50 protein-coding genes (2 of these 50 only partly in view) are annotated in these 56,575 nt (G+C 70.6%); 29 read left to right on the top strand and 21 right to left on the bottom strand.

Annotated elements, in window-relative coordinates:
* The 5 genes from fasR to MQN93_RS09455 all read left to right on the top strand — a co-directional run.
* Nucleotides 1-159: the final stretch of a fatty acid biosynthesis transcriptional regulator FasR gene (gene fasR, locus MQN93_RS09475; protein WP_016435489.1), read on the top strand. 1,047 nt of this gene lie to the left of the window's left edge; only the last 159 of its 1,206 coding nucleotides appear in the window; its start codon lies beyond the left edge, outside the window; the stop codon is at nt 157-159.
* A gap of 89 nt (nt 160-248) precedes the next feature.
* Nucleotides 249-1,163 carry an ACP S-malonyltransferase gene (locus tag MQN93_RS09470; RefSeq protein ID WP_242709097.1) on the top strand — a complete coding sequence of 305 codons (915 nt, stop codon included), beginning with the start codon at nt 249-251 and terminating at the stop codon, nt 1,161-1,163.
* A 23-nt stretch (nt 1,164-1,186) separates the two neighbouring features.
* Nucleotides 1,187-2,185, top strand: a complete 999-nt coding sequence (locus MQN93_RS09465; RefSeq protein WP_242709096.1) for a ketoacyl-ACP synthase III — start codon at nt 1,187-1,189, stop codon at nt 2,183-2,185.
* Between the two features lie 80 nt (nt 2,186-2,265).
* Nucleotides 2,266-2,514, top strand: coding sequence for an acyl carrier protein (locus MQN93_RS09460; protein ID WP_015660680.1), 249 nt, complete (start codon nt 2,266-2,268; stop codon nt 2,512-2,514).
* A 79-nt stretch (nt 2,515-2,593) separates the two neighbouring features.
* On the top strand, nt 2,594-3,865 hold the full coding sequence (locus tag MQN93_RS09455) for a beta-ketoacyl-[acyl-carrier-protein] synthase family protein (RefSeq protein ID WP_242709095.1): 1,272 nt from the start codon (nt 2,594-2,596) through the stop codon (nt 3,863-3,865).
* Nucleotides 3,866-3,953: 88 nt separating this feature from the next.
* Here the strand turns inward: MQN93_RS09455 and MQN93_RS09450 are convergent, their stop codons facing one another.
* Nucleotides 3,954-4,448, bottom strand: coding sequence for a DUF3145 domain-containing protein (locus MQN93_RS09450; protein ID WP_016435485.1), 495 nt, complete (start codon nt 4,446-4,448; stop codon nt 3,954-3,956).
* Between the two features lie 257 nt (nt 4,449-4,705).
* Between MQN93_RS09450 and MQN93_RS09445 the strand changes: the two genes are divergently transcribed.
* Both MQN93_RS09445 and MQN93_RS09440 read left to right on the top strand, forming a co-directional pair.
* Nucleotides 4,706-5,593, top strand: a complete 888-nt coding sequence (locus tag MQN93_RS09445) for an SGNH/GDSL hydrolase family protein (RefSeq protein ID WP_016435484.1) — start codon at nt 4,706-4,708, stop codon at nt 5,591-5,593.
* 28 nt (nt 5,594-5,621) lie between these two features.
* Entirely contained in the window at nt 5,622-6,611 is a 990-nt protein-coding gene (locus MQN93_RS09440; RefSeq protein ID WP_242709094.1) for an aldose epimerase family protein, read from the top strand.
* Between the two features lie 312 nt (nt 6,612-6,923).
* Here MQN93_RS09440 and MQN93_RS09435 read toward each other — a convergent pair whose 3' ends face one another.
* On the bottom strand, nt 6,924-9,383 hold the full coding sequence (locus MQN93_RS09435; RefSeq protein WP_242709093.1) for a beta-glucosidase: 2,460 nt from the start codon (nt 9,381-9,383) through the stop codon (nt 6,924-6,926).
* Nucleotides 9,384-9,542: 159 nt separating this feature from the next.
* Between MQN93_RS09435 and MQN93_RS09430 the strand changes: the two genes are divergently transcribed.
* The gene (locus MQN93_RS09430; RefSeq protein WP_016435481.1) at nt 9,543-10,121 is read left to right on the top strand and encodes a TetR/AcrR family transcriptional regulator; all 579 of its coding nucleotides are present in this window, start codon (nt 9,543-9,545) and stop codon (nt 10,119-10,121) included.
* Between the two features lie 9 nt (nt 10,122-10,130).
* On the opposite strand, the gene MQN93_RS09425 is transcribed toward MQN93_RS09430, so the two are convergent.
* The gene (locus tag MQN93_RS09425) at nt 10,131-10,520 is read right to left on the bottom strand and encodes a RidA family protein (RefSeq protein WP_242709092.1); all 390 of its coding nucleotides are present in this window, start codon (nt 10,518-10,520) and stop codon (nt 10,131-10,133) included.
* A 49-nt stretch (nt 10,521-10,569) separates the two neighbouring features.
* Between MQN93_RS09425 and MQN93_RS09420 the strand changes: the two genes are divergently transcribed.
* Both MQN93_RS09420 and MQN93_RS09415 read left to right on the top strand, forming a co-directional pair.
* A complete protein-coding gene (locus MQN93_RS09420) occupies nt 10,570-11,526 on the top strand; it encodes a LysR family transcriptional regulator (RefSeq protein WP_372504324.1) in 957 nt (318 codons plus the stop codon).
* Between the two features lie 512 nt (nt 11,527-12,038).
* Nucleotides 12,039-13,298 carry a pyroglutamyl-peptidase I gene (locus tag MQN93_RS09415; RefSeq protein WP_242709090.1) on the top strand — a complete coding sequence of 420 codons (1,260 nt, stop codon included), beginning with the start codon at nt 12,039-12,041 and terminating at the stop codon, nt 13,296-13,298.
* Here the strand turns inward: MQN93_RS09415 and MQN93_RS09410 are convergent.
* Both MQN93_RS09410 and MQN93_RS09405 read right to left on the bottom strand, forming a co-directional pair.
* Nucleotides 13,288-14,079, bottom strand: a complete 792-nt coding sequence (locus MQN93_RS09410) for an EI24 domain-containing protein (protein WP_016435477.1) — start codon at nt 14,077-14,079, stop codon at nt 13,288-13,290. The two genes, MQN93_RS09415 and MQN93_RS09410, sit on opposite strands and share 11 nt — an antisense overlap.
* Nucleotides 14,080-14,168: 89 nt before the next feature.
* Complete coding sequence (locus tag MQN93_RS09405) at nt 14,169-15,032, bottom strand: hypothetical protein (RefSeq protein WP_242709089.1); 864 nt, start codon at nt 15,030-15,032, stop codon at nt 14,169-14,171.
* A 195-nt stretch (nt 15,033-15,227) separates the two neighbouring features.
* On the opposite strand from MQN93_RS09405, the gene MQN93_RS09400 reads away from it, so the two are divergent.
* Complete coding sequence (locus tag MQN93_RS09400; RefSeq protein ID WP_242709088.1) at nt 15,228-16,379, top strand: serine hydrolase domain-containing protein; 1,152 nt, start codon at nt 15,228-15,230, stop codon at nt 16,377-16,379.
* A 101-nt stretch (nt 16,380-16,480) separates the two neighbouring features.
* Here the strand turns inward: MQN93_RS09400 and MQN93_RS09395 are convergent, their stop codons facing one another.
* Both MQN93_RS09395 and MQN93_RS09390 read right to left on the bottom strand, forming a co-directional pair.
* Nucleotides 16,481-16,900 (bottom strand): organic hydroperoxide resistance protein, encoded by a 420-nt coding sequence (locus tag MQN93_RS09395; RefSeq protein ID WP_016435474.1) that lies wholly within the window; start codon nt 16,898-16,900, stop codon nt 16,481-16,483.
* A 113-nt stretch (nt 16,901-17,013) separates the two neighbouring features.
* Complete coding sequence (locus MQN93_RS09390; RefSeq protein WP_242709087.1) at nt 17,014-18,012, bottom strand: NADP-dependent oxidoreductase; 999 nt, start codon at nt 18,010-18,012, stop codon at nt 17,014-17,016.
* Nucleotides 18,013-18,112: 100 nt separating this feature from the next.
* Here MQN93_RS09390 and MQN93_RS09385 point away from each other — a divergent pair, with 100 nt between their 5' ends.
* Nucleotides 18,113-18,550, top strand: a complete 438-nt coding sequence (locus tag MQN93_RS09385) for a MarR family winged helix-turn-helix transcriptional regulator (RefSeq protein WP_016435472.1) — start codon at nt 18,113-18,115, stop codon at nt 18,548-18,550.
* 45 nt (nt 18,551-18,595) lie between these two features.
* Here MQN93_RS09385 and MQN93_RS09380 read toward each other — a convergent pair whose 3' ends face one another.
* On the bottom strand, nt 18,596-19,411 hold the full coding sequence (locus MQN93_RS09380; RefSeq protein ID WP_242709086.1) for an SCO2400 family protein: 816 nt from the start codon (nt 19,409-19,411) through the stop codon (nt 18,596-18,598).
* A gap of 299 nt (nt 19,412-19,710) precedes the next feature.
* Here MQN93_RS09380 and MQN93_RS09375 point away from each other — a divergent pair, with 299 nt between their 5' ends.
* The 8 genes from MQN93_RS09375 (at nt 19,711) to MQN93_RS09340 (ending at nt 29,895) form a co-directional block, all read left to right on the top strand.
* A complete protein-coding gene (locus MQN93_RS09375) occupies nt 19,711-20,868 on the top strand; it encodes a mandelate racemase/muconate lactonizing enzyme family protein (protein WP_016435469.1) in 1,158 nt (385 codons plus the stop codon).
* Nucleotides 20,865-21,869: a zinc-dependent alcohol dehydrogenase gene (locus tag MQN93_RS09370; RefSeq protein WP_242709085.1), complete on the top strand. Its 1,005-nt coding sequence runs from the start codon at nt 20,865-20,867 to the stop codon at nt 21,867-21,869. Before MQN93_RS09375 ends, MQN93_RS09370 begins: the two co-directional genes overlap by 4 nt.
* Nucleotides 21,870-21,982: 113 nt before the next feature.
* On the top strand, nt 21,983-22,951 hold the full coding sequence (locus MQN93_RS09365) for a hypothetical protein (RefSeq protein WP_242709084.1): 969 nt from the start codon (nt 21,983-21,985) through the stop codon (nt 22,949-22,951).
* A gap of 54 nt (nt 22,952-23,005) precedes the next feature.
* A complete protein-coding gene (gene chvE, locus MQN93_RS09360; RefSeq protein ID WP_242709083.1) occupies nt 23,006-24,112 on the top strand; it encodes a multiple monosaccharide ABC transporter substrate-binding protein in 1,107 nt (368 codons plus the stop codon).
* A gap of 50 nt (nt 24,113-24,162) precedes the next feature.
* Nucleotides 24,163-25,713, top strand: a complete 1,551-nt coding sequence (mmsA, locus tag MQN93_RS09355) for a multiple monosaccharide ABC transporter ATP-binding protein (protein WP_016435465.1) — start codon at nt 24,163-24,165, stop codon at nt 25,711-25,713.
* Nucleotides 25,710-26,957 (top strand): multiple monosaccharide ABC transporter permease, encoded by a 1,248-nt coding sequence (gene mmsB, locus MQN93_RS09350; RefSeq protein WP_016435464.1) that lies wholly within the window; start codon nt 25,710-25,712, stop codon nt 26,955-26,957. Before mmsA ends, mmsB begins: the two co-directional genes overlap by 4 nt.
* Before the next feature lie 56 nt (nt 26,958-27,013).
* Nucleotides 27,014-28,168 carry an aldose epimerase family protein gene (locus MQN93_RS09345; protein ID WP_016435463.1) on the top strand — a complete coding sequence of 385 codons (1,155 nt, stop codon included), beginning with the start codon at nt 27,014-27,016 and terminating at the stop codon, nt 28,166-28,168.
* A gap of 137 nt (nt 28,169-28,305) precedes the next feature.
* The gene (locus MQN93_RS09340; protein WP_242709082.1) at nt 28,306-29,895 is read left to right on the top strand and encodes a pyridoxal phosphate-dependent aminotransferase; all 1,590 of its coding nucleotides are present in this window, start codon (nt 28,306-28,308) and stop codon (nt 29,893-29,895) included.
* Between the two features lie 27 nt (nt 29,896-29,922).
* On the opposite strand, the gene MQN93_RS09335 is transcribed toward MQN93_RS09340, so the two are convergent.
* The 5 genes from MQN93_RS09335 to MQN93_RS09315 form a co-directional block, all read right to left on the bottom strand.
* Entirely contained in the window at nt 29,923-30,903 is a 981-nt protein-coding gene (locus tag MQN93_RS09335) for an arabinan endo-1,5-alpha-L-arabinosidase (protein ID WP_242709081.1), read from the bottom strand.
* A gap of 157 nt (nt 30,904-31,060) precedes the next feature.
* A complete protein-coding gene (locus tag MQN93_RS09330) occupies nt 31,061-32,029 on the bottom strand; it encodes a winged helix-turn-helix domain-containing protein (RefSeq protein ID WP_242709080.1) in 969 nt (322 codons plus the stop codon).
* 121 nt (nt 32,030-32,150) lie between these two features.
* Entirely contained in the window at nt 32,151-32,537 is a 387-nt protein-coding gene (locus MQN93_RS09325) for a peptidase inhibitor family I36 protein (RefSeq protein ID WP_242709079.1), read from the bottom strand.
* Between the two features lie 217 nt (nt 32,538-32,754).
* Nucleotides 32,755-33,405 carry a DUF4360 domain-containing protein gene (locus tag MQN93_RS09320; protein ID WP_016435458.1) on the bottom strand — a complete coding sequence of 217 codons (651 nt, stop codon included), beginning with the start codon at nt 33,403-33,405 and terminating at the stop codon, nt 32,755-32,757.
* Between the two features lie 211 nt (nt 33,406-33,616).
* On the bottom strand, nt 33,617-34,075 hold the full coding sequence (locus MQN93_RS09315) for an RrF2 family transcriptional regulator (RefSeq protein ID WP_037782486.1): 459 nt from the start codon (nt 34,073-34,075) through the stop codon (nt 33,617-33,619).
* A gap of 75 nt (nt 34,076-34,150) precedes the next feature.
* Here MQN93_RS09315 and MQN93_RS09310 point away from each other — a divergent pair, with 75 nt between their 5' ends.
* Nucleotides 34,151-37,093 (top strand): glycoside hydrolase family 35 protein, encoded by a 2,943-nt coding sequence (locus MQN93_RS09310; RefSeq protein ID WP_242709078.1) that lies wholly within the window; start codon nt 34,151-34,153, stop codon nt 37,091-37,093.
* A gap of 10 nt (nt 37,094-37,103) precedes the next feature.
* Here MQN93_RS09310 and arfA read toward each other — a convergent pair whose 3' ends face one another.
* The 4 genes from arfA to MQN93_RS09290 form a co-directional block, all read right to left on the bottom strand.
* Nucleotides 37,104-38,618: an arabinosylfuranosidase ArfA gene (arfA, locus tag MQN93_RS09305; RefSeq protein ID WP_242709077.1), complete on the bottom strand. Its 1,515-nt coding sequence runs from the start codon at nt 38,616-38,618 to the stop codon at nt 37,104-37,106.
* Between the two features lie 89 nt (nt 38,619-38,707).
* On the bottom strand, nt 38,708-39,601 hold the full coding sequence (locus MQN93_RS09300; RefSeq protein WP_242709076.1) for a carbohydrate ABC transporter permease: 894 nt from the start codon (nt 39,599-39,601) through the stop codon (nt 38,708-38,710).
* Nucleotides 39,598-40,536, bottom strand: coding sequence for a carbohydrate ABC transporter permease (locus MQN93_RS09295; RefSeq protein WP_016435453.1), 939 nt, complete (start codon nt 40,534-40,536; stop codon nt 39,598-39,600). Before MQN93_RS09295 ends, MQN93_RS09300 begins: the two co-directional genes overlap by 4 nt.
* On the bottom strand, nt 40,533-41,882 hold the full coding sequence (locus MQN93_RS09290) for an extracellular solute-binding protein (protein ID WP_242709075.1): 1,350 nt from the start codon (nt 41,880-41,882) through the stop codon (nt 40,533-40,535). Before MQN93_RS09290 ends, MQN93_RS09295 begins: the two co-directional genes overlap by 4 nt.
* A 220-nt stretch (nt 41,883-42,102) precedes the next feature.
* Here MQN93_RS09290 and MQN93_RS09285 point away from each other — a divergent pair, with 220 nt between their 5' ends.
* The 3 genes from MQN93_RS09285 to MQN93_RS09275 are packed head-to-tail and all read left to right on the top strand — an operon-like array spanning nt 42,103 to nt 45,501.
* Nucleotides 42,103-42,801 (top strand): toxin-antitoxin system, toxin component family protein, encoded by a 699-nt coding sequence (locus MQN93_RS09285; protein WP_242709074.1) that lies wholly within the window; start codon nt 42,103-42,105, stop codon nt 42,799-42,801.
* Nucleotides 42,798-44,096, top strand: coding sequence for an MAB_1171c family putative transporter (locus tag MQN93_RS09280; protein ID WP_242709073.1), 1,299 nt, complete (start codon nt 42,798-42,800; stop codon nt 44,094-44,096). Before MQN93_RS09285 ends, MQN93_RS09280 begins: the two co-directional genes overlap by 4 nt.
* A complete protein-coding gene (locus MQN93_RS09275; protein WP_242709072.1) occupies nt 44,089-45,501 on the top strand; it encodes an NAD(P)/FAD-dependent oxidoreductase in 1,413 nt (470 codons plus the stop codon). Before MQN93_RS09280 ends, MQN93_RS09275 begins: the two co-directional genes overlap by 8 nt.
* Nucleotides 45,502-45,569: 68 nt before the next feature.
* Here the strand turns inward: MQN93_RS09275 and MQN93_RS09270 are convergent, their stop codons facing one another.
* Together MQN93_RS09270 and MQN93_RS09265 are read right to left on the bottom strand one after the other, a co-directional pair.
* A complete protein-coding gene (locus MQN93_RS09270; protein ID WP_242709071.1) occupies nt 45,570-46,418 on the bottom strand; it encodes an SMP-30/gluconolactonase/LRE family protein in 849 nt (282 codons plus the stop codon).
* Nucleotides 46,415-47,188, bottom strand: a complete 774-nt coding sequence (locus MQN93_RS09265) for an IclR family transcriptional regulator (protein WP_016435447.1) — start codon at nt 47,186-47,188, stop codon at nt 46,415-46,417. The genes MQN93_RS09270 and MQN93_RS09265 overlap by 4 nt, the downstream gene beginning before the upstream one ends.
* 184 nt (nt 47,189-47,372) lie before the next feature.
* On the opposite strand from MQN93_RS09265, the gene MQN93_RS09260 reads away from it, so the two are divergent.
* Nucleotides 47,373-48,455 carry an NAD-dependent epimerase/dehydratase family protein gene (locus tag MQN93_RS09260; protein WP_242709070.1) on the top strand — a complete coding sequence of 361 codons (1,083 nt, stop codon included), beginning with the start codon at nt 47,373-47,375 and terminating at the stop codon, nt 48,453-48,455.
* A 27-nt stretch (nt 48,456-48,482) separates the two neighbouring features.
* Here the strand turns inward: MQN93_RS09260 and MQN93_RS09255 are convergent, their stop codons facing one another.
* Nucleotides 48,483-49,724 carry a PucR family transcriptional regulator gene (locus tag MQN93_RS09255; protein WP_242709069.1) on the bottom strand — a complete coding sequence of 414 codons (1,242 nt, stop codon included), beginning with the start codon at nt 49,722-49,724 and terminating at the stop codon, nt 48,483-48,485.
* 3 nt (nt 49,725-49,727) lie between these two features.
* A complete protein-coding gene (locus MQN93_RS09250) occupies nt 49,728-49,880 on the bottom strand; it encodes a hypothetical protein (RefSeq protein WP_016435444.1) in 153 nt (50 codons plus the stop codon).
* A gap of 164 nt (nt 49,881-50,044) precedes the next feature.
* On the opposite strand from MQN93_RS09250, the gene pgfA reads away from it, so the two are divergent.
* From pgfA to MQN93_RS09230, 4 genes are all read left to right on the top strand, one after another.
* Entirely contained in the window at nt 50,045-51,004 is a 960-nt protein-coding gene (gene pgfA / locus MQN93_RS09245) for a cell envelope lipid trafficking protein PgfA (RefSeq protein WP_242709068.1), read from the top strand.
* Between the two features lie 212 nt (nt 51,005-51,216).
* A complete protein-coding gene (locus MQN93_RS09240) occupies nt 51,217-52,368 on the top strand; it encodes a glycosyltransferase family 4 protein (RefSeq protein ID WP_016435442.1) in 1,152 nt (383 codons plus the stop codon).
* Between the two features lie 89 nt (nt 52,369-52,457).
* Nucleotides 52,458-53,168, top strand: a complete 711-nt coding sequence (locus tag MQN93_RS09235) for a class I SAM-dependent methyltransferase (RefSeq protein ID WP_242709399.1) — start codon at nt 52,458-52,460, stop codon at nt 53,166-53,168.
* A protein-coding gene (locus MQN93_RS09230; protein WP_242709067.1) for an alpha-(1->3)-arabinofuranosyltransferase crosses the window boundary here: on the top strand, nt 53,165-56,575 show its 5' portion. Its footprint extends 1,341 nt past the window's final position; the window shows 3,411 of its 4,752 coding nt (coding positions 1-3,411); its start codon is at nt 53,165-53,167; its stop codon lies beyond the right edge, outside the window. The genes MQN93_RS09235 and MQN93_RS09230 overlap by 4 nt, the downstream gene beginning before the upstream one ends.

Raw genomic sequence — 56,575 nt, 5'->3', positions numbered from 1 at the left:
GCCGCCCGGATGCTCTTCGTTCACCCCAACACCGTGCGCTACCGGCTCCGACGTGTGACTGACGTCACCGGCTGGTCACCCTCCGATGTACGATCCGCCTTCACGCTGCGGATCGCGCTGATCCTGGGGCGTCTGGCCGAGGGTGATCTTCCGGCCTAGGCTTTTGTCGGGGGCATACAAAACCCCCTCGTGTTCTTCGTCCCTGTCCCCACGGGCGGCCACGGCCGTCCCCAAGAGAGAGTGTGAGAGTGCTCGTACTCGTCGCTCCCGGCCAGGGCGCCCAGACGCCCGGCTTCCTGACCCCCTGGCTCGAACTGCCCGGTGCCACCGACCGCGTCTCCGCCTGGTCGGACGCCATCGGCCTCGACCTCGCCCACTACGGCACCAAGGCCGACGCGGAGGAGATCCGGGACACCGCGGTGGCCCAGCCGCTGCTGGTCGCCGCCGGCATCCTGTCCGCCGCGGCACTCGGTGCCGTCACGCCGGGCGCCGTCGCCGGCCACAGCGTCGGTGAGATCACCGCGGCCTCCTTCGCCGGTGTCCTCGACGACACGGCCGCGCTGACCCTCGTACGCAGGCGGGGTCTGGCCATGGCCGAGGCCGCCGCCATCACCGAGACCGGGATGTCGGCGCTGCTCGGCGGCGACCCCGAGGTCTCCGTCGCGCACCTGGAGAAGCTGGGCCTGACCCCGGCGAACGTCAACGGCGCGGGCCAGATCGTCGCCGCGGGCACACTGGAGCAGCTCGCCGCGCTGAACGAGGACAAGCCCGAGGGCGTCCGCAAGGTCGTCCCGCTCAAGGTCGCCGGCGCCTTCCACACCCGCCACATGGCCCCCGCGGTCGACAAGCTGGCCGAGGCCGCCAAGGCGCTCGTGCCCGCCGACCCGCAGGTCACCTACGTCTCCAACAAGGACGGCCGGTCCGTCGCCACCGGTGCCGAGATCGTCGAGCGCCTGGTCGGACAGGTCGCCAACCCGGTCCGCTGGGACCTGTGCATGGAGACCTTCAAGGAGCTCGGCGCGACCGCGCTGATCGAGGTCTCCCCCGGCGGCACGCTGGTCGGCCTCGCCAAGCGCGCGCTGCCGGGTGTGCAGACCCTGGCGCTCAAGACCCCCGACGACCTCGACGCGGCCCGCGCACTCATCGCCGAGCACGCTGCCTGACGCTTAGAAGGAGCCGTACGAACATGTCGAAGATCAAGCCCAGCAAGGGCGCCCCGTACGCGCGCATCCTCGGCGTGGGCGGCTACCGTCCGACCCGGGTCGTGCCGAACGAGGTGATCCTCGAGAAGATCGACTCCTCCGACGAGTGGATCCGTTCGCGCTCCGGCATCCAGACCCGGCACTGGGCCTCGGACGAGGAGACCGTGGCCGCGATGTCCATCGAGGCCTCCGGCAAGGCGATCGCCGACGCCGGGATCTCCGCCGAGCAGATCGGCGGCGTGATCGTCTCGACCGTCTCGCACTTCAAGCAGACCCCGGCCATCGCCACGGAGATCGCGGACAAGCTGGGCACGGACAAGGCCGCCGCGTTCGACATCTCGGCGGGCTGCGCCGGTTTCGGCTACGGCCTCACCCTCGCCAAGGGCATGATCATCGAGGGTTCCGCGCAGTACGTCCTCGTCATCGGCGTCGAGCGGCTTTCCGACCTCACCGACCTGGAGGACCGGGCGACGGCCTTCCTGTTCGGCGACGGCGCGGGCGCCGTCGTGGTGGGCCCGGCGAAGGAGCCGCACATCGGCCCGACGATCTGGGGCTCCGAGGGCGACAAGTCCGAGACCATCAAGCAGACCGTGCCGTGGACCGAGTACGACAGCACCACGGGTAAGTTCCCTGCGATCACGCAGGAGGGCCAGGCGGTGTTCCGCTGGGCCGTGTTCGAGATGGCGAAGGTCGCCCAGCAGGCGCTGGACGCGGCCGGGATCACCCCGAACGACCTGGACGTCTTCATTCCCCACCAGGCCAACGAGCGGATCATCGACTCGATGGTGAAGACGCTGAAACTGCCGGAGCACGTCACGGTGGCGCGTGACGTGCGCACCACCGGCAACACCTCGGCCGCCTCGATTCCGCTCGCGATGGAGCGGCTCCTGGCGACCGGTGAGGCGAAGAGCGGCGACACCGCGCTCGTCATCGGCTTCGGGGCGGGTCTCGTGTACGCCGCGACGGTCGTTACCCTCCCCTAGGCACTCCGTGCCGGATCAGCAACGGATCCGGTGCGGGAAGCACCGCCAACCCTCTGGATCACAAAGAAGGAGCGCCTGACATGGCCGCCACTCAGGAAGAGATCGTCGCCGGTCTCGCCGACATCGTGAACGAGATCGCCGGCATCCCGGTTGAGGACGTCCAGCTGGACAAGTCCTTCACCGACGACCTGGACGTCGACTCGCTGTCCATGGTCGAGGTCGTCGTCGCCGCCGAAGAGCGCTTCGACGTCAAGATCCCGGACGAGGACGTCAAGAACCTCAAGACGGTCGGCGACGCGACCGACTACATCCTCAAGCACCAGGCCTGAGCCTTCCCGCTCCGGCTGTATTGCCCCGCCACCCGGCGGTGGCGCCGTTGAATCCCGATCCGTTGGAGAAAGAATTCCCGTGAGCCCGACCAATCGCACCGTGGTCGTCACCGGTATCGGCGCAACCACACCGCTGGGTGGCGACGCAGCGTCCACCTGGGAGGGTCTGGTCGCCGGCAAGTCCGGCGTCAAGCTTCTCGACCAGGAGTGGGCCGCCGAGCAGGCGGTCCGTATCGCCGCGCCCGTGGCCGTGGAGCCTTCCGAGGTCATTCCGCGGCCGCAGGCCCGCCGACTGGACCGCTCGGCGCAGTTCGCGCTGATCGCGGCCAAGGAGGCGTGGGCGGACGCCGGTTTCACCGACAAGGCCGGCGACGACGAGAAGATCGACCCGGACCGGCTCGGTGCCGTCATCGCCTCCGGCATCGGCGGGGTGACGACCCTGCTCGACCAGTACGACGTGCTCAAGGAGAAGGGCGTCCGCCGCGTCTCCCCGCACACCGTCCCCATGCTGATGCCGAACGGCCCCTCGGCCAACGTGGGCCTGCTGGTGGGCGCCCGTGCGGGCGTGCACACGCCGGTCTCCGCGTGCGCCTCGGGCGCCGAGGCCATCGGCTACGGCATCGAGATGATCCGCACCGGTCGCGCCGACGTCGTCGTCGCGGGCGGCACGGAGGCGGCGATCCACCCGCTGCCCATCGCCGCGTTCGGCAACATGATGGCGATGTCCAAGAACAACGAGAACCCCGAGGGTGCCTCGCGCCCCTACGACGTCGACCGGGACGGCTTCGTCCTCGGCGAGGGCGCCGGTGTGATCGTCCTGGAGTCCGCCGAGCACGCCGCCAAGCGCGGTGCCCGGGTGTACGCCGAGGCCGTCGGCCAGGGCATCTCCGCCGACGCCCACGACATCGTGCAGCCCGAGCCCGAGGGCCGGGGCATCTCGCACGCGCTGCAGAACCTGATGGAGCGCACCGACCTGGACCCGGCCGAGATCGTGCACGTCAACGCGCACGCCACCTCGACGCCCGCCGGTGACGTGGCCGAACTGAAGGCGCTGCGCAAGGTGTTCGGCGACGACGCGGGCCACATGGCGGTCTCCGCGACCAAGTCCATGACCGGGCATCTGCTGGGCGGCGCGGGCGGCGTCGAGTCCGTCGCGACGATCCTCGCGCTGTACCACCGTCTCGCTCCGCCGACCATCAACGTCGAGAACCTCGACCCGGAGGCCGAGGCCGCCGCGGACATCGTCCGTGGCGAGGCCCGCAAGCTGCCGATCGAGGGCCGTATCGCCGCGCTGAACGACTCGTTCGGGTTCGGCGGGCACAACGTCGTGCTGGCGTTCCGTACGGTCTGAGCAGCGCTCGTAGGCTACTGAAGGGCCCCCACCCGGCGGTGGGGGCCCTTCCCATGTCAGTGGTGGTGCGGCGAACCTGTCCGTGCCGTCAGACCACTTGGTGCAGCCAGCGCACCGGTGCTCCCTCGCCCGCGTATCTGAACGGCTCCAACTCGTCGTCCCAGGGCTTGCCCAGGAGCTTGGCGATCTCCGCCTCCAGGTCCGTCTCGCCCTGCTGGGCCCGGGTCAGCGCGGCGCGCAGCCGGTCCTCGGGGATCAGGATGTCGCCGTGGATGCCGGTGACGGCGTGGAAGATGCCGAGGTCGGGGGTGCAGCTGTAGCGCTCGCCCTCCGCGGTGGGGCAGGGCTCCGCGGTGACCTCGAAGCGCAGCAGATGCCAGCCGCGCAGCGCGGAGGCCAGCTTGGACGCCGTGCCCGCCTCGCCCTGCCAGGAGAACTCCGAGCGCCAGGTGCCGGGCGCGGCGGGCTGCCGGATCCAGTCGAGGTTGACGCGCGTGCCGAGCACTCCGGCGACGGCCCACTCGACGTGCGGGCACAGCGCGCGCGGAGCGGAGTGCACGTACAGAACTCCACGTGTCGTCACCGGGACCTCCGGGCAGAGCTGGACAATCTGGCGAACTGGCGTACGGGCGGCAGGGCAGCCACGTTGAGGGCGAGGCTACCGTGCGGCGGCGCAAGGAGTGTGACGTACCGTCCGTCCCGATGCGCTGAAACGTCCGCCATTCACCCGGCAGGACGCCTGTACGGGTGTGAACCGTTGCAGTCGCGCCTGGATCGGGAACTCTCGCACGTTGTTATGGGGGGACACGTCCGTACGACAGACGAGGGGATCGCCGGCGCATGCGGAAGCCAAGCCACCGCTCACGGACCGTTCTGGCCGCCGTGGCGGTGACCGTCCTCGGCGTCGCCGGTTGCGACGCGGTGGGTGGCGACTCCTCCGGTCCGACGAGCCCCACGGCACGCAGCGTGAAGCCCACACCCACCTGGGATGTCAGCCCGCGCTCGATCGCGGCGGTCGGCGACTCCATCACCCGCGGCTTCGACGCCTGTACGGTCCTGTCGGACTGTCCCGAGGTCTCCTGGGCGACCGGCACCAGCTCCGACGTCGACAGCCTCGCCGTACGGCTGCTGGGCAGGACGGGGGCCGCCGCGCACAGCTGGAACTACGCGGTGACGGGCGCCCGGATGGCGGACCTGCCCGGCCAGATGGCGCAGGCGGTGACCCGCCGGCCCCAGCTGGTGACGGTGATGGCGGGGGCGAACGACGCCTGCCGGGCCAGCACCTCGGCGATGACCTCGGTGGAGAGCTTTCGCGCCGATTTCGAGGACGCGCTGAGCACGGTGCGCCAGTCCCTGCCGAAGACGCAGGTGTATGTGGCGAGCGTGCCGAACCTGAAGCGGCTGTGGTCCGAGGGCCGCACCAACCCGCTGGGCAAGCAGGTGTGGAAGCTCGGGATCTGCCCGTCGATGCTGGGGGACGCGGACGCGCTGGACTCGGCGGCGACGCTGCGCAGGGACACGGTGCAGAAGCGGGTGGAGGCGTACAACAAGGTGCTGAAGGAGGTCTGCGCGAAGGACCGCCGCTGCCGCTTCGACGACGGCGCGGTCTACGACTACCGCTTCGGCACGGACCAGTTGAGCAAGTGGGACTGGTTCCATCCCAGTGTCGACGGACAGGCGCGGCTGGCCGAGATCGCCTACCGGAAGGTCACCGCCGAGAAGACGTGATCCGGAAGCGTGACCTAAAGTTCCGAACATGAACGAACTCTTCGGCACACTTTCCGACGGCACCCCGGTCCACCGCTGGACCCTGGAGCGTGCGGGCGTACGGGTTCGGATCCTGTCGTACGGCGGGATCGTGCAGTCGCTGGAGATCCCGGACAGAGACGGGCGCGCCGGGAACGTGGTGCTGGGGTTCGCCGACCTGGACGGCTATCTGACGCACCCGGACCCGTACTTCGGCGCCCTGGTCGGCCGGTACGCCAACCGCATCGCGGGCGGCCGCTTCCCGCTGGACGGCGTGACGTACGCGCTCGCGCAGAACAGCGGCCCCAACTCCCTGCACGGCGGCGGCCGCGGGTTCGACAAGCGGGTCTGGGACGTGACACCCCTCGACGAGGGGGCGGACGGGACGTACGGGCTGCGGCTGAGCCGGGTCTCCCCGCACGGCGAGGAGGGCTTCCCCGGCCGTCTGGAGGTCACCGCGACCTACCGGCTGGAGGCGGACGGCTCGCTCGCGATCGCGTACGAGGCGGTGACGGACGCGCCGACCGTGGTGAACCTGACGAACCACAGCTACTTCAACCTCGGCGGCTCGGGCAACGCGGGCGGCCATGAACTGCGGCTCGCCGCCTCCCGGTTCACCCCGGTCGACGAGGACCTGATCCCGACCGGCGAACTGGCCGAGGTGACGGACACGCGCTTCGACTTCCGCCGGGCGCGCAAGGTCGGTGGCGGATACGACCACAACTTCGTGCTGGACGGCGGGGTGACCGAGGCCGCCCGCGACGTGGCCGAGCTGCACGATCCCACGTCCGGGCGGGTGGTGACGGTGGCGACGACCGAGCCCGGCATCCAGCTCTACACGGCGGACCATCTCGGCGAGCCGTTCGCGCCCGGCGACGGCATCGCGCTGGAGACCCAGCACTTCCCCGACTCCCCGAACCGGCCCGGCTTCCCGAGCACGGTGCTGCGGCCGGGCGAGGTGTACCGGTCACGGACGGTGTACGGCTTCGCGACCCGGTGAGGGGGCGACGGGGGCGGGGTGCGGGGCGGGCGCAGGCGCGGGCAGGGAAGCGGCGGTGGGCGCCGGACGGGGTGAGCCCCGGACGACGGCGAACCCGGCAGGGTGAGCACCGACGAGGGTGAGCACCGAAGCACGGTGAGCCCCGGCCCACGAGCCTCGGCCCCGGAGGCCAGGTCCCGGACCGCGACGAGCCCCGGTGGGGCAGGCCCCAGCCCACGGCGAACCCCCGGCGGGCCACCCCCGGACGCCACGAGCCCCGGCCCAGGGGTCAGGTCCCGGACCGGGGCTGTTCGTGGGAAGACTTGTCCCGGATCAGACGTTAATCGTCGCCGTGATCCTGCGGTCGGTGATCGAGCGCCCGACCTGGATCTCGTACGAACCCTTCACAAATGACCAGGCCGCGGTCGCCTCGTCCCAGACCTCGAACGCGCGGCGCGGCAGCCGCACGACCGCCTCGGCCGTCTCGCCCGGCCCGGCCTCGACGCCCGCGAAGCCGGCCAGCCGGCGTGCGGGGCGGTCGGCGTCCGGCTCGGTGGGGGCCAGATAGACCTGGACGACCTCCCGGCCCGGGCGCTCGCCGCTGTTGCGGACGCGGACCTTGGCGGTGGTGCCGTCGACCTCGACGGACTCGTACGTCCACTCGGTGTAGCCGAGGCCGTGGCCGAAGGGGTACGAGGGGGTGCGTCCTGCCTTCTCCCAGGCGCGGTAGCCGATGAAGAGGTCCTCGGTGTAGTGCAGTTCGCCGTGGTCCGGGACCACCTGGGTGACCGGGGCGTCGGACAGCGGGCCCCAGGTGGTGGGCAGCCGGCCGCCCGGCTCCTGGGCGCCGGTGAGGACGTCCGCGAGGGCCGCGCCGCCCTCCTGGCCGGGGAACCAGCTCAGCAGCACGGCGGCCACGTCGGCGCGCCACGGCAGCTCCACCGGGGAGCCGGAGTTGACGACCACGACGGTGTTCGGGTTGGCGGCGGCGACCGCGCGGACCAGGTCGTCCTGGCGGCCGGGCAGGGCGAGGTCCTTGCGGTCGAAGCCCTCGGACTCGACGCGCTCGGTGGTGGCGACCACGACGACGGCCGTGTCGGCGGCGCGCGCGGCCTCGACGGCCTCGGCGATCAGCTCGTCGGCGTCGCGCTGCGGCTCCTGGTGGCACAGGGCGAAGGCGACGACCTTGTACGGCATGTCCTCGGGCAGGTCGACGACCAGGGTGAGGGAGACCTCGACCTGTTCGCCCGCGGTGAGTTCGGCCTGGGCGCGGGGCACCGGGGTGCCGAAGAAGGCCTCGAAGCGGTCGCCGCCCTCGGCGGGGTGCTGGACCTCGTCGTAGTACGTCGTGCCCGCGACGGTGAGGGTGAAGCGGCCGGCGCCCTTGATGCCGAAGGTGTGCGGGCCGGTGTCGCGCGGGGTGAAGGTGCCGGTCAGCTCGACGGAGTGCAGCCGGTCGTGCGTGACGCCCTCGGGCAGGTCGGTGCCCATCCACTGGATCTGGCCGTTCGGGGCGGAGGCCGTGCCGATGACGTTCCCGTCGCTGTCGCGGCAGATCGCCCGGAGCGTGAACCCCTTGCCGGCGACGGCGAGTTCGGTGGCGGGGTCGGCGCCCACGGCGTAGCGGAGCGTGCCCTCGGGAAGGGCCGCGGTGAGGCCGTCGAGCGGGGAGACCACGTGGGCGGGGAAGACGGTGGCGGAGCCGCCGCCGAGGACGCGGGCGTCGCGGGCGGCGGCGCCGATGAGGGCGACGGTGCCCGGCCTGAGCGGCAGCGCACCGCGGTCGTTCTTGACGAGGACGAAGGCGCGGCGGGCGATCTCGCGGGCCAGCGCGCTGCCGTCGACGGGCGCGGGCAGTTCGGTGACGACCGGTTCGGCGCTCTCCAGGGCGCCGACGCGGGCGGCGAGCCGCAGGACGTTGCGCACGGCCTCGTCGACGGTGGCCTCCTCGACCCTGCCCTCGCGCACCGCCTGGGCGAGGGGCGCGCCGTAGACGGTGCGCGGGCCGGGCATGGCGACGTCGAGGCCGCCCTCGATGGCGCCGACCGTGGAGCGGGCGGCGGTCCAGTCGGAGACGTTGTAGCCGTCGAAGCCCCATTCGCCGCGCAGGATGTCGTTCACCAGGTGGCGGTGTTCGGTCATCGTCGTGCCGTTGACCGTGTTGTAGGCGGTCATGATGCCCCAGGGGTGGGCGTTCTCGACGATGGTCTCGAAGGGGGCCAGGTAGAGCTCGCGCAGGGCGCGTTCGCTGATCACGTTGTTCACCGTGAAGCGGTCGGTCTCGGCGTCGTTGGCGACGAAGTGCTTGACGGTGGTACCGACTCCGCCCGCCTGTACGCCGTTCACATAGCCCGCGCCGATGACGCCCGTCAGATACGGGTCCTCGCTGTACGCCTCGAAGTGGCGGCCGCCGAGCGGGGAGCGGTGGAGGTTGACGGTCGGGGCGAGCAGGACGTGCACGCCCTTGCGGCGGGCCTCCTGCGCGAGCAACGTGCCTGCGCGGCGGGCCAGTTCGGGGTCCCAGGTGGCGGCGAGCGCGGTCGGGGACGGCAGGGCGACGGAGGGGTCGTCGGCGGTCCAGCGCACGCCGCGGACCCCGATCGGGCCGTCGGACATGACGAGGGACTTCAGGCCGATCTCCGGCAGGGCGGGCAGGGACCAGGTGTCCTGGCCGGCCAGCAGCCGGGTCTTCGCGTCCAGGTCCAGCTTGCCGAGGGCCGCCTCGACGGCGGCCTCACGGGCCTGGTCGGCCCGGGCCCGGTCGTCCGGAGAGGTGCCAGGGTTTCCCGCCATCGGGATGCCTCCTCGTCGAGTCCTGTCGTGCTGTCGTTGCTCTCGTTGCTGTCTTTGCCGTCGTCGCTGTCGTCTGCTGTCGTCCTGGGACACATCGTGCTCCCGTTACCTGTAACGCGGTAGGTTTCGTGATGGTTCCGTAATATTGGGTGAACGGGGATGCCGTACGGTGACGCCATGAACGCCAGGGTCAGAAGCGCGGAACGGCGCGCGGAGATCGTCCGGGCGGCGCTGGAGGTGATCGCGGAGCGCGGTTACCGGGGCGCGAGCCTCGCCGCGGTCGCGGAGCGTGTCGGGCTCACCCAGCAGGGGCTGCTGCACTACTTCCCGACGAAGGAGGCGCTGCTGGTCGCCGTGCTCAAGGAGCGCGACCAGTGGGACGCGGTGCCGGCCACGCAGTGGCGGGTGGATCTGCTGGCCGCGCTGGTCGAGTACAACGCGATGCGGCCCGGCATCATCCAGACCTTCTCGGCGCTGCTGGGCGAGAGCGTCACGGAGGGGCACCCGGCGCGGGAGTACTTCACCGACCGCTACCGCAAGGTGCGCGAGAACATGGCGGGTGTGCTGCGCGCCGAGTACGGGGAGCGGCTGCCCAGCGGCCTCACGCCGGAGCGCGCCGCCCCCCTTCTCGTCGCGGTGATGGACGGCCTGCAGTACCAGTGGCTGCTGGACCCGGAGTCGGTGGACATGCCGGGCGCGTTCCGCGACTTCCTCGCGCTGCTGGGCGAGGGGGACTGAGCGGGTCCGTCAGCGGCCTGCGGGCACCGCCGCCACGACCTCGACCTCGATCCGTGCCTCGGGACGGAAGAGCCGCGAGGCCTCGAAGGTCATGCTGGTCGGGGGCGTTCCGGTGAGGAACTCCCGTCGTACGGCGCCGTATTCCTGCAGTTCGCCGATGTCGGTCAGATACGTACGGATGTTGATGACGTCGGTCAGGGTCGCGCCGTGCGCGGCGAGCAGGGCGGTCAACCCCTCGAAGATGCCTCGCGTCTGCTCGGCGAGGGTGTCGCCCTCGGCGATCTGGCCGGAGACGAACAACAGGGCGCTGCCGTCGGCGTGTTCGACGCGGGCGACCTGGGAGTAGTACGGGCTCGCCGGCTGGGGTGCGGCGGGCGGACTGTCCAGAGTGACCTTCATACGGCGACGCTAGGCGGAGGTGGCGCGATGCCACAAGCGAATGTCTAGCATGGCTGCCATGCCGAATCAGCATCGCGAGCCGGATCTGTCCACCGTGTGGCTGCGGGCGTTCCTTCAGGTCGCCCGGCACGGTTCGTTCACCGGGGCGGCGCGCACGCTCGGCTGGACGCAGTCCGCGGTGTCGCGGCAGGTCGCCGCGCTGGAGGCGGCGCTGGGCGGCGGGCCGCTCTTCGACCGGTTGCCGCGCGGGGTACGGCTCACCGAGGCCGGACGCGTCCTCGTGCCGTACGCGGAGACGGTCGTCGAGGCGCTGCACGGTGCCGCCCGTCAACTCGAGGAAGTGCGTGAAGTGGCGGGCGGGCGGCTGCGGTTCGGGGCGTTCGCCACCGCCGACGCGGCGCTGGTGCCGCACGCCCTCGCCGCGTTCCGCGCCCGCCACCCGCGGGTCCGGCTCTCCCGCGAGGAGGGCTTCACGCCCCGGCTGCTGGACCGGCTGGCCGCGGGGCATCTCGATCTGGCGGTCGTCTCGACGACCGGCGGCGCGCCCCTGGACGCGTACGAACTCCACCACCTGCTGGACGAGTCGCTGTACGTCGCCGTCCCCGCAGGCCACCCCCTGGCCGAACACGAGGGCCCGGTGCGCCTGGGCCTGCTGGCCGACGCCGACTGGATCTCCGGCAGCCCCCGGCCCGAGGGCACCCTCCTGGACGCGGCCCTGCGCCAGGGCTTCCGCCCGCGCATCGCCCACGTCGTCGGCGAGTGGACGGCCAAACAGGGCTACGTCGCCGCCGGCCTGGGCGTCACCCTGGTCCCCGCACTGGCCGCCGAGTCCATCCGCCCGGACGTCACCCTGCTACCAGTCCTAGACGAGACCGCCCCGGCACGAGCGATCTACGCGGCCCTGCCCCGGGACCGCTCCCCCGCCCCGGCAGCACAGTCCTTCGTGACGGCGCTGCGCGAGGCGGTGGGCAGAATCCCCACAGGCCTCAACGACCCCACGGCGTAATTCACTTCCCGAACGCGATACTGCCGCCCGTCGCACCACGCTCCCCACCACGATGCTCGACAAGGGTGCCCCGACACGAGCCGTCTACGCCGCCCTCGCACGGGGACGCTCACCCGCCCCGGCAGCACAGGCCATCGTGGCAGCACTGGGCGAGGCAGCGCCCAGAATTCCCGCAGGCTCAACCGCCCCACGGCGTAAACCACTTCCCGCACACGACACCGCCGATCGCCCGCACCACGCTCCCCGCCACGGCGACGAAGCCCGTACGCCCGGACGTCACCCTGCTGCCGGTCCTCGACGAGAGGGCCCCGGCACGGGCGGTCTACGCGGCCCTCGCGCGGGCACGCTCCCTCGCTCCGGCAGCACAGGCCTTCGCGGACACCCTCCGCGAAGCGGTGACCAGGATCCCCGCCAGCCTCAACCGCCCCATGGCGTAGACCACTTCCCGCACGTCATACTGCCAACCGTCGCACCATGCTCCCCCACCACGGCGACGGAAGGACCTGACGGCCTTGAGCTCTCTACGTGTTCGGATCGGCATCATTGGAGTGGCGTTGGTCGCGGGCTTTGCGGTGCCGGTGGGGACGGCGGTGGCCGAGGCCGCCCCCTCCCCGACGGTCGAGGAGCAGCGGCTCGACAAGGCGGTGCCCCAGGAGATCCTGCGCAGGTCCGGCTTCGATGACGTGACACCGCGCCTGGCCCGGGAGTTGGACCGGGCGCACTCCTACGGCGAGGCCCGCCGGGTTGTATTGCGTGAAGGGGGCGCGCTGTGGCGCCGGGCGGTGGACCGGGTGCAGGGCCGGGGTCCGGCGGGCGGGGACCTCAGCCGGGACGACGACCGGCCGCTGTACTGGGCGCGCCTCGGGCTGACCCGTGAAGTGCGCACCTGGGAGCCGGAGTTCCAGCTCAGCGACGGGCAACGGGCGGACCTGATCGACGACTTGGAGCGGACCTCGCGCGGCGGCACGGACGTGCGCTATCCGCACCGCAAGGGAGAGCGGCGGGTCCTGGTCACCGGCTTCGACCCGTTCACGCTCGACCGGGACATCCGGATCTCCAACCCCTCCGGGGCCACCGCACTCGCGCTCGACGGCACGGTGGTGCAGACCGCGGACGGGCCCGCCCGGGTGGAGACGGTCGTGTTCCCGGTGCGCTGGCGGGACTTCGCCGATCTGACCGTGGAGCGGACGCTGCGGCCGTATCTGAAGAAGGTGGACCTGTTCACCACCGTGAGCCAGGGCCGGGTCGGCCGGTTCGACGTGGAGCGCACCAACGGGGCCTGGCGGGGCGGCTTCCCGGACAACGACAACGTCAGCAGGACCGAGACCGTCCCGGTCACCGACCCCGCCTCACAGCCGCAGTGGACGTCGACGACCCTGCCGTACAAGGAGATCGTGAGCGCGGACACGGGACGCTTCCCGGTGTACGACCACACCGAGGTGACCGAGATCCCGGCCGGCGGCACCGATCCCGTCGTACGCCCCGACGGCCCCACCCCCGGCTCGACCGCGCGCGCCGGAGGCGGCGGCGACTACCTGTCCAACGAGATCGCCTATCGCGCCACGCTGCTGCGCGACCGGCTCGGGCTGCACGACACCCTGCCGGGCGGCCATGTGCACACCCCGGTGCTGCAGTTCGGGACGGGCAACACGGACCCGGCGACCGGGACGGTCACCGATCCGCAGTTCCTGCAGAACCGGCAGGACATCGTCGCGCAGTTCCGGGCGATCCTGACCGTGGCGATCGAGACGGCGACGCCCGTCAGGGAGTGACGTCCTGCGGCTCCTCGGCGGCGCCGTCCTCGTCGATCTCCTCGCCGAGCAGTTCGCGGGCCAGCAGCGTCGCGCCCGCGACCGCGCCCGGCATCAGGAACACCGCGACGAAGGGGACGACGAAGGCCGCCGCCAGGGGTGTGCCGAAGCCCCAGATCAGGGTCTTGCGGGAGCGCAGCAGGGCGAGGCGCTCCCGCAGTTCGACGCCGCGGCGCTGCAGGGCCACCCCGGCCAGTTCCTCGGTGAGGAAGAAGCCGGTGACGAAGAACCCGATCACCGGGACGACGCTCTGGCCGACGAACGGGATGAAGCCGCAGGCGAAGAGCAGGATGCCCCACAGGGCCGCGCGCACGACGATCCGCAGGCTGTCGCGGGCCGAGATCCACAGTTCGCGCCAGAGCGGAAGGCCGGACTCGGGGGCGGTGCCGTCCGGGGAGACGTCGCGGTCGACCTTCTCCGAGAGGTTCTCGTAGAAGGGCTGGCCGATCAGGAGCGTGACCGCGGTGAAGGTGACGACGGCGAGGAGCAGACCGAGCGCGAACAGCACGGCGGTGAGGAACCCGCGGAACAGGCCGAGCCACGGACTCGGCCAGCCGTCGGCGAACGGCGTCGCCCAGCCCACCGCGTCCTCGCCCCACAGCGCGAGCGCGACCAGCGCGGCCGCGTACAGGACGAGGGTCACCAGCCCCGGCACCAGCCCGAATCCGTACTGCCTGCCGTGCCGGGCCACCCACCGCTGACCCTTCAGGAGATAGCTGAAGCCCGCCCCAAGATCACGCATGGGGGAACTCTACCGAGGACCGCACGCCCGGCCCGCACCGCGCACTGCTCGGCAGACACAGCGGCCCGCACCGCACACCACACGGGGCCCTACGCGGGCGTGACGGCCACCACGACGCCCCGCTCGACCGCGGGCGACACCGCCGCGGACACCCGGACCGCTCCCGCCCGCGCCAGCCGTCCGGCCCGCGACGCGCCGGCGAGCAGCGCGGGCTGGATCCGCCCCAGGCCCGACACCAGCATCTCCTCCCCCGCCACCAGGACCGGCCGGACGGCCTTCGTGGAGGCGGCCGCCGCCTCCGCGAGGTCGGCCAGCGGGGTGAGCGCGGCACCGACCAGCCCGGCCCCGGCGGCGGCCGCACGCTCCGCGAGAGCGACCTGGAGCGGCATCAGCGGGGCCAGCGCCGTGGTCAGCGCGTCGGCGATCCGGGCGAGTTCGGGCGAGGAGTCGCGCAGCACGTCCGCCGCGGACCGCAGCACGGGCGTCACGGCGAGCAGCGCCCCCGCGGCCAGGCCCGCCGCAGCGGGCAGCAGCGGGGACGTCGCCTCGACCAGGTCGCCGAGCGCGTCCGCGAACTCCTCGACGGCCGGCTCGACCGCGTCCAGCACGGGCAGCAGGCTGTCGCCGAGCGCGGTGAGCAGCGCCTGCGCCGGTTCGCTCACCGGGTGCACCGCCAGCGGCGCCCCGCTCGTGCCGAGCCGGGTCAGGGTGTCGACGATGCGGTAGAAGGCCTCCTGGGCCTGCGGCGACGCACTCGCCTCGGCCAGCTCCGCGGTGGTCTCACGCAGCACGCGCAGCACCTCCGGGCCCGAACCGTCACGCGGGTCGAAGGTGTTCACCGCGATCCTGGTGAGGTTGCCTGCGGTGTCCAGGAGCTGGCCGGTGATGTCGGTCGTGCTGCGTGCCAGGCGCAGCACGTCGTCCCTGCTGGGCAGCGGTGGGATCGTCGCCATGGGGGCTCTCCTCGGCTCACGGTGGGCGGCCGTCGCCCTCAGGATGCCCCCATTTGCCCGTCCGGGATGTGTCATCCATGGCATCCGTGACATGAACTCCCGGTTGTTGCCGTTGAGTCGAACAGGGACACCGCGCCGTACCGATCTACGTGCTGTTCGGTACGCAGGAACGGCCGCCGAGGTTGAGGAGAACGGATGACGCGAGAGATCCACGGCACCGTCGCCGCCGGCTTCGAGGCGGTGCGGGAGGAGTTCGCCGCGTTCGTCGCGGGGGAACTGCCGGACTACGAAGGACAGTTGTGCGCCCATGTGCACGGCAGAAAGGTCGTCGACCTGTGGGCCGGTGACGACAACGACGCCGGGTCCCTCTACGGCGTCTTCTCGTCGACGAAGGGCGCGGCACACCTGGTCGTCGCGCTGCTCGTGCAGGACGGCACGCTGGAGCTGGAGCGCAGAGTGACCTACTACTGGCCGGAGTTCGGGGCGGAGGGCAAGGCGGCGCTGACGCTGCGGGACCTGCTCACGCACCGTGCCGGGCTGATCGGCCTGGATGCCGGGTTCAGCGCGGAGGAGCTGGCCGACGACCGGGTGATCGCCGAACGGCTCGCCGACCAGCGGCCGTTCTGGCGTCCGGGCACCGCCTTCGGCTATCACGCGTTCGTGATCGGCGCGCTGACCGGAGAGGTGGTGCGCAGGGCCACGGGCCGCACGCTCCAGGAGGTCTACGAGGAGCGGATCAGGGCGCCGTACGGCCTGGACTTCTTCCTCGGGCTGCCCGAGGCGCTGGAGCCCCGCTTCCGCTCCGTGCAGCCGATGGCTCCGACACCGAAGCAGCAGGCCGTGCTGGACGCGGCGCCGAGCGGGCCGCACTCGCTCACCTCGATCGCGTACAACACCCATGTGCCCGAGCCGCCCGCGCTGGAGGATCACGCCAACTCCCGTACCGTGCGCGCCAAGGGCCCGGCGTCCGCGGGCGGAGTGGCCGCCGCACGCGGGCTCGCCGGGATGTACGCGGCGGCGATCAGCGAGGTCGGCGGGCGGCCTCCGCTGCTGAAGCCGGACACGATCGCCGAGGTCGGGCAGATCCACTCGGTCGGCCACGACCTGGTCAGCCGCGCCCACCGGGCCTTCGGCCTCGGTTTCCAGGCGACGGCCGAGGCCTGGTACCCGTTCCTGGGTGCCGGTGCCTTCGGGCACAGCGGGGCGAGCGGCTCCCAGGCGTTCGCCGATCCGCGCAGCGGCCTGGCCTACGGCTACACCCGGCGGCGCTGCGCCTACCCGGGCGGGGCCGCGCCGGAGAACGAGCGGCTGATCAGGGCGGTGCACACCGCGGCACTCGCGCTCTGACTCCGGACACCGCGCCCCGGGCACGGCGCCCGGGACACGACATGGTGGAGGCCGCACCCCACGTCCAGGGATGCGGCCTCCGTCGTACGCAACGAGCGCCGTCAGGCAAGCGTCACGGTGATGTTGCCGCGGATCGCCTTCGAGTACGGGCAGACCTGGTGCGCCTTGGCCAGGAGGTCCTCGGCGGTGGCCGCGTCGACGTTCGGGATCTCGGCCGAGATCTCGACGATGATGCCGAATCCGTCGTCGTTCCTGCCGATGCCGACCTTCGCGGTGACCGTCGAACCGGAGATGTCCGCCTTCTCCCGGCGGGCGACGACGCCCAGGGCGCCCTGGAAGCAGGCGCTGTACCCGGCGGCGAAGAGCTGCTCCGGGTTGGTGCCGGCGCCGTTGCCGCCCATCTCCTTGGGCGGGTTCACGACGACGTCGAGCCTGCCGTCGTCGGTGGCGACCCGGCCGTCCCGGCCGTTCTCGGCGGTGGCGACGGCGGTGTAGAGGACGTCGGTCTGCTGGATGGACATGCGGGTGTCTTCCTCCTCGGTCCGCCGCGACTCGCGCCCACGATCGACGACGGTTTCGGAAAGAAGTTATCGCATACCGGAAATTGACAGAAGGGACCCGCTGGCGGAGGAGCTCAGAGCTTGACGATCATCTTGCCGGTGTTGGCGCCGCGCAGGACGCCGAGGAAGGCCTCCAGATTGTTCTCGATGCCCTCGACGACCGTCTCGCGGTACTTCAGCCGGCCCGAGGCGACCCAGGGGCCGACCTCCCGGACGAACTCGGGCTGCAGGTCGTAGTGGTCGCCGACGAGGACACCCTCGACGCGCAGCCGGTTCTGCAGGATCTTGACCATGTTGCGCGGGCCGGGGGTCGGCTCGGTCGCGTTGTACTGCGAGATCATGCCGCAGATCACGGCCCGGCCGCGCAGGTTGAGCGCGCCGATCGCGGCCTCCAGGTGCTCGCCGCCGACGTTGTCGAAGTAGACGTCGATTCCGTCGGGGGCGGCCTGCTTCAGCTGCTCGCGGACGGAGCCGTTCTTGTAGTTGAAGGCGGCGTCGAAGCCGTACTCCTCGATCAGCAGCTCGACCTTCTCGTCGGAGCCTGCGGAGCCGATGACCCGCGAGGCGCCCTTGAGCTTCGCGATCTGGCCGACCTGGCTGCCGACCGCGCCGGCGGCACCGGAGACGAAGACCGCGTCGCCCTCCTTGAAGGCGCCGACCCGCAGCAGGCCCGCGTACGCCGTCAGGCCCGTCATGCCGAGGACGCCGAGGTACGTGCTCAGCGGCGCGGCCTCGGGGTCGACCTTGACGGCGTGCCTGGCGTCCATGACCGCGTATTCGCGCCAGCCGAAGACGTGCAGGACGTGGTCGCCGACCGCGATGCCCTCGGCGTTGGAGGCGACGACCTCGCCGACCGCGCCGCCCTGCATGACCTTGCCGAGCTCGAAGGGCGCGACGTAGGACTTGGCGTCGCTCATCCGGCCACGCATATAGGGGTCGACGGAGAGGTACTTGTTCCGCACCAGCACCTGGCCCTCGCCCGGCGCCGGGGCCTCCGTCTCGACCAGGGCGAAGTCCTCGGGCTTGGGCCAGCCGACGGGGCGGCTGAGCAGGTGCCATTCGCGGTTGATCATGACGAGCGCCTTTCCTGGGCATGGGGAAAATGTTTCAGTACCTGAAACAACCATGCTCCTGAATATTTCAGATTGTCAAGTAAAGGGGTATCCTGGTGCCATGCCCACCCCTGAGAAGACGCGCCGCCCCGACGCCCTCACCCTGGAGGTCGTCGAGCTGATCGGCGATGTCGTGTCCCGGTTCTACGCGGACTACGAGGAGGCGGCCGCCGAACACGCGCTGACCGGCGCGCAGGCCCGGCTGCTGAGCCTGCTGTCGCTGGAGCCGCTGCCGATGCGCAAGCTGGCGCAGAAGCTGAAGTGCGAGCCGTCGAACGTCACCGGGATCGTCGACCGCCTGGAGGCGCGCGGCCTGGTGGAGCGGCGTCCCGACCCGGCCGACCGCCGCATCAAGCTGGCCGCCGCGACCGACGACGGGCTGCGCGTCGCCCGCGAACTGCGCGACGGACTGCGCTTCGCACGGGAGCCCCTGGCGGGGCTGTCGGACGAAGAGCGGTTGTCTTTGCGGGATTTGCTACGGCGGATGATGGACGCGTAGAACTGGCGGCCATTTTGCGGCGCCGCACCTTGCAGCGGCCGTCCGCTACGAACACCACCACAGGAACCGCTTGCACGTCTCTGTAGGGGTGGGAGTCGGCGTCGGGTTGGAGTGGGTGGGGGCCGAGGTCGGGGTCGGGTTCGACGGTGGGGGTGTGGCCGCCGGGGGTGTGGTTCCGGGGGCCCGGCTCGGTGTGGCGGTCGGGGAGTCCGTGTCGGACTTGTCCTTCTTCGCCTTGTCCTTCGGGGACTTCGAGGCGGAGGGGGACGCGGTCGGCGACGTAGCGCCGCCCGACGCTCCCGCGCCGGTCGCGCCGTCGCTCGGCCCGGACTTCCCGCCCACCTCCGACGCCGCCGCACCCTCCGCCGACTCGTCGCCGGCCGCGGCCGGCTTGGGCGTGCTGAAGGGGGCGTCGACACCCAGTTCGGCGAGGCTGAGGCCACCCGCCGCGAGCGCGCAGGCCGCGGTGATCAGCAGGACCCGGCGGCGGCGCCTGCGGTGGGCCGCGGCCTTGCGGTCGCGGCGGCTGGCGCCGCCCGCGGGGCCTTCGGCGCCCCGGCCGCCCCGGCCGCGTCCGCGGCCCTGGGCACGCCGTGCGGCGGCGCGGCCCGCCGGCCGCTCGTCGGCGGACTCGTCGTCCTCGGCGCCCTCGTCCTCGTCCTCGGCGTCGGCTTCGTAGGGGCTCTGCGCGCCGCCGTACCCGCCCTCGTGGCCCTCGTACGCACCGCCCGCGCGCTCACCCGCGTACGCGGGCGCGCCGTCGCGCTCCGCGTGCGCGCGGAGTTGTTCGACCTGTGCGCCGCACCCCGGACAGGCGAGGGCGCCATTCAGGTGCCGTCGGCACGGGTGGCAGTAGTCCATGACGCCGGAAGACTAAGTTCCTCACAGGCAACGTTCATAGTCACACCTGTGAAAGTTGTGTGCGGAACTGCCCGTTCCGGCGCGGCGAGTTGAGGAATCCGGCAGGGCGTGTCGGGCATCTCCCCCGATCGCACCGAAACCGCCGCCGAAAAGCGCACCGAAAGCAGTGTCGAAACCGTTATCTGTTCGACCCATTGACACCCCCGCCGCCCCGTCCTTACTGTCACGCCAGCATTTCGAACGTGTGACGAGATTTCGAACACACCGTAAGAGCCGTCGATCCGCGAGGGACAACTGCCGTGCGCATCACCGGAATCAGCACACACGTGGTCGGGACGCCCTGGCGCAACCTGACCTACGTCCAGGTGCACACCGACGAGGGGATCACGGGAGTCGGCGAGACCCGCATGCTGGGCCACACCGACGCGCTGATCGGCTATCTGCACGAGGCGGAGGCCAACCACATTCTGGGCTCCGATCCGTTCGCCGTGGAAGACCTCGTCCGCCGTATGAAGTACGGCGACTACGGCCGGGCCGGCGAGATCGTGATGTCCGGCATCGCGGTGATCGAGATGGCCTGCTGGGACATCAAGGGCAAGGCCCTCGGCGTGCCCGTCTGGCAGCTGCTGGGCGGCCGGGTGACCGACAAGGTCAAGGCGTACGCCAACGGCTGGTACACCACGGAGCGGACCCCGGAGGCCTATCACAAGGCCGCCCAGGGAGTCATGGAGCGCGGGTACCGGGCGCTGAAGATCGACCCCTTCGGGACCGGGCACTTCGAGCTCGACCACGAGCAGACGCTGTACGCCGTCTCGCTGATCGAGGCCGTGCGCGACGCCATCGGGCCCGAGGCCGAGCTGATGCTGGAGATGCACGGCCGGTTCTCCCCCGCCACCGCCGTCCGTCTCGCGCACGAGCTCGCGCCCTTCAAGCCCGCCTGGCTGGAGGAGCCCGTACCGCCGGAGAACCTCAAGGCGCTGGAGAAGGTCGCCGCGAAGGTGGACATGCCGGTCGCCACCGGTGAGCGGATTCACGATCGCATCGAGTTCCGCGAGCTGTTCGAGAGCCAGGCCGCCGACATCATCCAGCCGGACGTCGGCCACATCGGCGGCATCTGGGAGACGCGGAAGCTGGCCGCGACCGCCGAGACCCACTACATGCTCGTCGCGCCGCACAACGTCGGCGGCTCCGTGCTCACCGCCGCCTCGCTCCAGGTCGGCTTCACCTCCCCCAACTTCAAGATCCTGGAGCACTTCAACGACTTCGCGGACGCCGAGATCAAGAAGGTCGTCAAGGGGGCGCCGCAGGTCGTGGACGGCTACTTCCACCTCTCGGACGCGCCCGGGCTCGGCGTCGAGCTCGACGTCGACGCGGCCGCCGAGTTCCCGCAGCAGCAGGCCCGGTTCGACCTGTGGGCCGACGGCTGGGAGCAGCGCAAGCCGAAGGACACGAAGTGAGCGGCGCCGTCGTCGTCGAGGGGCCCGGCGAGCACCGGCTGACCGCGCACACGCCCCGTGAACCCGGCGCGGGCGAGGCGCTCGTGCGCGTGCACGCCGTCGGCATCTGCGGCAGCGACCGCGAGGTGTACCAGGGCAACCGGCCCGAGGGGTACGTCCGTTACCCCCTCACCCCCGGCCACGAGTGGTCCGGGACGGTCGAGGCGGTGGGTGCCGGCGTGCCGCCGGCTCTCGTGGGCCGCAAGGTCGTCGGCGAGGGCTTCCGCAACTGCCAGGTGTGCGACCGCTGCCACGCGGGCGAGACCACGCTGTGCAGCGCCGGGTACGAGGAGACCGGGTTCACCCAGCCGGGCGCGATGGCCGCCACGCTCACCCTCCCCGCGCGGCTGCTGCACGCGCTGCCCGACGACGCGGATCTCACCGCCGCCGCCCTGCTGGAGCCCGCCGCCTGCATCGCCGCCGCGGCGATCAAGGCGAACGCCCGGCCGGGCGAGCGGGTCGCGGTCGTCGGCACCGGCACGCTCGGCATGTTCGCCGTGCAGTTCCTCAAGGCCGGATCACCGGCCGAGCTGCTGGTCGTCGGCACCCGCCCCGACCGCGCGGAGCTTTCGAGAACTTTCGGCGCCACCGACTTCCGCACCAGGGACCAACAACTCCCGGACGACGTCGACGTCGTGATCGAGACCGCAGGGTCCGCGTCCGCCGCGCGCACCGCCGCCTCGCTGCTCAGGCGCGGCGGACGGCTGGTCCTCACGGGCATCCCGGCACCGGGCGCCGAGGGGCTCGACCCGACCGACCTGGTCGTACGGCAGCTGGAGGTGCACACCGTCTTCGGGGCGCCGCCGGACGCCTGGGCGCACACGGTGCGGGTGTTCGGGGCCGGTCTGCTCGACCCGGTGCCGCTCGTCACCCACGAACTGCCGCTGGAGGAGTTCCCGAAGGCCATAGAGCTGGTCGGGTCCGGCGATCCGAAAGTGGGCAAGGTGCTGCTCCGCCCCTAGCCGTACGCCGGTACGGGGGCGACCTGACGGTCCCCGTACCGGCGTACACCCAAGGCTTTTTCCTACCCCGAGCCGCGAACCTTGTCCGAAATATCGAACACGAAGGACAGCTTGTGACGACCGACGCTTCCGCCACGGCGGCCCGCCGACCCGGTGAGCAGGTGCTCACCGCTCTCGGTCTGGGTGCGCCCGCCCTCGACCCCGCCGACGCCTCGCCGCACACCTTCCCCGGCGGTGGCCGCTGGCGCACCGAGATCCCCTCGTGCGAGGGTCCCGAAGCGCTGGCCGTCGTGCTCAAGGAGTCCTCCCGTCTGGACGTGCCGATCCACCGGATCAGCCAGGGCAGCGGTGTGTGGATGCTGACCGACGCCGAGATCACCGAGATGGTCGAGGCGACGGCCGAACGCGACATCGAGCTCTGCCTGTTCACCGGCCCGCGCGGCACCTGGGACATCGGCGGCTCCGTGCGCTCCGACTCGCGCGGCGCCGGGCTGCGCGCCCGCGGACACGACGCCGTCGCCGGATGTATCGAAGACGCCGTCCGGGCAACGGAGTTGGGCGTCACGTGCCTGCTCGTCGCCGACGAGGGCGTGCTGTGGACACTGCACCGGGCGCGCACCGCCGGGATCATCCCGGCCGACACCACGCTGAAGGTGTCCGCGCTCGTGGGGCCGGTCAACCCGGCGTCGTACGCGGTCTTCGAGCACCTGGGCGCCGACTCCGTCAACGTGCCCAGTGATCTGACGCTCGATCACCTCACCGAGATCCGGCGGGTCTCCGCCGCCCCCATGGACATGTACATCGAGGCCCCCGACGACCTCGGCGGCTACGTCCGGATGTACGAGGTCGCCGAGCTGATCCGGCGCGGCGCCCCGCTCTATCTGAAGTTCGGTCTGTCCAAGGCTCCCGGCATCTACCCGTGGGGCACCCACCTGCGGGACGTGACCCTGGACACCGCCCGGGAGCGGGTGCGGCGCGGCCGCCTCGCTCTCGACCTGCTCGCCCGGCACGGTGCGGACGGCAACATGGCGCCGCTCGGCTCCCGGCTGCCCGGACCGCTCAACCGCTTCCCCGCCGCATAGCCCCTCGCCGGGTCCCAGAAGTTGTCAACGCCGACACGAACAAGGAATGGTCACATGCGCACTCGTAGAAGCGCCCTTGCCCTCATGGCCGGAGCCGCCTCTCTCGCTCTCACGCTGTCCGCCTGCGGTCAGAACAGTAAGGGCGGGAGCAAAGAGGACAAGGGCAGCGCCAAGGGCGGCACCATCGGCATCGCCATGCCCACCAAGTCCTCCGAGCGGTGGATCGCGGACGGCAACAACGTCGTCAAGAACCTCAAGGCCAAGGGCTACAAGACCAAGCTGGTCTACGGCGAGGACGACCCCGACCAGCAGGTCTCGCAGATCGAGAACCTGATCACGCAGGGCGTCAAGGGACTGATCGTCGCGGCCATCGACAACAAGTCGCTGAACAACGTGCTGCAGCAGGCCGCCGACGCCAAGATCCCGGTGATCGCCTACGACCGGCTGATCCTCGGCACGAAGAACGTCGACTACTACGCGTCCTTCGACAACACCAAGGTCGGTGAGCTGCAGGCCAGTTACATCGTCGACAAGCTGGGCCTGAAGGACGGCAAGGGCCCCTTCAACATCGAGCTGTTCGCCGGCTCCAACGACGACAACAACACCAAGTACTTCTTCAACGGCGCGATGAGCGTGCTGCAGCCCTACATCGACAAGAAGAAGCTCGTCGTCAAGTCCGGCCAGACCAAGCTCACCCAGGTCACGACGCTTCGCTGGGACGGCGCCACCGCGCAGAAGCGCATGGAGGACATCCTCACCTCGACCTACGGCAGCGCCAAGGTCGACGCGGTCCTCTCGCCGTACGACGGCATCTCCATCGGTGTCCTCGCCGCCCTGAAGTCGGACGGCTACGGTTCCTCCAGCAAGCCGCTGCCGGTCATCACCGGCCAGGACGCCGAGCTCGCCTCGGTGAAGTCGATCATCGCGGGCCAGCAGACGCAGACCGTCTACAAGGACACCCGCAAGCTCGCCGATGTCGCCTCGAGCATGGTCGACGACGTACTCAACGGCAAGAAGCCCGAGGTCAACGACACCAAGACGTACGACAACGGCACCAAGGTCGTCCCGGCCATGCTGCTGCAGCCCGTGAGCGTCGACAAGACCAACTACACCAAGGAACTGGTCGACACCGGCTACTACAAGGCCAGCGAGCTGCAGTAGTCCCGCCGGCCGACACCTCGGCCGTTCCTACGGAGTGAAAGGGCACGACCATGGCGGGACCCGTCCTGGAAATGCGCTCGATCGTCAAGACCTTTCCCGGTGTGAAGGCGCTGTCGGACGTCACGCTGACGGTCCGTCAGGGCGAGGTCCATGCCATCTGCGGTGAGAACGGCGCCGGAAAGTCCACCTTGATGAAGGTGCTCTCCGGCGTCCATCCGCACGGCACCTACGAGGGCGACATCCTCTTCGAAGGTGAGACCTGCGAGTTCAAGGACATCCGGGCGAGCGAGCAGCACGGCATCGTGATCATCCATCAGGAGCTGGCACTCGTGCCGTTCCTGTCGATCGCCGAGAACATCTTCCTCGGCAACGAGCACGCGCGGCGCGGGCTGATCGACTGGAGGGAGACGCTCAAGCACGCCACCGAACTGCTGCGCCGGGTCGGTCTGACCGACCACCCGGAGACCCGGATCGCCGACATCGGCGTGGGCAAGCAGCAGCTGGTGGAGATCGCCAAGGCGCTGTCGAAGAAGGTGAAGCTGCTCATCCTCGACGAGCCGACCGCGGCGCTCAACGACGAGGACAGCGGCAAACTCCTCGATCTCATCCTGGAGTTGAAGAAGCAGGGCATCACCTCGATCATCATCTCCCACAAGCTCAACGAGATCCGCCGGGTCGCCGACTCGGTGACGATCCTGCGCGACGGCCGGTCCATCGAGACCCTCGACGTCAAGGCGCCGGAGACCACCGAGGACCGGATCATCTCAGGGATGGTCGGCCGCGACCTCGACCACCGCTTCCCCGAGCGCACCCCGTTCGAGGGCGAGCCGGACGCGGCCCCGGCCCTGGAGATCCGCAACTGGACCGTCCACCATCCGATCGACCAGCAGCGCAAGGTCGTCGACGACGTGTCGATCCAGGTGCGCCGCGGGGAGATCGTCGGCATCGCGGGCCTGATGGGCGCGGGCCGCACCGAGCTGGCCATGAGCGTCTTCGGGCGCACCTACGGCCGGCACGCGGGCGGCACGGTCCTCAAGGACGGCCGGGAGATCCGTACGAAGACCGTCTCCGAGGCGGTCAAGAACGGCATCGCGTACGTCACGGAGGACCGCAAGCACTACGGCCTCAACCTCATCGACACCATCAACCGCAATATCTCGCTGACCGCGCTGAACAAGGTCGCCAGCCGCGGAGTGGTCGACGAGCACGAGGAGCGCAAGGTCGCCGAGCGCTTCCGCACGTCGATGAACATCAAGGCGCCGACCGTCTTCGAGCCGGTGGGCAAGCTGTCCGGCGGCAACCAGCAGAAGGTCGTCCTCAGCAAGTGGATCTTCGCGGGTCCCGAGGTGCTGATCCTGGACGAGCCGACGCGCGGGATCGACGTGGGCGCCAAGTACGAGATCTACACGGTCATCGACCAACTGGCCGCCGAGGGCAAGGCGGTCGTCTTCATCTCCTCCGAGCTGCCGGAGCTGCTCGGCATGTGCGACCGCATCTACACCATGGCCGCCGGGCGGCTGACGGGCGAGGTCCCGCGGGCCGAGGCCACGCAGGAAGTGCTGATGCGCCAGATGACGAAGGACAAAGAGGTAACCCGATGAGCACGGATGTGACGGACAAGGTCCCGGCCTCGGCGCCGCCCGGCAGGAGCGGGGGGCCGGGTGCGGGCGGCGGCCTGCTGCAGCTGGTCCTCGGCGGTCTGCGCCGGAACATGCGGCAGTACGGCATGCTGATCGCGCTCGGCCTGATCGTGGTCCTGTTCCAGGTGTGGACCGGCGGCGACCTGCTGCTGCCGCGCAACGTCTCCAACCTGGTGCTGCAGAACAGCTACATCCTGATCCTCGCGATCGGCATGATGCTGGTGATCATCGCGGGCCACATCGATCTGTCCGTCGGATCGCTGACGGCGTTCGTCGGCGCGTTCGCGGCCGTGCTGACGGTCCAGCACGGCGTGGCCTGGCCCGTCGCCCTGGTGCTGTGCCTGCTGGTGGGCGCGGTCGCGGGCTCCTTGCAGGGCTTCATGATCGCCTATCTGGGCATACCGTCGTTCATCGTCACGCTCGCCGGAATGCTGCTCTTCCGCGGTCTGACGGAGATCTTCCTCAAGGGCCAGACCCTCGGCCCGTTCCCGGACGGACTGCAGAAGCTCGGCAACGGCTTCCTGCCGGAGGTCGGCCCGAACACCAACTACCACAACCTCACCCTGCTGCTGGGCCTGGTCCTGCTGGCCTTCGTCATCTACCAGGAGGTCCGCGACCGCAGGCGCGAGCAGGAGTTCTCCCTCGACGTCCTGCCCCGCAACGCCTTCCTGCTGAAGCTGGTCGCCATCGGCGCGGCGATCCTCGCGGTGACGCTCCTGCTTGCCAGCTACCAGGGCGCGCCGATCATCCTGATCATCCTCGGTGTGCTGGTGGTCGGTTACGGCTACGTCATGCGCAACGCGGTCTTCGGCCGTCACATCTACGCGATCGGCGGCAACCTGCCGGCGGCGAAGCTGTCCGGCGTCAAGGACAAGAAGGTCACCTTCCTTGTCTTCCTCAACATGGGCGTGCTCGCGGCCCTGGCGGGTCTGGTCGTTGCGGCCCGTCTGAACGCGGCGTCTCCGAAGGCGGGCCTGAACTTCGAACTCGAGGCCATCGCCTCGTCGTTCATCGGTGGTGCGTCCATGAGCGGCGGTGTGGGCACCGTCCTCGGCGCGATCATCGGTGGTCTCGTCCTCGGCGTGCTGAACAACGGCATGAACCTCCTGAGCGTCGGCACCGACTGGCAACAGGTCATCAAGGGCCTCGCCCTGCTGGCCGCGGTCGGCTTCGACGTGTGGAACAAGCGCAAGTCCGGTTCGTAAGTCAGCTCGGGCCCCGCCGCCACGGCGGGGCCCCACCCCTTCACGGGAGCCGCTCCATGGAACTGAACAGACGAACAGTCATCGCAGGCGCCGCGGCGGCAGGCATCGCCGCGACCACGCTCGGCACGGGCACCGCCCAGGCCTCCTCGGGGGGCCGGGGGCCGGTCAAGGAGCTCTTCGGCAAGCTCGACGACGGCACCAAGGTCTACCGCTGGTCCCTGGAGAACGGCGGCACCCGGCTGAAGGTCCTCTCCTACGGCGGCATCATCCAGTCCCTGGAGATCCCCGACCGGCACGGCCGCTACGCCAATGTCTCGCTCGGCTACGACAACCTCGCGGCCTATGTCGTCGGCACCACCTTCTTCGGCGCGACGATCGGGCGCTACGGCAACCGCATCGCCAAGGGCCGGTTCACCCTGGACGGCAAGACGTACCAGCTCAACGTCAACGACGGGGAGAACAGCCTGCACGGCGGCGCCAAGGGCTTCAACACCAAGGTGTGGGACGTCGAGGGCTTCACCTCCGGCTCCGACGTCGGCCTGCATCTGCACTACACCAGCATCGACGGCGAGATGGGATACCCCGGCACGCTGCGCACCAAGGTCACCTTCACGCTGAACCGGCACGGTGACTGGCGCATCGACTACGAGGCCACCACCGACAAGCCGACCGTCGTCAACCTCACCAACCACACGTACTGGAACCTCGCCGGCGAGGGCACGGGCACGATCGAGGACCACGAGCTCACGATCGCCGCGTCCCGCTACACGCCCACCGACGCGGGCCTGATCCCCACCGGCGAACTGGCGAAGGTCGCGGGCACCCCCTTCGACTTCCGCAGGGGCAAGACGGTCGGCCGGGACATCCGGGCCGGCCACCCCCAGCAGGTGCAGGCCAAGGGCTTCGACCACAACTGGGTCCTGGACAAGGGCGTCACGGCGCGGCCCGAGCACATCGCCACGCTGCGCGACCCGCGTTCCGGCCGCACCCTGAAGATCGCCACGGACCAGCCGGGTGTGCAGTTCTACTCCGGGAACTTCCTCGACGGAACCCTCGTCGGCACCTCCGGCAGCACCTATCGGCAGGGGGACGGAATGTGCCTGGAGACACAGCACTTCCCGGACTCGCCGAACCAGCCGTCCTGGCCGTCGACCGTGCTCCGACCTGGTCAGACGTACCGGACGACGACGATCCACTCGTTCAGCGCGTGACGTCATACTTCCTTCACATCGGTTGAACGGCGTCACCCCTGACTCCGTATGTAAGGGCGGCCCGCGCTCCCCCGCGCGGGCCGCCCAGACACGACGGGTCCGATGTCCCCGACGGACCCGCCCCATACGGAGGTTCCATGGCCGACAACGTCACCTCGCTGTTCCGCAGTACTGCGGCACACAGCCCGTCGATGGCGGCGTTGGCGCGTGAGGACGGTGACGGAACCGGTCCCGTGGACTTCTGCATCCCGTGCAACCCCTATTTCCCCACCCCGGCCATGTTCGAGGACATGGCCGCCCGGCTGCGGGACATCATCACGTACTACCCGAGCAGCGCCGACACGATCACGGCCGAACTGTGCAGCCTGCTCCAGCTTCCGCCGCAGTGCGTGGCGATGGGCAACGGCTCGACAGAGCTGATCACCTGGATCGACCACCTGATGGTCCGTGAGTCCCTCGCCATCCCCGTCCCCACCTTCGGCCGCTGGACCGACCAGCCGATGGAGACCGGCAAGCGGGTCGACATGTTCCCGCTGCAGGAGTCGAACGGCTTCGCCCTGGACCTCGCCCAGTACGCCGAGTTCATCCGCAAGCGCGGCACCCGGGTCGCGGTGATCTGCAACCCGAACAACCCCGACGGCGGCTATCTGCACAAGCAGTCGCTGGTGCAGTTCATGGACGCGATGGCCGACCTGGACCTGGTCGTCATCGACGAGTCCTTCCTGGAGTTCGCGGACGCGGAGACCGAGCCGTCCGTCGTCCAGGAGGCCATGATCCGCCCGAACGTCATCGTGCTGCGCAGCCTCGGCAAGAACTTCGGCCTGCACGGCATACGGTTCGGCTATCTGGTCGCCAACCCCGCCCTCGCCGGCCGCGTCCGCTCGATGCTGCCCAAGTGGAACCTCAACTCCTTCGCCGAGCACGTGGTGTTCATGCTGAAGGAGCACGGCACCGAGTACGCGCAGAGCCTGCAGCAGGTCCGCCGGGACCGCCTCGACATGGCCAGCCAACTCTCGGCGCTGCCCGGGCTGACGGTCTACCCCTCCCAGGGCAACTTCCTCTTCGTGCGCCTCCCCGTGGGCGCCGAGGGCACCGTGGTCCGGGACCGGATGCTCACCGAGCACCGCATCCTGGTCCGCGAGTGCGGCAACAAGATCGGTTCGTCCAGCCGCTTCCTGAGGCTCGTGGTGCGCCCACAGGTGGATGTGCGTCGCCTGGTGTCCGGCCTGGAACAGGTGCTCTACGGGACCAGGAGGGGAGCCGCCGTACCCGAGCTGGGCACCGGGACCAGCTACAGCTCGGGTACGGCGGCCGTGGACCGGCTGGTCGGCGCGACCAACGGGGCGGGCATGCCGCTCGCCGCGCAGTCCGCGCAGCACATGGGCAACGGCACCAACGGGGCGCAGATACCCGCGGCGGCGGCAGCGCAGCCGGTGGGTTTCCCGGCGCAGACGCCGATGCAGCCGGTCCCGGAGCCGACGCCCGCACCGGCTCCGGCGCCCACACCCACGCCGGTGCCTGCGCCCGCGCCGTACGCCGCGCCCGCTCCCGCGCCCGTGCCCGCTCCGGCCCCCGGACCGACGCCTCCGGGTGTCCCGGCCCGCGGCGGCCTCACCGCGGCCCAGGTCCGGGGCACCACCGGCCCCGACCTCACCCCGGCCCCGGCGACGGGCTGGCCCAACGCCCAGAGCTGGCCGAACGCCGCGGGGATGGGGCAGACGGGCTGAGCGAGCGAACGGGCTCGACGGCGGGGTTCAGTAGGCCACGGGCCAACCCGTCGACCAGCTCAGCAGGTTGATGCCGAGCTTGGGCGTGCCGTTGTCGTTGCCGTCGTAGTAGTGGTAGACGATCAGGTCGCCGTCGGAGTCGTTCATGATGGACTGGCCGCCGGGGCCGATGATGCTGCCGTGGGTCTCCAGCACGGGTGTGCCGCCGTTGTTCATCATCGCCACGCCGCTCTTGTCGTAGTACGGCCCGGTGATGCTCGTGGCCCGGCCCACCTTCACCTTGTACGTGGAGCTGGTGCCGGCGCAGCAGGTGTCGTAGGAGGCGAAGAGGTAGTAGTAGCCGCCGCGCTTCACGATGTACGGCGCCTCGACGGCCTTGGTCCCGGTCGGGCGGGAGGCGAGGGAGTACCGGGTGGTGTCGGACGCGAGCTGCTTCCCGGTGCCGGGGTCGATCCGGATCATCTTGATCCCGGTCCACCAACTGCCGAAGGACAGCCACCACTTGCCGTCGTCGTCGACGAAGAGGTTCGGGTCGATGGCGTTGTAGTCGCTGGAGGTGGTGGAGGTGTGGACGACGCCGTAGTCCGTCCAGGAGCCGGGCAGCCCGGTCGACGAACCGGCCAGCCCGATCGCGGACTTGTTGGAGCCGAAGGTCGAAACGGCGTAGTACATCAGGTACTTGCCGCCGTGGTACGAGATGTCGGGGGCCCAGGCCTCGGTGGCGTACGACGACCACCAGCCGGGCTTGGTCGGGAACGCGTCGCTGCCCGCGGTGAACGCGATCCGGTCGGTCGAGGTCTTGTAGCCCAGACCGCCGCCTGTGGCGTACAGCAGATAGCGCCCGGCCGAGGTGCGGATCATCGTCGGGTCGTGCACGACGACATCGCCGGTGACCTTGCCGGGGTTCGGATACGCCGACGCCGTGCCCGGGATCAGGGCGAGCAGGACGGCGGCGGGGACGGCGAGGAGAGCGGTCCTGGTGCGGGAGGTGCGGGGGGTGCGACTCACGCCGGCGCTCCTTGGGGTGGGGGATGGGAAGTGGGGGCCTCGATCCGTTCTGCATTGCGTTCGATATACCGATCACCGATCAGAGCTTCGGACGGGACCGTAGAATCGAACCACTTGCGCGTCAATGACCCGCGCAGCAACGGTGATTGCCGCCCCGTCACCGCCCGTCGAGGAGCGCCAGTCCCAATGGTGTGACCGTGTGCAGGACGGCCTTGCCCGCGCGGCAGGTGCTGAGCAGGCCCGCCTTGCGCAGGATGCCGATGTGGTGGCTGGCGGTCGCCGGCGCGATGCCCGTGCGGTGGGCGAGTTCGGAGGTCGTCACGCCGTGGCCCGCCACCGTGGCGAGGATCTCCGCGCGGGTGCGGCCGAGGAGGGCGTTCAGGGAGCGCAGGCCGGGGGCGGTGCTCAGGGCGGTCTCGTGCGGCATGGGGTAGACGACGACGCACGGCAGCGCGGGGTCCTTGAGCAGCGTGGGTGTGCGCCAGCAGAAGTACGAGGGCAGGACGAGCAGGCCGCGCCCGTCGAGGTGGACGTCGCGGTCGACGCCCAGGCCGGTGATCTCCAGCACCGGCCCGCGCCAGACGAGCCCGGGGTGCAGGGTGTTGAGGAGACCGCCGAGGTCGCCGCTCGCCAAGTAGCGGCTGTGCGCGGCGCGTTCGGCGTCGAAGCGGCCGCGGATGCGGGACCACCAGGGGGCCAGCGCGGTCGCGAAGTACTGCCGGTGCAGCCGTCCGAGCTGCTTGACGGCTTCCAGGTCGCCGCGGGCGAGGAGCCCCGACCAGGAGGGCAACCTCCGTCCGCCGCGGGCCAGTTCGACGAGATCGTGCGCGAGCCGCTGGCGCGGTGTGGAGAGCAGGGCGCCGACCCCGGCGTCCAGGCCGCCCGCGCCGGCCGCCGGGGTGAGGAAGTCCGCCGAGTACCCGGCGGGCGGCGCGAGCCGGAAGAGATCGCCCAGTGGGGCGGTGAGCCTGCGGCGTACGGCCTGGCGCCAGCCGCCGAAGGCGAAGGACGCGGTGTCCGTCTGCAGCATGTGCATGCTCAGCAGCGACTCCCACATGGGATCGGGCGCCTGCGCGAGCCTGGTCTGGGCGAGATCGTCGTCCGTGAAGTGAATGCGTACCGCCATGTCGAGCCCCCCCGTTCGGCACTGTCCTTCCATGGTCGGCGAACGGGGGCGGCTTGCCACCCTCAGAAGTCATGGGGTGGCCGTACGCATGCAGCGGTTGCTGTCGGCTACAGCGCGGCTCTCAGCACTCCGTGACGGAGCTGACCTGGTCGCGGACGGGCGCGGACAGATCGAGGGCCTGGCCGTCCAGGATCACCATGATCTCGTTCTGGTAGCCGGCGTCCTTGTACAGGCACCAGCTGTCGCCGGAGATGTTCTTCACCGAGTACACATGGTCGTTGAGGCCGCCGGCCAGCACCGCCAGGTTCGAGGCGCCGTCCGCCAGCGAGTAGTGCGCCCCGCCGCCCTGCGTGTCGTGGTAGATGCAGAACTCCGACGGGTCGCACGGCCAGGTGGCCGGATCGGAGGAGGCAGGCGCCGCCTGCGCGGACAGGGGCATCGCGATCAGCGTGGCGCTGCCGACGAGCGCGGCGAGCCCGAGCGCGAGGCGGCTCTTGATGAGGGTCATGACGGTGTTCCCTTCCCCGTTGCGTGCAGTCACGTGCAGTCGCTTACGCGAACACCCCCCACCCTGCCCCCGCAACAACAGCCCCCGCACCCACCTTCGACCCCTGTCGAATGCAAACCGCCAACGCCCCGGCGTCACGCTGACCCTGGCGTCGACGAATCCTGACCCGGCCCGGCAGGGGTGGCCCGCGGCGCGTGGGCCACCCCCTTTCTGCGGGTCAGGACGCCGGGCACTCCTTCCATGCCATGTGGTACACGGTGCTGAGGGCGCCGTCGGTCGAGTCCATGGTCATGAAGCTGACCTTGTCCGGGTGTGCGGTCCCGGCGTTCACTCTCAGTTCGGTGTTGATGTTGAAGTTGCGCAGCACTCCGCAGGGCGCCCAGACCAGTTGGGCCCAGTCGGTGCTGTCGGTGGCCTGCCAGTCGTCGTTGTACGAGCCGCTGAACGGATGGCTTCTGGGCACCGTGTTCGAGGAGCCCTGGAAGTAGTACGAGGCCTTCTGGGTGGCGGACGCCCCCGGCTGGAGCGAGAGGAAGCCGCGGTAGTCGGCGCTCGCGATGGCGTAGGTGAAGCCCTGCGGGACGTGCACGATCAGGTTGAGCTGGCAGTTCTTGCGGAAGGCCGTGGGGTCGGAGTTGCCGCCGGCCTGGGCCAGGTAGTCGCTGTAGGTCACGGTGAAGGCGGTGTTGTCGGGGGAGACGGCGACGGCCGCCGTGCCCGCGGGACAGCCCGAGCCGTTGACCGTCGCCACATCGATGACGATCTTGTCCGGGGGCGGGTCGTCGAAGACGGGCGACGAGCCCTGGGTGGGCAGCGCGGTGGCGAGCAGAGCGGCTACGGCACCGCTCATCAGGAGTCCACCAGTCATGGTTTCTCCGGTTCTGTGAGTGGGGGGTGGCACACTCCGGCCCCCAGAGGGCGCTTGGGAGAAACAGTGAGGTTCCTGTGAAGGCCGGGAGCGAACGCATCGTAGGAAGGCATGTGACTCACCGTCAGGGCGAACTCCGGCCATTCACAGCGGTGTATTTCACACGGCGGGCGTGTGGTTGAACTCCGTTGTATATATAGCCCGTTGGCGCCTACGGGTTCTCCCACGCGGCCGGTTCCGCCGCGAGCCGGCGCACCGGTTCCGGCAGGGCGTCCGCCGCGATGTCGGCGATCGTGACGCCCTCCAGGATCCGGCGCACATTGGCCCGCAGCGCGATCCACAGCGGCAGCAGCGGCTGGGCGGAGCCCGTGTACTCCAGGCCGGTGGGCCGCTCCCCGCGCACGGACACGATCGGGCCGTCCACCGCCCGGATCACATCGGCGACCGTGATGGCGGAGGCCTCGCGCGCCAGCCGGTAGCCGCCGTTGCCCCCGCGCCGGCTGTCCACGACACCGGCGCGCCGCAGGTCACCGAGGATGCCCTCGAGGAACTTGTGCGGAATGCCCTGCACGGCGGCGACGGTCTCCGCCTTCACCGGTCCGCCATCCTGCCGAACAGCGAGCTCAAGAACCGCCCGTACCGCGTAATCCGCCCGTGCCGAGATCCTCATACGCCCATTGTGCTGGGTGCCGCCGTACACAATGACCTCGCACGCGCCGACCGACCGGCACGACGGGAGGCTCCCATGGGGCTCAGCAGACGTACGTTCAGCGCGCTCGCCGGCACCACGGCGCTCGGGCTCGCGCTCGGCGGCAGCGGCGCGGCGAGCTGCGCCTACGCCACCCACACCGCCCCGACGGGCCCCGCGCCCGCCCCGCCGCGCGCGGACGGCGAACAACACACCATCGGCTACGACCGCCACTCGCTCCTCGTCGACGGCCGCCGCCTGGTCGTCTGGTCGGGTGAGCTGCACCCCTGCCGGCTGCCGAGCCCGTCCCTGTGGCGGGACGTCCTGCAGAAGATGCGCGCCCACGGCTACAACACGGTCAGCATCTACGTGCCGTGGAACTACCACTCCCCCGCCCCCGGCCACTACGACTTCACCGGCGTCCGCGACCTGGACCTCTTCCTGCGCATGGCCGCCGAGACCGGCCTGTACGTCGTCCTGCGCCCCGGGCCGTACTGCAACGCCGAGCTCGACGGCGGCGGCTTCCCCGGCTGGCTGACGACCACCGCGGGGACGGCGCGGACCTCCGATGCGACGTATCTGTCGTACGTCGACGAGTGGCTGACCGAGGTGAACCGGATCGTCGCCCGGCATCTGTACACCGACGGCGGCGGCACGGTCCTGCTCTACCAGATCGAGAACGAGTACGACTCCTTCGTCGACGTGCCGGCCGGACGCGACTACATGTCCCACCTGTACAAGAAGGTGCGCGCCGACGGCATCGACGTGCCCCTCTTCCACAACGACAAGAGCAGGAACGGCTACTGGATCCCCGGCTCCTTCGACACCGGCGGGGAGAAGGGCGGTTGGCTCTACGGCTTCGACGGCTACCCCTCGCCGTCCCTGACCCCGCCCGACTGGGGGCACTTCGGCATCGGCGGCCTCAAGGGAGGTACGACGGCGAGCCCGCAAACCCCGGGTCTGGTACCGGAGTTCGGGGGCGGCTGGTTCGACCCCTGGGGCGGGGTCTGGTTCGGCAGGAAGGGGTACGAGGAGTCCCGTCGGCAGCGCGACGCGGCGTACGAGCGTCGCTTCTACCTCACCAACCTCGCCAACGGCATCACCCTGCACAGCGTCTACATGACCTTCGGCGGCACCTCCTGGGGCTGGCTGCCCGCCCCGGTCGTCTACACCTCGTACGACTACGGCGCCGCCATCGACGAGGGGCGCCTGCCCACGTCCAAGCTGATCCCCATGCACCAGATCGGCCACCTGCTGCACCACGTCCCCGACTTCGCGAAGCTGGACCGCGCCGCGGACGTCACGGCGGAGGGGCTGAAGGTGTACCACCTGACCAACCCCGACACTCACGCCGACGTGTACGTCCTGCGCAACGACGGCAAGGAGCAGGTCGACACCACGCTCGCGGTCCCGGGGGCCCGGCTCCCGGTCTCCGTACCGGCACAGGACGCTCGGCTGCTCGCCGCCGGGATCAGGCTGGGGCGGCGGACGGTGCGGCACTCCAACGCCCAGCCCATGCTGGCCCTCACCGCCGGGCAGCAGGAGATCGCCGTGCTCACCGGGCGGGCCGGGGAGGCGACGGTGACCGTGCTGGAGTGCGCGAGCCGGCCGGCGGTCGGCGTGCTGGACGGCGAGGCCGAGCACTCGTACGCGGACGGCCTGTTGCGCATCGCAGCCGAACTCGACGGTCTGACACGGGTGTTGGTGACCGGCGGCGGCATCTCCACCCCCCTGCTGCTGCTCCTCGCCGACGACGAGACCTCCGTACGGCTGTGGCCACGCGAGACCCCGTCGGGCCCGGTGCTGGTGTACGGCCCCGCGTTGCTGCGGACCGCGGCCGTCGAGGGCACGGCGGTCCGGCTGACCGGCGACACCGTGCGGGCCACCGAGCTGGAGGTGTGGGGCCCGCGCGGCCTCCGCGAAGTCTCCTGGAACGGCGGCGAGTTGAGGACGCGCGGCACGTCGTCCGGGAGCCTGCGCGGCGCGCAGTCGCTACCCGGTGCCAAGTCCGTCGCGCTGCCCGCGCTGCGCGGCCCCTGGCGCCGGCGCACGGAGAACCCGGAGTCGGCGCCCGGCTTCGACGACACGTCCTGGACGGCCGCCGAGAAGACCACCTCCCACAGCACCTCCCCGGTCCCGGCCGGACAGCCCGTCCTCTTCGCCGACGACTACGGCTTCCACTACGGCGACGTCTGGTACCGCGGGCACTTCACCGACGCGACCGGCACCGGGCCCGTGTCGCTCGCCTACAGGACCGGCACGCAGGGCCTGCTGATGGCATGGCTGGACGGGGTGCCCCTGGGCACGCACCGGATGCCGGTGCCGGACAACAAGAGTGTGCGACAGGGCAGTTGGGCCGCCGCGGCCTCCTTCGACGTGCCGGAGAAACTGCGCAAGGCGGGTCCGCACGTCCTGTCCGTACTGGTCCGGCGCATGCAGCACGACCAGGACGGCAAGGCGCAGGACACCCACAAGGTGGCGCGCGGACTGACGGCGGTCACCTTCGACGGGGCCTCACCCAAGGTGAGTTGGCGGCTCCAGGGCGAGGTGGCGCCCGACCCCGTGCGCGGGCCGCAGAACAACGGCGGGCTGTACGGCGAACGGCACGGCTGGCATCTGCCGTCGTACGCCGACGGCGGCTGGGAGCAGGCGGAGTTGCCGCGGGCCGAGCGACGGCAGGGCGTGACCTGGTACCGCACGGCGTTCCGGCTCGCCGTCGATCCCGGCACGGACGCCTCGATCGCACTGGTCCTCGACGACGACCCGGCGCGCGCCTACCGCGTCCAGATCTTCCTCAACGGCTGGAACATGGGCCAGTACATCAACGACGTGGGCCCCCAGCACACCTTCGTCCTGCCCAACGGCATCCTGCGCACCCGCGGTTCCAACACCCTGGCCCTGGCCGTCCTGTCCGACGGGACGACCCCCTCCGGCCCGTCGGACGTACGGCTGACGCTGCTGGGCGCGGCGGCCGGAGGGGTGCCGGTGACGACGGTGTGACGGGTGGTCCTCAGGCCAGCCGGATCACGTTCCACGACAGCGGTTCGAGGGTCGCGGTGAGGGTGCCGCCCGTGAGGGTGGTGCCCTCGGCCGCGTGGGGCTTGACGCGGTCCGGGTCGTCGAGGGTGTTGCGGGCGTCCGGGTCGCTGTCCGAGAGGACGCTGTGCTCGACGACGGACGCCAAGTCCAGGCCGTTCAGGGTGACTTCGAGGGGCAGCGCCTCGGTGCGGCTGCGGTTGACGGCGAAGACGGTGACGGTGCCGTCCTCGCCGCGCACGGCGGTGGCGTGCAGCAGGTCGGCCTCGCCGTACTTCTTCGTCTCGTACGTCGGCGAGTCGACCCGGACGTCGAGGACCCGGCCCTGGCCGTGCCGTGCGGCCTGCGCGAAGGGGAAGAAGGTCGTCTGGCGCCAGGCCGGGCCGCCGGGCTCGGTCATGATCGGCGCGATGACGTTGACGAGCTGGGCGAGACAGGCCACGGTGACGCGGTCCGCGTGCCGGAGCAGGGCGATGAGGAGCGATCCGAAGACGACGGCGTCGGTGACGCTGTAGTGGTCCTCCAGCAGCCGAGGCGCCTCCGGCCAGTCGTCCTGCGCGAACGTCTTGGCGCGCGCCTCCCACTCGGACTGGTACCAGACGTTCCACTCGTCGAAGGAGAGGTTGATCCGCTTCTTCGACTTCAGCAGTGCGCCCACGTGGTCGGCGGTCGCCACGACGTTCTCGATGAAGGACTCCATGTCGACGGCCGAGGCGAGGAAGGAGTCGATGTCACCGTCCTCGGGCCAGTAGTAGGCGTGCAGGGAGACGTAGTCGACGAGGTCGTACGTCTCCTTCAGGACCGTCGCCTCCCACTCGGCGAAGGTCGGCATGCCCTGGCCGGAGGAACCGCAGGCGACCAGTTCCACGCCCGGGTCGGCCTGGCGCATGGCGCGGGCGGTCTCGGCGGCGACGCGGCCGTACTCCTCGGCCGTCTTGTGGCCGGTCTGCCAGGGGCCGTCCATCTCGTTGCCCAGGCACCACAGCCGGATGCCGAAGGGGTCCTTGTCGCCGTGGGAGACACGCAGGTCCGAAAGCGCCGTGCCCTCGCGGTGGTTGGCGTACTCCTGGAGCTCCAGGGCCTCGGCGACACCCCGGGTGCCGAGGTTGACGGCCATCATGGGCTCGGCCTGCGGGCCGATCTTGCGCAGGAAGCCGATGTACTCGGACAGGCCGAAGCGGTTGGTCTCGGTGGAGTGCCAGGCGAGGTCGAGGCGGCGGGGGCGGTCGTCGGCGGGGCCGACGGAGTCCTCCCACTTGTAGCCCGAGACGAAGTTGCCGCCCGGGTAGCGGATGGTGGTGACGCCGAGTTCGCGGACGAGGTCCAGGACGTCCTGGCGGATGCCGTCCGCGTCCGCGGTGGGGTGGGTTGGTTCGAAGATGCCGGTGTAGACGCAGCGGCCCAGGTGTTCTACGAAGCTGCCGAAGAGTCGGGGAGTGGTGTCTCCGACGGTGAAGGCCGGGTCGAGGGTGAGGTGGGCTGTGCGCATGGTCGCCTTTCGGGGAGGGTGGTGCTTGTTTGATGGCGGGTGCGGGTGGTGTGTGGCTGGTCGCGCAGTTCCTCGCGCCCCTAAAAGCCTTACTGGCCTGCCAGGCCTGTGTGGGCTACGCCTGCCACTATCTGGCGTTGGAAGAAGACGAAGACGATGATCAGGGGGAGGCCTGCCATGAGGCCGCCGGCCATGAGTTGGGCCCATTGGATGCCGTAGGAGTTCATGACGGTGGCGATGCCGTTGGGCATGGTCATCAGGTCGGGGTTGTTGGTCACCATGTACGGCCACAGGAAGTTGTTCCAGGAGCTGATGAAGGTGAAGATGCCGACCGCGGCGAGGGAGGGGCGCGAGAGGGGGAGGACGATCGTGAAGAAGACCCGCCAGCGGCCCGCGCCGTCGATGAAGGCGGCCTCCTCCAGTTCGTGCGGGATGCCCTGGAAGAACTTGTAGAGGATGTAGACCATCGCCGCGGGCGCGCACTGCGGGAGGATCATGCCCCAGTAGGTGTCGACCATGCCCATCTGCTGGACGGTGGTGAACAGAGGGACGCCGAGCACCGCCGGGGAGATCATCAGGCCCGCCATGACGACGCCCATGAGCACCGCCTTGCCGCGGAACTCGGTGCGGGCGAAGCCGTATCCGGCGAGCGCGCTGACCAGGACGACCACGGAGGTCACGCACACCGACACCACAAGGGAGTTGACGAACCAGTTGGTGATGTTGCCGGTCTCGAACAGGGCCTTCCAGGCCTGGCCGGTCCACACCTTAGGCAGCCAGTGCGGCGGGATCTGGGCCGCCTCGGTCTCGGACTTGAGCGAGGTGAACAGGGCCGCGGCGATCGGCCCCACGAACACGACGGAGACGGCGAGCCCGATCAGTGTGAGAACGATCTGGCCGGGCGTCCAGGGCCTGCGGGCCTTGGTGCGTACGGTCGGACGCGTACCGACGGTCGGGCGGGTGGTGGCCTCGGCGGTGGTCATCGACCGGCCTCCTCACGGTTGCGCAGCAGCCACATCCGGGCGAGGGCGACCACTGCGATGAGCACGAAGAAGATGACGGACATCGCGGAGGCGTAGCCCACGCGATAGCTGGTGAAGCCCTGTTCGAGGGTGTACTGCACGAACGCCCTGGTGCTGAGCTCGGGTCCGGGGCCGAAGTCCATCATCACCACGGCCTGGTCGAAGAGCTGGAGCGAGGCGAGGATCTGCAGCGCGAGCACCAGTCCGGTGATGTTGCGCAGCAGCGGCAGCGTGATGTGGATGACGCGGTGCCAGGCGTTCGCGCCGTCGAGCTTCGCCGCCTCGTAGAGGTGGTCGGGGATGCCCTGGAGCGCGGCGAGGTAGAGCAGGAAGGAGAAGCCGACCGTCCACCACAGGGTCTCGATGACGATGGCGAGCATCGCGTACGACTTGTCGGTCAGCCAGGGCGTGTCGATGCCGAGGACATGGTTGAACATGCCGATGCCCTGGGTGAACAGCCACTGGAAGAGGTTGGCGGCGACGGTCGACGGCAGCAGGAACGGCGCGAAGAAGCAGAGCCGCCACAGCCATTTCCCGCGCTCGATGTTGTGCGCCAGCATCGCGAGCAGAAAGGCCAGCACGGTGATGCACGGCACCACGAGCAGCGTGAAGTAGGCGCTGTGGCCGAGCGCGTCCCACATCGCCGAGTCGTGCACCGCCTCGCGGTAGTTGTCGAGGCCGACGAAGTGCGTGTCGTCGCCGGAGATGTTGGCGTCGGTGAAGCTCAGATACAGGCCGCGCAGCAGCGGCCAGATCACGAACAGCGTGAACAGCGCCAGGAAGGGGGCGACGAACCAGCCCCCGTGCTGGAAGCCCTGCTTGCGGCGTACGGTCGCACTGGCTGCGGCGGCCTTCGTCCGCGCCGGTACGACGACGGTCGGGGCACTGGTCGTCATGCGCTCGCACCTCCCTGCGCTGCGGTCCTGCCGTCCATCGGGTTCTTCGTCGCGAGGAGCTTGGTGAGCCGCTGCTTCATCCGCTGCGCGGCCGCGGCGGGCCTGGCCGAGCCCATGGTCGAGGAGACGACGATCGGGCCGAGGTCCTGGGCGAGGATGCCGGTCGAGCCGGCGAACCACACCTTCGGCTCGGTGGCCTGGTGGTCCATGGCGGAGACGTACTCGTGCTGCGGGGTGAGCTTCTTGTACGCGGGCGTGGACAACGTCGGCGTGTACGCGGGGATGTGGCCGCCGGCCGCCCACTGCAGGGCGTGCTTGACGACGTAGGCGGCGAGCCGGTGCGCGCCCTCGTTGGCGGCGCCTCCGCGGCCTGCCTGGTGCGGCAGGACGAAGGAGTGCGACTCGGCGTGCGTGGCCTGCTTGCCGAAGACGGGCGGCAGCGGGGTGGCGCCGTAGTCCAGCTTGGCGCCGGAGAAGACCGGCACCGACCAGTTGCCCTCCCAGGTGAAGGGTGCGCCGTTGACGAACTGCTCGCCGGTCGGCGCGCCCGGGATGACGTAGCCGTCGGTGACGTGCTTGCGGAAGAACTCCAGCACCTCGGTGGCCTTGTCGACGTCGAAGAGCACCTCGGTGTTGGCGTCGTTGAACCACCGGCCGCCGAGCTGGGTGTAGAAGGCGACGAAGAACCACCACTGGAAGTTCTGGTCGTTGGTCCACAGGCCGATCGTCTGCAGCCCCTTCTTCTGGACCTTTCTGGCCTTCTTCAGGACGTCGAACCACTCGGTGGTGGAGGTGACCGGGACCATGAGACCGTCGTCGCCGAGCAGGTCCGCCTTCTTCAGCACGTCCCTGCGGTAGAAGCAGAGCTGGACGTGGATGTCGAGGGGCAGGGCGTACAACGTGCCGTCGATGACGCCGCGTTGCCACAGGGTGGGGTTCCAGTCCTCCTCGCGTACGCCGTACTTGGCGAGCAGGTCCATGTCCCAGGGGTCGAGCAGGCGGCCGGGCGAGAAGCCGGTGACCCGGCCGAGGTGCATGACGCCCAGGTCGGGGGCGCGGTTTCCGGCCGCCGCCATGGCGAGCTTGGTGTAGTACGGGCTGCCCCACTGGAGGGTGGCGTCGCTCACCGCGACGTCCGGTTCTGCGCGGCGGAAGGCGTCCAGCATCGCGATCATGTTGTAGCCGTCGCCGCCGCTGAAGAGGTTCCAGTAGCGCACCCGGGTGCGCCCGGCGGTGGTGAGCGCGTCGGCGCCGGTGCCGAGTGCGGCGAAGCCGAAGCTGCCGGCGACGGTGAGTCCGCCGACCGCAGCGAGGAGGTGCCTGCGACTCAGGTCAGGTCGTCCCATAGCCTGCCCCATCTGTTCGGTATTTCGACGTTCGCTCGTAACTTCGAACGGGAACGTAGGGAGGAAGCGCTTTCCAGTCAATGGTTTGGACAGAGGAGATTCCGGCCCGTGAGGTCGTTCCCGGTTCAAGCGGCGGCGTCGGATCACCTGACGTGAACCGGACCGGCCGCGTAGTCTCGGACCGCTCGGTGTGCGGCGAGCGGCGTCGGAAGGGGGAACGATGGGCATCGCGGGCGCGCGGCGCAGAGGGGCCCGGATCGCTGCCGGGCTGCGGCGCCCGCGGAGGACCTCCGGGATGCGGGAGCTGGTCGAACGCCTCGGTGACGCCGTCCGGTCCAGGCCCGTTCCGCCCGCCGACGCGCACGAGATGTGCCGGGCGCTGTGCGAGGAGATGAGCGTGCTGCGCGGCGGACGCCCCGTCGATCTGCGCTTCGAACGCTTCCCCGACGAGATCGAGGTCACCGGTCTGTGGGTGGAGTTCCAGGACTTCGACCTGGTCATCGTCGAGGAACGGGCCGAGGCGGTGCAGCAACTGGTCATCCTGGGCCATGAGTTGTGGCATCTGCACATGGGCCACGCCCATCGCCATCCGGCAGGGGCGAACGCTCTCGTCGGGCGGACGGGGTGGGGCTCGTCCGGCGGAGAGCCGAGGTGGGGCTCTTCTGCCGGACTGGCGGGGTCGGAATCCTCCGCCCGCCACCCGGGCTGGGACTCCTCCGCCGCTCTGGCCGTCGCCGCCCGTGATGGCTCGCGGGAGGCCGACGAGGCCGAGGCCGACGACTTCGGGCACCGGCTCGCGGCCGCGCTCAGGTCCGCTCTGCCCGGGCGGGGCGACGAGGTACCGCCCGACCCGGTTCAGAGATCCCTCGGCTATCGCGGGCGTGAGGGACGCGGAGGACCTGAGGGACAGGCGCGGTGACCGCACTGCGACTGGCCGAAGGCCCGGCACGGTTCCTCACCGATCTGTACGTCACCTTCTGGCTGCCGGGCCTGGTCCTGACCGCGGCCCTGGTGGTCAAGCTGCCCAGCATCCTCAAGCTGTGGCGGGACCCGCTGCTGCGCGCCGTCGGCGGTCTGCTGCTGTTCGCCTGCGCGGTGTTCGCCTTCGCGGCCCCGGGCACCATCGCCTGGACGAACCGGGTCACCGGCGTACCGAACATCGCCGCGCCCTGGGTGTACACCCTGATCACCGCGCTGTCCGCGTGCTGGCTGCTGCTGGTGGTGCACTGGCGCAACGGCCCCACCGGCCACCGCGAGAAGACGCGCCGCGCGACCCGCTGGGTGGTCCGTCTCTACGCCGCCGTGGTCGTCGCCCTGTGGGTGCTGTTCGCGCTCGCCGACGTACCGGTGGAACGCGTCCGGGACCTCGACACCTACTACGCCGGTACGCCGTTCATGCGCGAGGAGATCGTACTCTACCTCCTGGCCCAGGCGGTGTCCTGCTCCATCACGACCTGGCTCGTCTGGAACTGGATCCGCACGGACGGGCTGGACGCCTGGCTGCGCTGGGGACTGCGCTTCCTCGGCGTCGGCTTCGCCACGAACCTGCTGTTCAGCGCCGCCAAGTTCACCGCCGTGGTGGCCCGGTGGACCGGTCACGACCTGGACTGGCTGAACACCAACATCGCTCCCTCGGCCGCCTGTATCGCCGCGACGCTGGTCGCGATCGGCTTCATCGTGCCGCACGTGGGCCAGTACCTCCGGGAGCGCTGGCTGGTGCGCCGCCGCCACCGTGACCTCGGGCCGCTCGCCCGGCTGATGCGGACCGTCGCGGGCCGCCGCGAACCGCTCGCCCTGCGCGCCACCGCGGAGATGCGTCTGATCCGCCGCGAGACCTACATCCGTGACGCGCTCCTGCAGCTGTCGCGGTTCCTCGACGAGGACCTGCGCGCCCGCGCCCACGACGCCGCGCTCGCCCTCGGCCACGACCCCGGACAGGCGCAGGCGCTCGCCGCCGCGGTGACGATCATGGACGCCGTGGAGGTCCTGGCTGCCGAGGGCCCGGACGCCGAGGTGCTGGGCGCCCAGGTCCGGAACGCCGGCGGGAACGAGCGGCATTCCGTGGACGGCGACGGCGGCACGGGCGAGGCCGACACCTCGTATCTGCTGACGGAGATCCGGGCCGTGTCCGCGGCCCTGCGCCACACCGAAGAGATCACGGCAGTGCGCACCCACGCGGCCGCCCCGGCAGAGAGCATGTCCGCGCATGAGTGAACGTCCCTCCCCCGCCAGAACCGCCGTCGTCCTGGGGGGATCCCACACCGGCATGCTCGCGGCCCGCGCCCTGGCCGGGCCGGCCGACCGGGTCGTCGTCGTGGAGCGCGACGCCCTGCCGAGCACGCCCGGGCCACGCAGGGGACTGCCGCAGGCCCGGCACGCCCATATGCTCTGGTCGGGCGGGGTACGGGCGATGGAGGAGCTGCTGCCAGGCATCACCGCGGCGCTCCTGGACGCCGGGGCCCGCCGCGCGCCGGTCACCACGGACATGGTCGTGCTGTCGCCGCACGGCTGGTTCAGGCGCTGGCCCGAGTCCCACCATGTCGTCCTGGCCGGACGGGACCTGCTGGACGCGACGGTCCGCAAAGCCGTACTCGCCGACGAGCGCGTCGAGTTGCTGCAGAACACGGAGGCGCTGCGGCTCACGGGCGACGCGAAAGCGGTCACCGGGGTACGGGTGCGTGAGCGCGGGGGCCGCGAGCGGGACCTCGCGGCAGACCTGGTCGTCGACGCCACCGGCCGCGGCTCCGGAGCACCCCGCTGGCTCACGGACCTCGGGCTGCCCGCGCCCGAGCAGCGCCGGGTCGACACCGGTCTCGCCTACGCCAGCCGGCTCCACCTGGCGCCCGAGCACGCCCGCGGCGGCTTCCCCGTGATCAACATCCAGCCGGACCCGCGCGACGGCGGTCCCGGCCGGGCGGGGTTCCTGCTGCCCATCGAGGACGGCCGCTGGATCGTCACCCTCAGCGGCACCCGCGGGGGTGAGCCCGGGCCCGCCAACGCCTCGGGCGACGACTTCGTCCGCTTCGCCCGCGAACAGCTGCGGCACCCGCTCCTCGGTCAACTCCTCGCCCAGGCCCAGCCGTTGTCCGACGTCGCCTTCACCCGTGCCACCGTCAACCGCCGCTACTTCTACGAACGCATGCCGACCTGGCCCGACCGCTTCACCGTCCTCGGCGACGCCCTGGCCGCCTTCAACCCCGCCTACGGCCACGGCCTGGCCGTGGGCGCCCAAAGTGCCCTCCTCCTACGGCAACTGACGCAACGTCACGGCCTCGCCGCCCGCGGCCTGTCCCGCCGTGTCCAGAAGGCGGTCGCCCGACCGGTCGCGGCGGCCTGGGACCTCGCCACCAGCCAGGACGTCTTCTACCCCGGGGCAACGGAGAACGGCCCCTCCGTACGAGACCGGCTCGCCGCCGCATACGTCTCCCGCCTCATGCACACGGCCACGGGCAACGGCCGCATCGCCCGACGCGTGACCGACGTGACCTCCCTGGAACGCCGAGCGGAGGTACTGCTGACGCCGTCCGTGCTGCTGGGGGCGGTCCTGGGGCCGCTGCGACCTTCGCTCTCCGGGCCGCCGTTGACGGGGGAGGAGTTGAAGAGGGCGGGGTTGGAGTAGGGAGGGGTTGGAGCAGGGCGGGGTCGGAGCAGGGCGGGGCGGCCCCCGCCCACCTGCGTGCCGGATGCTCAGCCCGCGAACGCCGGCTGCAGTACTCCCTTTCCGGCTCCCGGCACGACCAGCAGCGAGCCCGCTGTCGGGTGGGGTGCCGAGAGGCCCACGCGGGCTGTCGTGATGTACAGGTCGGTGAGGTCCGGGCCGCCGAAGGCGCAGGCGGTCACGCGTGGGGTCGGGAGGTCGATGGCGCGGTCGAGTTCGCCGTCGGGGGTGTAGCGGCGTACCGCACCGCCGTCCCACAGGGCCACCCACACACAGCCGTCGGCGTCCACGGTCAGGCCGTCGGGGAAGCCCGCGCCCTCCTCGATCTCGGCGAAGCGGCGGCGGCCCGTGATGCGGCCGTCCTCGTAGTGGAAGACGTCGACCTGCCGGGTGGGCGAGTCGACGTAGTACATGAGGCGGCCGTCGGGGCTCCAGCCGGTGCCGTTGCTCACCGCCACGTCGTCGAGGACGACCTCGGGCAGGCCGTCCCCGGTGATCCGGGACAGGGTGCCGCCGCCCGGTGCCTCGTCGTAGCGCATGGTCCCGGCCCACAGGGAGCCGTCGGGTGCGACGGCGGCGTCGTTGCCGCGGCGGCCGGGGACCGCTTCGCGGTGCAGCCAGCGGAAGGTGTCGTCGGGGTCGACGAGCCCGACGCCGTCGCGCAGGTTCAGGACGAGCCCGCCGCCGGCGCGCGGCTTGGCGGCGCCGACGTGCTGCTCGGTGGTGCGCACGGAGCGGCGCCCGGAGCCGGGCTCGTAGGTGTGCACGCGTGAGCCGAGGATGTCCACCCAGATCAGCCGGCCGCGACCGGCGTCCCAGGTGGGCCCCTCGCCGAGGCTCGCCCCCGCCTGTACCACCACCTCGTACCGAAACGTCATGCCACGCTCCTGTGCCCCAGCCGCTCCGACAGCTCGACGGCGCCCTTCGCGGCGAGCTGCTCCAGCTCGGCCCGGCGCTCGTCGCTCCAGCGGATCATGGGGACGGAGATGGAGAGAGCCGCCACGACCTGTCCGGTCCGGTCCCGCACGGGCGCGGCCACGCAGCTCACGTCCGGGTTGGACTCACGGCTCTCCACCGCGATGCCGTTCTGCCGGATCTCGGCGAGCACCTCCCGCAGGGCCGCCGGGTCGGTGATGCTGTTGGGAGTCATCGCGACGAGCTCGGCGTCGTCGGGGATGCGCGAGGTGAGCTCCGGCTCCGGAAGGGAGGCCAGCAGCATCTTGCCGACCGAGGTGCAGTGCGCCGGGAGCCGCCGCCCGGCGGCCGACACCATGCGCACCGCGTGCGTGGAGTCCACCTTGGCGATGTAGATGACGTCGGTGCCCTCGAGGATGGCCACGTGCACGGTCTCGTCGCAGGTCTCGGCGACGGACCGGGCCACCTGCTGTCCCTCGGCCGCGAGGTCCAGCTGCTCGGCGTACCGGCTGCCGAGCTGGTACGGCCGCACCCCCAGCCGGTAGCGTCCCGGCTGCCCGGGCACCTGCACGATGTACGACCGGGCGGCGAGCGTGGTCACCAGCTCGTGCACGGTGGTGCGCGGCAGCTGCAGCTTGCGCACTATGTCGGGGGCGGAGAGCGTCCCGTCCCCGTCGAGGAAGAGCTCGAGAATGTCGAGAGCCCGGGTCACGGCAGGTACGAGGCGTCCCACGACCGGCCCCCTCCCTTGGTATCTGAGGCGTCTTGTTCGAAATTTCAACAGACGATCGGCATGACGAACACAGGCTAGTCATAGAGCGTTTGCCCCGGCAATGGTTCTGCGAGTTCCAACCGTTCCGGTTACGGCGCTCGTCCCCTCAGAATGCCTCACAGCACCTTGCCTTTGGCCGGCGGACATGATCGGAGCGCAGGTGGGCGAGATCAGCGGAACCCCGAGCGACGCACCCGTCCTGGTGACGGGAGGCAGTGGGTTTGTCGGCAGTCATCTTGTGCTGCGACTGCTGGAGCGCGGGTACCACGTGCGTACCACTGTCCGGAGCATCGGCAACGGGGTGAAGGTGGCGCCTCTGCGGGATCTGCAGGCCCGTTTCCCCGGTCGTCTGGAGCTCTTCGAGGGCGATCTTCTTGTCGAGGGGGACTTCGATGAGGCGGTGGTGGGGTGTGCGGTCGTGTTTCATGTGGCCTCGCCGTTTCTGGTGCCGGAGAGGATCAAGGACGGGTGGCGGGATGTGGTGGAGTCCGCGCTCGTGGGGACGCGGAATGTGCTCGGGAGTGTCGAGCGGACGCCGACCGTCGCGAGGGTGGTGCTGACCTCCACCTTCGGGGCCGTCTTCGGTGACTACGCCGATGTGCTGGAGATGGAGGGGCAGGTGCTGAGGGAGGCGTACGTCAACACCAGCAGTACCGTGGAGAACAACCCGTACCACTACGCCAAGACCGTCGCGGAGCAGGCCGCCTGGGCTGCGGCCGAGGCGCAGGAGCGGTGGCGGATGGTCGTCGTCAATCCCGGTCTGGTGCTCGGGCCCTCCCTCACCCCCGCCTCCGAGTCCGGCAGCCTCTTCCTCCTGGAGGAGCTCTTCAAGGGCTACTTCTTCTACGGCGCGCCCGACTTCAGCTTCACCACGGTCGACGTCAGGGACCTGGCCGACGCGCACATCGCCGCGGCGGAGACGGCGGACGCCAAGGGGCGGTACATCGTCGCGGCCGAACGGATGACGTCCTTCTACGAGATGGCCCGCATCCTGAGGAGAACGTACCCCCGAGATCTGCGACTGCCGCGAACTCGGCTGCCGCACTGGCCCGTTCGCATCCTCGGCCCCGCCTTCGGGCTCTCCCAGGACTACATCCGCAAGCACCTCGGCATCCGCTTCGAGGTCGACAACAGCCGTGGCAGGAAGGAACTCGGCATCACGTACCGGCCGATCGAGGAAACCCTCCTGGACCATTACGAGGCCTGGCGCGCCCAGCGCGGGAAGTGACACCAGCGGAACACGCCACGGGCCGCGTCACCTCCGCCCCGCCTCCCCCAGCGCCCCCCTCAACCTCTGTGCCCTCAGCACCAGTTCGAGTTCGAAGCGACGGTCGGGGTCGTCGATCTCGTCGCCCCACAGTTCGCGGATCTGGCGCAGGCGGTAGCGGACCGTCTGGGGGTGGACGCCCAGCCGCGCGGCCACCTCCGGCGCCCCGCCGCGTGTCTCCAGCCACGCCAGCAGCGTCTCCGCGAGCCGGCGTCCGTGCGTCGGCCCGCAGTGGGCCAGGGGTGCCAGGCACCGCAGGGCCAGGTCGTCGATCAGTTCCTCGGGCTGCAGGAGCACCAGTGCCTCCGTGTGCTCCGTGCAGTACAGGACGTCCCCGGCGGGCAGCAGCCCCCGTTCCATCAGGTGGACGGCCGCCTCCGCCCAGCGCAGCGACTTCGCCGCGTCGGCGAGCGGTACGGGCGGTCCGATCGCCCCGGACCAGCCGGTCAGCGCCCGGTGCAGTAATTCGGGCCGGCCCGCGGCGGCCGGTTCGGGCACGACCATGCGGGGCTGCTCGTACTCCATGTCGAGCAGCACCCCCTGTCCGACGGCGGGCGCGACCGCCTCCCGCGCCGGGCGGAGCAGGACGCCGACCGCGACCTTGCGCGGCAGCGACCAGCCGACCCGCGCGGCGCGCTCGGTCAGCGCGTCGGCGGGATCGCCCCGGTGGTGCTCGGCCAGCAGCAGTTCCATCAGCCGGCGCTGCAGCCGCAGCCGTTCCCCGGCCTGCCGGGCGGCGGCCTCCGCATAGCCGCGTACGGACTGGTCGACGAGGCCGTCGAGGTATTCGTAGCCCGCGTCGACGAGTTCGTACATCGCGGGCGGCGGGATCTCGACGCGCTGGCCGATCTCGGCGAACCGGCGCCAGGCCAGGCGTACGCCCATGCGGTAGATCGCCTGCAGCGAGTCCAGCGAGCGGCCGTGCAGGCCCTCACCGCGGCCGAACTCCTGGAAGACGCCCGGCGGGACCGAGGGGCGGCCCTCCGAGGTCTCCAGGTGCTGGACGAAGACCTCGATGGCGCGGCGGATGCCGACCAGGGCCATCGGCTCGCCCGACTCGTCGAGGACGACGGGCAGATGGGGGTACTCGCGGCGGATCTCGCGCAGGATCTCCTCGGCGAGCGCGGGCGCCTCCGCCATGGCGAGGGCGGCGAAGCGGCGGACCTGGAGACGGGGGACGTCGTGCCAGGCCGAGCGGATGGCGGTGGCGGGTGAGCGGGCCGGCGCCACGGGTCAACTCCCCTGCCCGGCTTGCTCGTACGTGATCAAGGGGGTGTTGGGTTGCTGGGGTGTCGCTTCGAGCAGCGCGACGATGCCGAGGGCGGCGCCCACGGCGAGGGCCGCGGCGGCCACGACGGTGAGCGCGACGGCGAGCAGTCTGGACATCGCAGGGTCAGCCTCTCTGTCCGGAGGTCGTCCCCACCCCGGCGGTCCCACCCCTGCCTGTCGGGCCAGTCTCGACAAGCATTGACACCTCGTCAAGAGGCGCCTACGGTCTCCGGCCACATGGAGCGGCCCGAACTGGAGTCATCCACCCCCCTGGAGTCCGGATGCGCCGTACAGCCTCCCCCCTTTCGCTGATTCTCCTGGGACTCGGCACGTTCTTGCTGGTCCTGGCGCCGATGCTGGCCTGGTACGTCGAACCGCGGGCCGCCGTGAACCCGATCGACATCGACACCACAGCCGTCTACAACGGCACCGGCAGCTACTTCGACACCGACGAGATCGAGACAGTGCACGACAAGCGCATCACGGTCACCCAGAAGGTGCGCGGCAATGTCGCGGACAGCGAGAAGAGCGGCCGGGCGGTGTGGGACGTGACGACGACGGTCGACACCGACAAGTCGCTGCCGGCCGCCGATCCGCACGACGCGCTGGAGTTCTTCCTGAACCGCTGGGTGACGAACCGGCACACCAACCAGCCGGTGCACTGCTGCAGGGAGAACCCGTACTTCGAGGGCGAGGCCTATCTGAAGTTCCCCTTCGACGTGCACAAACGCTCCTACTCGTGGTGGGACAACTCGCTCGGCGACACGGTCGTACTGCGGTACGCGGGAAAGCAGAGGATCCAGGGGTACGAGGGCTACGAGTTCACCGGGACCGTGGCGCCTGTGAAGATCGGGACGCGGCTGGTGCCGGGCACGATCGTCGGCCAGAGGAGCAAGCCGCAGGTGCTGGCCGAGGAGTGGTACTCCAACCACGGCATCCGGCTGGTGGTCGACCAGCGCACCGGGCGGGTGCTGTATGCCCAGGTCGGACCGCGTCGCACGCTGCGCGCGCCGGGGGCCGAGAAGGACGCGGTGGTGCTGTTGGACAGCGAGAAGCTGGCCTTCACCACGGCTACACAGAAGGACCAGGTCAAGCAGGCGAAGACCGAGAGCGGTCAACTGCAGCTGGTGGGACGGACGTTGCCGATCGGCTCCGCTGTGGCCGGATTCATACTGGCGGTGATTGGGGGGGTTTTGGTGGTACGTGGGCGTAGGCGTCCCGATCCGGCTGGAATGTCATAGATGCAACTCATGAAGTGACACGACGTCAGTTCTAATAAAGCCGGAACTTGTCATCCCGGTGAGTAGCCGTGACGAACGGGTGGGCGAAAACTGTCCCATCCCACCCCAACACAACGTGTCCACACCCCCCGCCCATGAAGAGCTCAGTCCCCCCACAGCAAGGCCAGAAAGTCACTGCTGAGTTCCGCACCCTGAGACGAGTTGGAGCACCCATGCCCCAGCACGTGCCTTCCCCGCTGCGCACCGGTCACCCCTGGGTGCCGCAGTCCCTCCCGGCGCTCCCCCCACAACCGCGCCGAATCGTTTTCCTTGCCCACCGAGATCTGGACAATCCGGCCGCGGGCGGCTCCGAGCTGCTGGTCGACCGGCTGGCCGAGGGGCTCACCGCCCTCGGCCACCAGGTGACCCTGATCTGCGGCGGTCCCGCGGCGTTCAGGGACTACCGGGTCGTGTCGGCGGGCGGCGAGTTCGGCCACTATCTGCGCGCACGCTCCGCCTTCGCCCGGCAGGTCGGCGAGACCGATCTGCTCGTCGAGGTCTGCAACGGAATGCCGTACCTCGCACCGCTCTGGCACCGCGGCCCCACCCTGTGCCTCGTCAACCACGTCCACTCCGACCTGTGGAAGATGCGCTTCGGCGGCCCCCTGCTGCCCGCCGCACGGATCGGCCGAAGACTCGAGCAGTGGGCGCTGACCGGTGCCCAGCACCGGAGCCTGCTGGTCGCCGTCTCCCCCTCGACGGCGCATGCCCTGCGGGCGATCGGCGTCTCGCGGGACCGGATCCGTGTCGTGCACAACGGCGTGGAGGAACCGGGGCCGCGCGCCGAGCGCTCGCCCGAGCCGCTGTTCGTGGCGGTCGGCAGACTCGTCGAGTACAAGCGGATCGATCTGCTGCTCAGACTCTGGGAGCGGGTCCGGCCGGTCACCGGTGGGCGGTTGGTGATCGTGGGGGACGGTCCCGAACGGGACAGACTCACCCAACTCGCCGGTCCCGGTGTCGAGTTCACGGGGCATGTGTCCGAGGCGGAGAAGCATCGGCTGCTGTGCGCGGCATGGCTGCTGCTGCATCCGTCGGCGGTGGAGGGGTGGGGGTTGGTCGTGACCGAGGCGGCCACTCGGGAGACCCCGACTGTTGCCTTCGACGTGCCCGGGCTGCGGGATTCCGTGGTCGACGGGGAGACCGGTGTGCTGGCGCACGGGGAGTCTTCTTTTGCCGCCGCCTGGTGCACGTTGGCCCTGTCCGGGCGGCGGCGGGAGGTCATGGGGAAGGCTGCTCGGGATCGGGCTGCTCGGTATCGGTGGCACCGTACTGTTCGACAGTTTCGGGCTGTTGCCGCCGAGGCGGTGAGGGGTTTTGCGCCGTGACGCGGGTGCGGGTTCGTCGTGGCTGGGCGCGCAGTTCCCCGCGCCCCTTTGGGTCTGCTGCAGAGCACCGGCCCTACAAGGACCCCTCGATCAGGCGGTCCCTTGCCCTCTTTCGGGCCTTTCTGCGTGAGCAGGATGGTCCGGAAGCGTGCTACGAGTTGCTGGCCCGGGATGCCGTTGATCAAGTGGAGGCCTACGACGGGCCCGTCGGCGGGCGGACCGTTGTTGATGTCGGTGGAGGGGGTGGGTACTTCACCGAGGAGTTTCGGCGGCGGGGTGCGCTCGCCTGGCTTTTTGAGCCCGACGTACGGGAGTTGGGGGAGAAGCCGCCGGAGGCGGCCGTGATCGCGGACGGTTATCTGCTGCCGTTGTACGACGGGGTCGCGGATGTCACCTTCTCGTCGAACGTGCTGGAGCATGTGGCCGATCCGCAGACGTTCCTGAGCGAGCTGGTGCGGGTGACCCGGCCCGGTGGGCTGATCTATGTGTCGTTCACCAACTGGCTGTCCCCGTGGGGCGGTCACGAGTGGGCGCCCTGGCACTACTTCGGGGCCGAACGCGCCCGCGCCCGCTATCAGCGCCGTACCGGAAGAGCCGCCAAGCACACCCTCGGCGAGAACCTCTTCGCCGTGCACATCGGCGCCACCCTGCGGCAGGTCCGCGCCCGCGACGACGTGGCGATCGTCTCGGCGCGCTCCCGCTACTGGCCCTTCCTCGCCAAGACGGTCGTCAAGGCGCCCGGGATCCGCGAGGTGGCCACCTGGAACCTTCTCCTCATCCTCCGGCGGTGTCCCCCATGACGAGCACGGTCCAGGCTCCTCCCCCGGCAGCCGTCCCCACCACCGTGGCCGCCGCGGGCCCGCCGGAGGGTCCGCGGTCCAGGCGCTGGCTGCTGGGGTTCTGGGCCGTGGCGTTCGTGCTGTTCCTGGCGGTGCACCCGGGCCGGCAGACCTTCGACACCAAGCTGGGTGTCACGGTCGACCCGGGCGCGTTCTTCTCCGATCTCGGGCAGCTCTGGCACGACCAGGGCAGCTTCGGCGGGATCCAGGACCAGTACGCCGGTTATCTCTGGCCGATGCTGCCGTACTACTGGCTGGCGCACGCCGTGCAGCTGCCGGTGTGGCTCGCGGAGCGGTTGTGGATGTCGCTGATCGTCTCCGTCGCCTTCTGGGGCGCGCTGCGGCTGGCCGAGCGGCTCGGCGTGGGCAGCCGCGGCTCCCGGCTGCTCGCCGGGGTGGCGTACGCGCTGTGGCCGGTGTTCACCATCGTCATCGGGTCCACGTCGGCCGCTGCGCTGCCCGGTGCCTTTCTGCCCTGGGTGCTGCTGCCGCTGACGAACGAGCGCTACGGCGCCCGGGTGGCGGCCCTGCGCTCGGCCCTGATCGTGCCGTTCATGGGCGGGGTCAACGGCGCCTCCACGCTGGCCTCGCTGCTGCCGGTCGGCCTGTATCTGCTGTCCCGGCCGCCCGGGCCCCGGCAGCGCAAGCTGATCGGCTGGTGGGTGCCGGGCGTGATCGTGGCGACGGCCTGGTGGTGGATACCGCTGCTGATGCTCGGTGTCTACGGCGAGAACTTCCTTCCTTACGTGGAGAGTTCGCAGACCACGACGGCCACGATGTCGGCGACGGAGGCACTGCGCGGGGCCGGCAACTGGGTGGCGTATCTGCACTTCGGTGAGGCCTGGCTGCCCGCGGGCTGGACGGTGGCCTCCTCGGTGGTGGTGATCGTCTGCTCGGCGCTCGCGGTCGGACTGGGGCTCGCCGGACTCGCCAGACGGGACATGCCGGAGCGGCGCTGGCTGGTGCTGACGGTGATCTCGGTCGTGCTGCTGCTGCTCGCCGGGTACGGCGGCGCGTTCGGCGCGCCCTTCCACGGGGTGGTGCAGGACTGGCTGAACGGCTGGCTGGTCCCCTTCCGCAACATCTACAAGTTCCAGACGGGGCTCGCGCTGGCGCTGGTCCTGGGCATCGCGCATCTGGTGGGCGTGGCCGCCGAGCCGCGCGGTGCCCGCCGGGTGCGCGGGCGCCGTCTCGCCCCGCTGATCGCGGCGGTGCTGATCCTGCCGGGTCTGCTGTGGCCGTACCTCAACGGTTCGATCCTCGGCTCCGGCTCCTTCCAGGAGCTGCCCAAGTACTGGAAGAGCACGGCGAGTTGGCTGCAGAAGTACTCCCCCGACTCCCGGGCGCTGGTGGTCCCGGCCGCCGCGCACGGCATCTACAGCTGGGGTTCCCCCATCGACCAGCCCCTCGACGTCCTCGCCAAGTCCCGCTGGGCGCAACGGGACTTCGTCCCCTTCGGCACTCCGGGCAACCGGCGCGCGACCGACGCCGTCGAGCAGGCCCTGGCCACCGGCAGCGAAGTGCCGGGACTGGCCGACTACTTGAGCCGGGCGGGCATCTACTACGTCGTCGTACGCAACGACCTCGACCCCGAGCAGGCCGACACGGTGCCGACCACGACCGTGAAGCGGACCCTTGAGCAGTCCGGCTACCGGCGGGTGACGGGCATCGGTCCGGTCATGACCGGCGGCGAGATCGCCCAGGACGCGCCGCTGCAGGTGGAGGGGTTGTATCCGCGGCAGCGGGCGGTCGAGATCTACGCGCCGTCCGACCGGGCCGTCCCGCGGCCCGGCCAGGCGCATCTGCTGCCCGTCTCCGACACGGCCGTCGTCTCCGGCGGCCCCGAGGCGCTGCTGCCGCTCGCCGCCGAGCTGCGCGGCCGGCCGACCGTACTGACCGGCGACAACCACCCCGGTCTCGGCTCCCCGCCGCTGCAGATCACCGGTGACGGACTGCGGCGGGCGGACACCCGGTTCGGGCTGGTCACCGCCAACACCTCGTACACGTACACGAGTTCCGAGCGCAACGCGCCGGACGCCGTGCAGGACGCGGGCAGGAAGCCGCACCAGATCCTGCCCGTCACGGGGCTCGACCACCAGACCGTGGCCCAACTGCGCGGCGCGCGCTCGGTGACGGCGTCCTCCAGCGGCAACTGGCTCTTCCATCTGCCGCAGTACGACCCCGTGAACGCCTTCGACGGCAATCCGCAGACCGCCTGGACCGAGGGGGCGCCCGGGTCGCCGGACGGGCAGTGGCTGCGGATCGCGTTCACCGGGCGGTACGACATGCCGTCGTCGTTCAAGGTCACCCCGCTGCCGCAGCAGAGCGTGCGCTCGGCGGCCACGAAGGTGCGGGTGGAGACCGAGAACGGCTCGCGGACCAGCTTCCTCAGGCCCAACGGCAGCACGCAGAGCATCAAGGCCCCGGTGGGTACGACGCGTTGGATGAAGCTGACGATCACCGACTCGGTGGCGCGCCGCTCGGGCCTGACCGGTGCGGGCTTCTCCGAGATCGACCTGCCGCGCGTCCAGGTGACCCGTCTGCTCCGGCTGCCGACGGACGCGGACGGTGCGTCCGACGCCGCGGCCACCCTGATCTCCCTGCACCGCGCCGCCGACCCCACCGGGCTCTCCGCGACCGGCACCGAGGCGGGCCTGCACCGGCGCTTCTCCACGGCGACGGCGGGGACGTACGAGATGAGGGCGAGCGCGGTGCCGGTGCCCGGCGAGGACCTCGACAAGCTGCTCTACGAGGTCGCGCCCGACCAGCAGAACCGGATCGTGGCGACCGCCGACTCGACGGCGCCGCTCGGCGCGGGCGTCTCGGCGCGCAATCTCACCGACGGCGATCTGACGACGGCGTGGATCGCGGGCGACCGGCCCACGATCCATCTGAGCTGGAGCGGCAAACAGCCCATCGGTGAAGTGGTGCTGGCCCCCGCGGGCGGCCTCTCCACCCGGGCGACCGAGGTGCACATCAGCTCGCCGGACGGCTCGACCATCGCCGGCGTCGACGAGAACGGCGTGGTCCGCTTCGACCCGATCACCACCGACCGGCTGGACATCACCGTCACGCGGACCGCGCCGCTGACCCTGCACAACCCGGTCGCCGACGAGGACCTGCAACTGCCCGTGGGCCTGACCGAGGCCTACGTCCCGGCGCTCGACCGGTACCGCACCCCGCAGCCGAGGAGCTCCCGGACGTTCTCGCTGCCGTGCGGGCGGGGGCCGGAGGTGGCGGTGGACGGCGAGTTGTACGCCACGAGCGTGAAGGGGACGGTACGGGATCTGCGGGAGCGCCGACAGGTTGTTGTGACGCTCTGTCAACAGGGCCGTGCCGACACGGGACTTGAGCTGTCGTCGGGCACG

This window comes from Streptomyces spinosisporus (genome assembly GCF_022698145.1).
GTDB lineage: Bacteria > Actinomycetota > Actinomycetes > Streptomycetales > Streptomycetaceae > Streptomyces > Streptomyces spinosisporus.
The sequence above is the reverse complement of the archived record's forward strand: the minus strand, read 5'-3'. Positions and strand labels throughout refer to the sequence as shown.

What these genes read in the sequence shown, in the direction of transcription:
- MQN93_RS09440 (WP_242709094.1), top strand. Translation starts at nt 5,622, where the DNA reads ATGAACGAACTCTTCGGCACACTTTCCGACGGCACCCCGGTCCACCGC.
- MQN93_RS09435 (WP_242709093.1), bottom strand. Translation starts at nt 9,383, where the DNA reads ATGGCGGGAAACCCTGGCACCTCTCCGGACGACCGGGCCCGGGCCGAC.
- MQN93_RS09405 (WP_242709089.1), bottom strand. Translation starts at nt 15,032, where the DNA reads ATGGCGACGATCCCACCGCTGCCCAGCAGGGACGACGTGCTGCGCCTG.
- MQN93_RS09300 (WP_242709076.1), bottom strand. Translation starts at nt 39,601, where the DNA reads ATGACCACCGCCGAGGCCACCACCCGCCCGACCGTCGGTACGCGTCCG.
- MQN93_RS09340 (WP_242709082.1), top strand. Translation starts at nt 28,306, where the DNA reads ATGGCCGACAACGTCACCTCGCTGTTCCGCAGTACTGCGGCACACAGC.
- MQN93_RS09330 (WP_242709080.1), bottom strand. Translation starts at nt 32,029, where the DNA reads ATGGCGGTACGCATTCACTTCACGGACGACGATCTCGCCCAGACCAGG.
- MQN93_RS09275 (WP_242709072.1), top strand. Translation starts at nt 44,089, where the DNA reads ATGAGTGAACGTCCCTCCCCCGCCAGAACCGCCGTCGTCCTGGGGGGA.
- MQN93_RS09310 (WP_242709078.1), top strand. Translation starts at nt 34,151, where the DNA reads ATGGGGCTCAGCAGACGTACGTTCAGCGCGCTCGCCGGCACCACGGCG.
- mmsB (WP_016435464.1), top strand. Translation starts at nt 25,710, where the DNA reads ATGAGCACGGATGTGACGGACAAGGTCCCGGCCTCGGCGCCGCCCGGC.
- MQN93_RS09345 (WP_016435463.1), top strand. Translation starts at nt 27,014, where the DNA reads ATGGAACTGAACAGACGAACAGTCATCGCAGGCGCCGCGGCGGCAGGC.
- MQN93_RS09380 (WP_242709086.1), bottom strand. Translation starts at nt 19,411, where the DNA reads ATGGACTACTGCCACCCGTGCCGACGGCACCTGAATGGCGCCCTCGCC.
- MQN93_RS09385 (WP_016435472.1), top strand. Translation starts at nt 18,113, where the DNA reads ATGCCCACCCCTGAGAAGACGCGCCGCCCCGACGCCCTCACCCTGGAG.
- MQN93_RS09290 (WP_242709075.1), bottom strand. Translation starts at nt 41,882, where the DNA reads ATGGGACGACCTGACCTGAGTCGCAGGCACCTCCTCGCTGCGGTCGGC.
- MQN93_RS09430 (WP_016435481.1), top strand. Translation starts at nt 9,543, where the DNA reads ATGCCGTACGGTGACGCCATGAACGCCAGGGTCAGAAGCGCGGAACGG.
- chvE (WP_242709083.1), top strand. Translation starts at nt 23,006, where the DNA reads ATGCGCACTCGTAGAAGCGCCCTTGCCCTCATGGCCGGAGCCGCCTCT.
- MQN93_RS09315 (WP_037782486.1), bottom strand. Translation starts at nt 34,075, where the DNA reads ATGAGGATCTCGGCACGGGCGGATTACGCGGTACGGGCGGTTCTTGAG.
- MQN93_RS09390 (WP_242709087.1), bottom strand. Translation starts at nt 18,012, where the DNA reads ATGATCAACCGCGAATGGCACCTGCTCAGCCGCCCCGTCGGCTGGCCC.
- MQN93_RS09270 (WP_242709071.1), bottom strand. Translation starts at nt 46,418, where the DNA reads ATGACGTTTCGGTACGAGGTGGTGGTACAGGCGGGGGCGAGCCTCGGC.
- MQN93_RS09460 (WP_015660680.1), top strand. Translation starts at nt 2,266, where the DNA reads ATGGCCGCCACTCAGGAAGAGATCGTCGCCGGTCTCGCCGACATCGTG.
- pgfA (WP_242709068.1), top strand. Translation starts at nt 50,045, where the DNA reads ATGCGCCGTACAGCCTCCCCCCTTTCGCTGATTCTCCTGGGACTCGGC.
- MQN93_RS09420 (WP_372504324.1), top strand. Translation starts at nt 10,570, where the DNA reads ATGGCTGCCATGCCGAATCAGCATCGCGAGCCGGATCTGTCCACCGTG.
- MQN93_RS09240 (WP_016435442.1), top strand. Translation starts at nt 51,217, where the DNA reads ATGCCCCAGCACGTGCCTTCCCCGCTGCGCACCGGTCACCCCTGGGTG.
- MQN93_RS09285 (WP_242709074.1), top strand. Translation starts at nt 42,103, where the DNA reads ATGGGCATCGCGGGCGCGCGGCGCAGAGGGGCCCGGATCGCTGCCGGG.
- MQN93_RS09325 (WP_242709079.1), bottom strand. Translation starts at nt 32,537, where the DNA reads ATGACCCTCATCAAGAGCCGCCTCGCGCTCGGGCTCGCCGCGCTCGTC.
- MQN93_RS09295 (WP_016435453.1), bottom strand. Translation starts at nt 40,536, where the DNA reads ATGACGACCAGTGCCCCGACCGTCGTCGTACCGGCGCGGACGAAGGCC.
- MQN93_RS09465 (WP_242709096.1), top strand. Translation starts at nt 1,187, where the DNA reads ATGTCGAAGATCAAGCCCAGCAAGGGCGCCCCGTACGCGCGCATCCTC.
- arfA (WP_242709077.1), bottom strand. Translation starts at nt 38,618, where the DNA reads ATGCGCACAGCCCACCTCACCCTCGACCCGGCCTTCACCGTCGGAGAC.
- MQN93_RS09320 (WP_016435458.1), bottom strand. Translation starts at nt 33,405, where the DNA reads ATGACTGGTGGACTCCTGATGAGCGGTGCCGTAGCCGCTCTGCTCGCC.
- mmsA (WP_016435465.1), top strand. Translation starts at nt 24,163, where the DNA reads ATGGCGGGACCCGTCCTGGAAATGCGCTCGATCGTCAAGACCTTTCCC.
- MQN93_RS09250 (WP_016435444.1), bottom strand. Translation starts at nt 49,880, where the DNA reads ATGTCCAGACTGCTCGCCGTCGCGCTCACCGTCGTGGCCGCCGCGGCC.
- MQN93_RS09400 (WP_242709088.1), top strand. Translation starts at nt 15,228, where the DNA reads ATGACGCGAGAGATCCACGGCACCGTCGCCGCCGGCTTCGAGGCGGTG.
- MQN93_RS09425 (WP_242709092.1), bottom strand. Translation starts at nt 10,520, where the DNA reads ATGAAGGTCACTCTGGACAGTCCGCCCGCCGCACCCCAGCCGGCGAGC.
- MQN93_RS09445 (WP_016435484.1), top strand. Translation starts at nt 4,706, where the DNA reads ATGCGGAAGCCAAGCCACCGCTCACGGACCGTTCTGGCCGCCGTGGCG.
- MQN93_RS09260 (WP_242709070.1), top strand. Translation starts at nt 47,373, where the DNA reads ATGATCGGAGCGCAGGTGGGCGAGATCAGCGGAACCCCGAGCGACGCA.
- MQN93_RS09410 (WP_016435477.1), bottom strand. Translation starts at nt 14,079, where the DNA reads ATGCGTGATCTTGGGGCGGGCTTCAGCTATCTCCTGAAGGGTCAGCGG.
- MQN93_RS09395 (WP_016435474.1), bottom strand. Translation starts at nt 16,900, where the DNA reads ATGTCCATCCAGCAGACCGACGTCCTCTACACCGCCGTCGCCACCGCC.